This window comes from Paenibacillus sp. FSL H7-0940 (genome assembly GCF_037979415.1).
GTDB classification, from domain to species: Bacteria; Bacillota; Bacilli; order Paenibacillales; family Paenibacillaceae; genus Paenibacillus; species Paenibacillus amylolyticus.
In genome coordinates this window covers 57,672-115,342 of record NZ_CP150280.1, presented here as the reverse complement: position 1 = coordinate 115,342, position 57,671 = coordinate 57,672, and the positions used below count along the sequence as shown (strand labels likewise).

At 47.0% G+C, this 57,671-nt stretch carries 46 protein-coding genes, 2 tRNA genes and 1 other annotated feature (2 of these 49 cut by a window edge); of the genes, 6 read left to right on the top strand and 42 right to left on the bottom strand.

The features are described from left to right. The 20 genes from MHB71_RS00525 to MHB71_RS00430 form a co-directional block, all read right to left on the bottom strand. Positions 1 to 1,249: the beginning of a valine--tRNA ligase gene (locus MHB71_RS00525; protein ID WP_340028527.1), read on the bottom strand. The gene continues 1,418 nt to the left of window position 1, outside the view; 1,249 of the gene's 2,667 nt are visible here — the first part of the coding sequence; the start codon lies at positions 1,247 to 1,249; its stop codon lies off the left edge, out of view. Between the two features lie 61 nt (positions 1,250 to 1,310). Then, positions 1,311 to 1,592, bottom strand: a binding site (T-box leader). A 155-nt stretch (positions 1,593 to 1,747) separates the two neighbouring features. Further along, a complete protein-coding gene (locus MHB71_RS00520) occupies positions 1,748 to 3,331 on the bottom strand; it encodes a LysM peptidoglycan-binding domain-containing protein (RefSeq protein ID WP_340028526.1) in 1,584 nt (527 codons plus the stop codon). A gap of 366 nt (positions 3,332 to 3,697) precedes the next feature. Then, on the bottom strand, positions 3,698 to 4,606 hold the full coding sequence (locus MHB71_RS00515; protein ID WP_340028525.1) for an RluA family pseudouridine synthase: 909 nt from the start codon (positions 4,604 to 4,606) through the stop codon (positions 3,698 to 3,700). Further along, positions 4,603 to 5,907, bottom strand: coding sequence for a glutamate-1-semialdehyde 2,1-aminomutase (gene hemL / locus MHB71_RS00510; RefSeq protein WP_338706907.1), 1,305 nt, complete (start codon positions 5,905 to 5,907; stop codon positions 4,603 to 4,605). Before hemL ends, MHB71_RS00515 begins: the two co-directional genes overlap by 4 nt. Positions 5,908 to 5,932: 25 nt before the next feature. Further along, positions 5,933 to 6,934 carry a porphobilinogen synthase gene (gene hemB, locus MHB71_RS00505; protein ID WP_076216943.1) on the bottom strand — a complete coding sequence of 334 codons (1,002 nt, stop codon included), beginning with the start codon at positions 6,932 to 6,934 and terminating at the stop codon, positions 5,933 to 5,935. Between the two features lie 102 nt (positions 6,935 to 7,036). Next, positions 7,037 to 8,599, bottom strand: coding sequence for a uroporphyrinogen-III C-methyltransferase (cobA, locus tag MHB71_RS00500; protein WP_340028524.1), 1,563 nt, complete (start codon positions 8,597 to 8,599; stop codon positions 7,037 to 7,039). 4 nt (positions 8,600 to 8,603) lie between these two features. Next, positions 8,604 to 9,560, bottom strand: a complete 957-nt coding sequence (gene hemC, locus MHB71_RS00495; RefSeq protein ID WP_036605896.1) for a hydroxymethylbilane synthase — start codon at positions 9,558 to 9,560, stop codon at positions 8,604 to 8,606. A gap of 2 nt (positions 9,561 to 9,562) precedes the next feature. After that, positions 9,563 to 10,213, bottom strand: coding sequence for a bifunctional precorrin-2 dehydrogenase/sirohydrochlorin ferrochelatase (locus MHB71_RS00490; protein WP_340028523.1), 651 nt, complete (start codon positions 10,211 to 10,213; stop codon positions 9,563 to 9,565). A gap of 5 nt (positions 10,214 to 10,218) precedes the next feature. Beyond that, complete coding sequence (ccsA, locus tag MHB71_RS00485) at positions 10,219 to 11,007, bottom strand: cytochrome c biogenesis protein CcsA (RefSeq protein ID WP_047841339.1); 789 nt, start codon at positions 11,005 to 11,007, stop codon at positions 10,219 to 10,221. A gap of 53 nt (positions 11,008 to 11,060) precedes the next feature. Then, entirely contained in the window at positions 11,061 to 12,446 is a 1,386-nt protein-coding gene (hemA, locus tag MHB71_RS00480; protein ID WP_036605893.1) for a glutamyl-tRNA reductase, read from the bottom strand. Positions 12,447 to 12,789: 343 nt separating this feature from the next. Beyond that, positions 12,790 to 13,191, bottom strand: coding sequence for an adenosylmethionine decarboxylase (gene speD / locus MHB71_RS00475; protein ID WP_047841191.1), 402 nt, complete (start codon positions 13,189 to 13,191; stop codon positions 12,790 to 12,792). A gap of 335 nt (positions 13,192 to 13,526) precedes the next feature. Further along, positions 13,527 to 14,114: a non-ribosomal peptide synthetase module gene (locus MHB71_RS00470; protein WP_340028522.1), complete on the bottom strand. Its 588-nt coding sequence runs from the start codon at positions 14,112 to 14,114 to the stop codon at positions 13,527 to 13,529. Between the two features lie 266 nt (positions 14,115 to 14,380). After that, positions 14,381 to 15,037, bottom strand: a complete 657-nt coding sequence (yihA, locus tag MHB71_RS00465) for a ribosome biogenesis GTP-binding protein YihA/YsxC (RefSeq protein ID WP_036605890.1) — start codon at positions 15,035 to 15,037, stop codon at positions 14,381 to 14,383. A gap of 156 nt (positions 15,038 to 15,193) precedes the next feature. Next, the gene (gene lon / locus MHB71_RS00460; RefSeq protein ID WP_036605889.1) at positions 15,194 to 17,533 is read right to left on the bottom strand and encodes an endopeptidase La; all 2,340 of its coding nucleotides are present in this window, start codon (positions 17,531 to 17,533) and stop codon (positions 15,194 to 15,196) included. Between the two features lie 86 nt (positions 17,534 to 17,619). Further along, positions 17,620 to 19,374, bottom strand: coding sequence for an ATP-dependent protease LonB (gene lonB, locus MHB71_RS00455; protein ID WP_253502915.1), 1,755 nt, complete (start codon positions 19,372 to 19,374; stop codon positions 17,620 to 17,622). Positions 19,375 to 19,541: 167 nt separating this feature from the next. After that, on the bottom strand, positions 19,542 to 20,639 hold the full coding sequence (gene ispG, locus MHB71_RS00450) for a flavodoxin-dependent (E)-4-hydroxy-3-methylbut-2-enyl-diphosphate synthase (protein ID WP_017692591.1): 1,098 nt from the start codon (positions 20,637 to 20,639) through the stop codon (positions 19,542 to 19,544). A 120-nt stretch (positions 20,640 to 20,759) separates the two neighbouring features. Further along, on the bottom strand, positions 20,760 to 22,013 hold the full coding sequence (gene clpX, locus MHB71_RS00445; protein WP_036605887.1) for an ATP-dependent protease ATP-binding subunit ClpX: 1,254 nt from the start codon (positions 22,011 to 22,013) through the stop codon (positions 20,760 to 20,762). Positions 22,014 to 22,025: 12 nt separating this feature from the next. Further along, positions 22,026 to 22,616, bottom strand: coding sequence for an ATP-dependent Clp endopeptidase proteolytic subunit ClpP (clpP, locus tag MHB71_RS00440; RefSeq protein ID WP_036605886.1), 591 nt, complete (start codon positions 22,614 to 22,616; stop codon positions 22,026 to 22,028). A 379-nt stretch (positions 22,617 to 22,995) separates the two neighbouring features. Then, positions 22,996 to 24,336, bottom strand: a complete 1,341-nt coding sequence (tig, locus tag MHB71_RS00435; RefSeq protein WP_340028521.1) for a trigger factor — start codon at positions 24,334 to 24,336, stop codon at positions 22,996 to 22,998. Positions 24,337 to 24,474: 138 nt separating this feature from the next. Then, positions 24,475 to 25,317: a hypothetical protein gene (locus MHB71_RS00430; RefSeq protein WP_036605959.1), complete on the bottom strand. Its 843-nt coding sequence runs from the start codon at positions 25,315 to 25,317 to the stop codon at positions 24,475 to 24,477. 327 nt (positions 25,318 to 25,644) lie between these two features. On the opposite strand from MHB71_RS00430, the gene MHB71_RS00425 reads away from it, so the two are divergent. Together MHB71_RS00425 and MHB71_RS00420 are read left to right on the top strand one after the other, a co-directional pair. After that, positions 25,645 to 25,718, top strand: a tRNA-Arg gene (locus tag MHB71_RS00425). 766 nt (positions 25,719 to 26,484) lie between these two features. Beyond that, on the top strand, positions 26,485 to 27,714 hold the full coding sequence (locus MHB71_RS00420; RefSeq protein WP_047841195.1) for an MFS transporter: 1,230 nt from the start codon (positions 26,485 to 26,487) through the stop codon (positions 27,712 to 27,714). Between the two features lie 128 nt (positions 27,715 to 27,842). Here the strand turns inward: MHB71_RS00420 and MHB71_RS00415 are convergent, their stop codons facing one another. The 3 genes from MHB71_RS00415 to MHB71_RS00405 form a co-directional block, all read right to left on the bottom strand. Then, positions 27,843 to 31,802, bottom strand: a complete 3,960-nt coding sequence (locus tag MHB71_RS00415; RefSeq protein ID WP_340028520.1) for a S8 family serine peptidase — start codon at positions 31,800 to 31,802, stop codon at positions 27,843 to 27,845. Positions 31,803 to 32,196: 394 nt separating this feature from the next. Continuing rightward, entirely contained in the window at positions 32,197 to 32,967 is a 771-nt protein-coding gene (locus MHB71_RS00410; RefSeq protein WP_047841196.1) for a class I SAM-dependent methyltransferase, read from the bottom strand. A 201-nt stretch (positions 32,968 to 33,168) separates the two neighbouring features. Beyond that, positions 33,169 to 33,242: transfer RNA gene (locus tag MHB71_RS00405), tRNA-Arg, on the bottom strand. Positions 33,243 to 33,534: 292 nt separating this feature from the next. Between MHB71_RS00405 and MHB71_RS00400 the strand changes: the two genes are divergently transcribed. Next, a complete protein-coding gene (locus MHB71_RS00400; protein ID WP_017692583.1) occupies positions 33,535 to 33,828 on the top strand; it encodes a DUF4870 domain-containing protein in 294 nt (97 codons plus the stop codon). Between the two features lie 224 nt (positions 33,829 to 34,052). Here MHB71_RS00400 and MHB71_RS00395 read toward each other — a convergent pair whose 3' ends face one another. Together MHB71_RS00395 and MHB71_RS00390 are read right to left on the bottom strand one after the other, a co-directional pair. After that, on the bottom strand, positions 34,053 to 34,409 hold the full coding sequence (locus MHB71_RS00395; RefSeq protein WP_036605881.1) for a hypothetical protein: 357 nt from the start codon (positions 34,407 to 34,409) through the stop codon (positions 34,053 to 34,055). A gap of 31 nt (positions 34,410 to 34,440) precedes the next feature. Next, on the bottom strand, positions 34,441 to 34,740 hold the full coding sequence (locus MHB71_RS00390) for a hypothetical protein (protein WP_017692581.1): 300 nt from the start codon (positions 34,738 to 34,740) through the stop codon (positions 34,441 to 34,443). 192 nt (positions 34,741 to 34,932) lie between these two features. On the opposite strand from MHB71_RS00390, the gene asnB reads away from it, so the two are divergent. Continuing rightward, positions 34,933 to 36,777, top strand: coding sequence for an asparagine synthase (glutamine-hydrolyzing) (asnB, locus tag MHB71_RS00385; protein ID WP_036673522.1), 1,845 nt, complete (start codon positions 34,933 to 34,935; stop codon positions 36,775 to 36,777). 147 nt (positions 36,778 to 36,924) lie between these two features. Here the strand turns inward: asnB and MHB71_RS00380 are convergent, their stop codons facing one another. The 9 genes from MHB71_RS00380 to MHB71_RS00340 all read right to left on the bottom strand — a co-directional run bounded on the left by MHB71_RS00380 (position 36,925) and on the right by MHB71_RS00340 (position 47,307). Further along, positions 36,925 to 38,622, bottom strand: a complete 1,698-nt coding sequence (locus MHB71_RS00380; protein ID WP_340028519.1) for a methyl-accepting chemotaxis protein — start codon at positions 38,620 to 38,622, stop codon at positions 36,925 to 36,927. Positions 38,623 to 39,033: 411 nt separating this feature from the next. Continuing rightward, a complete protein-coding gene (locus MHB71_RS00375; RefSeq protein ID WP_076319732.1) occupies positions 39,034 to 39,894 on the bottom strand; it encodes an STM4011 family radical SAM protein in 861 nt (286 codons plus the stop codon). Continuing rightward, positions 39,891 to 41,279 (bottom strand): STM4012 family radical SAM protein, encoded by a 1,389-nt coding sequence (locus tag MHB71_RS00370; RefSeq protein WP_340028518.1) that lies wholly within the window; start codon positions 41,277 to 41,279, stop codon positions 39,891 to 39,893. The genes MHB71_RS00375 and MHB71_RS00370 overlap by 4 nt, the downstream gene beginning before the upstream one ends. A gap of 47 nt (positions 41,280 to 41,326) precedes the next feature. Further along, positions 41,327 to 42,112: an STM4013/SEN3800 family hydrolase gene (locus MHB71_RS00365; protein WP_074096266.1), complete on the bottom strand. Its 786-nt coding sequence runs from the start codon at positions 42,110 to 42,112 to the stop codon at positions 41,327 to 41,329. Beyond that, positions 42,105 to 43,355: an STM4014 family protein gene (locus MHB71_RS00360; protein WP_340028517.1), complete on the bottom strand. Its 1,251-nt coding sequence runs from the start codon at positions 43,353 to 43,355 to the stop codon at positions 42,105 to 42,107. Before MHB71_RS00360 ends, MHB71_RS00365 begins: the two co-directional genes overlap by 8 nt. Before the next feature lie 21 nt (positions 43,356 to 43,376). Further along, a complete protein-coding gene (locus tag MHB71_RS00355) occupies positions 43,377 to 44,219 on the bottom strand; it encodes an STM4015 family protein (protein WP_036605876.1) in 843 nt (280 codons plus the stop codon). A 350-nt stretch (positions 44,220 to 44,569) separates the two neighbouring features. Then, positions 44,570 to 45,193 carry an XTP/dITP diphosphatase gene (locus MHB71_RS00350; RefSeq protein ID WP_017692573.1) on the bottom strand — a complete coding sequence of 208 codons (624 nt, stop codon included), beginning with the start codon at positions 45,191 to 45,193 and terminating at the stop codon, positions 44,570 to 44,572. Position 45,194: 1 nt separating this feature from the next. Further along, positions 45,195 to 45,950 (bottom strand): ribonuclease PH, encoded by a 756-nt coding sequence (gene rph / locus MHB71_RS00345; RefSeq protein WP_017692572.1) that lies wholly within the window; start codon positions 45,948 to 45,950, stop codon positions 45,195 to 45,197. A gap of 301 nt (positions 45,951 to 46,251) precedes the next feature. Continuing rightward, positions 46,252 to 47,307 (bottom strand): GerMN domain-containing protein, encoded by a 1,056-nt coding sequence (locus tag MHB71_RS00340; RefSeq protein WP_047841205.1) that lies wholly within the window; start codon positions 47,305 to 47,307, stop codon positions 46,252 to 46,254. 272 nt (positions 47,308 to 47,579) lie between these two features. On the opposite strand from MHB71_RS00340, the gene MHB71_RS00335 reads away from it, so the two are divergent. Continuing rightward, the gene (locus MHB71_RS00335; protein ID WP_017692570.1) at positions 47,580 to 48,146 is read left to right on the top strand and encodes a phosphatidylglycerophosphatase A; all 567 of its coding nucleotides are present in this window, start codon (positions 47,580 to 47,582) and stop codon (positions 48,144 to 48,146) included. Between the two features lie 160 nt (positions 48,147 to 48,306). Here the strand turns inward: MHB71_RS00335 and MHB71_RS00330 are convergent, their stop codons facing one another. From MHB71_RS00330 to MHB71_RS00310, 5 genes are all read right to left on the bottom strand, one after another. Beyond that, a complete protein-coding gene (locus MHB71_RS00330) occupies positions 48,307 to 48,960 on the bottom strand; it encodes a ferric reductase-like transmembrane domain-containing protein (RefSeq protein WP_074096269.1) in 654 nt (217 codons plus the stop codon). 36 nt (positions 48,961 to 48,996) lie between these two features. Continuing rightward, positions 48,997 to 50,040 (bottom strand): FAD:protein FMN transferase, encoded by a 1,044-nt coding sequence (locus MHB71_RS00325; protein ID WP_340028516.1) that lies wholly within the window; start codon positions 50,038 to 50,040, stop codon positions 48,997 to 48,999. Continuing rightward, complete coding sequence (locus tag MHB71_RS00320) at positions 50,037 to 50,453, bottom strand: hypothetical protein (protein WP_036605873.1); 417 nt, start codon at positions 50,451 to 50,453, stop codon at positions 50,037 to 50,039. Before MHB71_RS00320 ends, MHB71_RS00325 begins: the two co-directional genes overlap by 4 nt. 198 nt (positions 50,454 to 50,651) lie before the next feature. Then, on the bottom strand, positions 50,652 to 51,635 hold the full coding sequence (locus tag MHB71_RS00315) for an MBL fold metallo-hydrolase (protein ID WP_340028515.1): 984 nt from the start codon (positions 51,633 to 51,635) through the stop codon (positions 50,652 to 50,654). 27 nt (positions 51,636 to 51,662) lie between these two features. Continuing rightward, positions 51,663 to 52,406: a methyltransferase domain-containing protein gene (locus MHB71_RS00310; protein WP_340028514.1), complete on the bottom strand. Its 744-nt coding sequence runs from the start codon at positions 52,404 to 52,406 to the stop codon at positions 51,663 to 51,665. Positions 52,407 to 52,638: 232 nt separating this feature from the next. Here MHB71_RS00310 and MHB71_RS00305 point away from each other — a divergent pair, with 232 nt between their 5' ends. Continuing rightward, positions 52,639 to 53,514, top strand: a complete 876-nt coding sequence (locus tag MHB71_RS00305) for a DUF72 domain-containing protein (protein ID WP_340028513.1) — start codon at positions 52,639 to 52,641, stop codon at positions 53,512 to 53,514. 190 nt (positions 53,515 to 53,704) lie between these two features. On the opposite strand, the gene MHB71_RS00300 is transcribed toward MHB71_RS00305, so the two are convergent. The 3 genes from MHB71_RS00300 to MHB71_RS00290 form a co-directional block, all read right to left on the bottom strand. Beyond that, the gene (locus MHB71_RS00300) at positions 53,705 to 55,849 is read right to left on the bottom strand and encodes a glycoside hydrolase family 88 protein (RefSeq protein ID WP_340028512.1); all 2,145 of its coding nucleotides are present in this window, start codon (positions 55,847 to 55,849) and stop codon (positions 53,705 to 53,707) included. A 90-nt stretch (positions 55,850 to 55,939) separates the two neighbouring features. Continuing rightward, positions 55,940 to 56,761 carry a polysaccharide deacetylase family protein gene (locus MHB71_RS00295; protein ID WP_340028511.1) on the bottom strand — a complete coding sequence of 274 codons (822 nt, stop codon included), beginning with the start codon at positions 56,759 to 56,761 and terminating at the stop codon, positions 55,940 to 55,942. Positions 56,762 to 56,791: 30 nt separating this feature from the next. After that, positions 56,792 to 57,671: the end of a glycosyl hydrolase gene (locus tag MHB71_RS00290; RefSeq protein WP_340028510.1), read on the bottom strand. It continues 2,462 nt past the right edge of the window; only the last 880 of its 3,342 coding nucleotides appear in the window; its start codon lies off the right edge, out of view; it ends in the stop codon at positions 56,792 to 56,794.

Genomic DNA, 57,671 nt, shown 5'->3' with positions numbered 1-57,671 from the left:
ACAGTTGACGGGAAATACACCAGTCACGAACGTTTTCGATCCAGTTCAGATAGGTTTTCTCAAAACGATCTGGAACAAAATTAACCCCTTCGCCGCTCTGTTGTTTCTTAATCGCTCTCTCTGCAAGTGGCTTCATCTCAACGAACCACTGTGTAGACAGATATGGCTCAACAACAGCTCCGGTACGTTCACTGTGTCCAACCTGATGCGTGTGATCCTCGATATTGATCAATACGCCCTGCTCTTTCAAGTCAGCAACAATCTGCTTGCGGCAGTCACTGCGATCCAGTCCTTGATACTTTCCTGCCTCAGCATTCATTGTACCGCTCTCATCCATTACCGTAATCTGAGGAAGATCATGACGAAGACCTACTTCAAAGTCATTTGGATCATGCGCAGGTGTGATTTTAACTGCACCACTTCCAAACTCTTTATCCACATAATCATCAGCGATAATTGGAATTTCGCGTCCAATGATAGGCAGTACAAGTACTTTACCAATCATATCTGCATAACGCTCATCTTTCGGATGAACAGCAACCGCTGTATCACCCAGCATCGTTTCAGGACGCGTTGTTGCCACTGTAACGTAGCCACTTCCGTCTTTGAGCGGGTACCGCAGATGGTACAGGTGACCCTGAACCTCTTTATATTCAACCTCAATGTCGGACAGAGCTGTCCGGTTCACCGGGTCCCAGTTAATGATGCGTTTGCCTCGGTAAATAAGGCCTTTTTCATACAGTTGAACAAATACTTTGCGAACCGCTTGGGACAGACCTTCATCCAGCGTAAAACGTTCACGTGAGTAATCAAGCGACAATCCCATTTTGCCCCATTGCTGACGAATGGTAGTGGCATATTGATCTTTCCAGTCCCATACTTTCTCCAGAAACTTGTCACGTCCCAGATCATAACGAGTCAGACCTTCTTCACGCAGCTTCTGCTCCACTTTGGTTTGAGTAGCAATACCTGCATGGTCGGAACCCGGAAGCCACAGTGCGTCATAACCTTGCATCCGTTTGGTGCGGATCAGAATATCCTGCAGTGTAAAATCGAGCGCATGCCCAATGTGCAGCATCCCTGTCACATTTGGGGGTGGAATTACAATCGTATACGGCTCGGCATCTTTACGTTGACCGGCTTTGAAATATCCACGTTCCATCCAGGTGGAGTACCATTTATCCTCTGCCGCCTTAGGATCGTAAGTGGTCGGCATTTCTGTTGTAGCTGATTTTTTTTCCTCAGACATGTGTCATTCCTCCGTTACTTCATCATCTTCGCCAAAAAAAAACAAAAAAACCTTTCATCCATCAAAGGACGAAAGGTTAGCTTTCGCGGTACCACCTTTGTTTCACGCCTACAGCAAGATAGACTTCACCCTCTGTACATGACGTGACACTTCAAGCAGATAACGGCTGCTACCGGCCCATCCTACCTCAGTAATAAATGACGATAGATCTCATTCATCCCTTGTATTCAAACAGGCAACTCCCGGGCGACTTCGATCAGTTGGTTCCTGCGGAATCTCACAGCGTTGCAATTCCACTCTCTGAAAGGTCATACTGTCTACTACTCCCGTTCCACGTTGTTCTTCAAAAAACCTACACACATCATACCTTGCTCGTGCGCGATAGTCAACCTGACAACAGCGGATAAAGAGCGCTGGAATGCAGGTTTAGGACGAATCATGCAAAAACCCGCAATCCTCAAGGGGATCACGGGTCGTAACGAAGGCTTTAACTACGGATTAAGGGATGTACAATATCTGACCTTCTTCCACAACCTGCTCAGATAATCGGTTATACAACTGAAGTTCCCTCGTGCTCAATTGATATCGATCTGCAATGGCATCCAGTGTATCTTCTCGCTGAACGATGCAAAGTTTCACCTTGCGGAACGGGGTCTGGTCCACGATCGTTCCCAGGAACAGGTTCTTCCATTCCACATCATCAGCTGGATAAGTTTCTTCCTGTACCACACCCGCAGGAACCTCATCGCCTCGCTCCACTTCAGCATCGCGTGCCGCTCTGCCCGAGGATAACAAGGAAGAGATACCTACGCCCTCTTCTTGCCGTGGTGCGGATTCTTTTTTGCTGCCAAAAGCAACCTTCAGCTCCGGCTTGTCTTCCGTCTCAGCCACAGGTTCAGGAACAAATGCTTCGTTCTGTACAAACTCGTCTACCCCAGTCGCTTCAAAAGACGGTCGGTCTTCCTCAGCGTTGCCTGGTTCGGACGAAGCAAATACACCTTGCCAGTTCTCCGCCTGTGATTCAACCGGAACATCGGCAACTGCCTGATTCTCCTGCTGAGGTACAGATCTCGCTGATTCGAAGTGCCATACCTCTGGTGCGTCCGGTACATCCGGTGCTGCCAACTCATTAGATGATTGAGCTGCAGGCTCTGAGACTGCTTGATCTCCACCTCTCGAGTTCGCAGGTAATACATCCACGGAAGGCTCGGACCAACCCGAAGACTCATCTTCCAGAGGCAGCAATGGTTCCGACTCAGGGTAAGAAGCTAATCGATCTGCAGTCTCTGCCATAAATGACGAGATCGGAGAAGGTTCGCTGTATTGCTCATGAGGTGCCAATTCATCTCCATTCGCTGTCAGAGATGCAGGATCTTCGTTTGCATCAGGTTGTCTGTTTTCGTTAGCGTACTCCGCACTTTGCTCCTCGGACTGAAGTGGCTCGACCGAAGACGAATCCGCATATTCTTGCTGCCATTCTTCGCTATTCCTTAATGTCTCTTCCCTTGTGGACAGGTCAGCGAATTCCGGAGCACCATAGGCAAGTTCTGCTGCATTCGCAAGTCTCTCTTCCTCACTCCGCTGGAGCAGGTACTCTTGTGCAAATGTGTTGGGATCGCTACCTGCCTGTGCTGCTTCATCGGAACGGTTGGATTGCTGAGCATCAGGTGAATGAACAACTGTAAACTCATCTGCTGACCACACTTGTGGCTCTTCAACAGGAAAACCTTCGATACCTCGTAGCGACAACACGCCTGTAATGTTCAGACTGCGATTGGATAACAGATCCACGTCAAAATTTTCGATCTCGATGGAAATATCCTCAATCGATCTGACCCGGTTCAGCGGCACTGTGATCTCCACGGGAATGAAATGTTTGAGCTCCTCTGAAGCCTCATTTTCTCCTCTGTACGCACCTGTAAGTAAAAGATGCCCTCTTAATGTGGCATGATCATCCTGCCCTATGACTTGAATGCGTGGGTATAGTTCAATCTCCTCCAATTCCTCAATCGCAGGAACTCCCTCAGACAAATGAACGCGCTCATAAATATCGAACCGCAAACCATAAGGTTGATTCAACAAAGGTGGCGTCCTCCTTTCGGCATATGTTCACCATGATCCTTCTCATGGGACTGATCCATGGTCCAAATCCTTCGTTACCCCATCTATATGCCTTGAATGAGAGGAGCATGCCACCTTTTGAAAAACCTTGCTATATATGTTCACCTCATGATTATTTACACTGTCACTCCAATGACAGAACAACCTTCTGATCGCTGTTATCCCCAGATTTTTTTCATTCCTTTTTATAAAGGGAAAATCCGGGGATAGCTTATGCTTCCGAAGCAGCTTTCTTTCAGAAAGCTTTTAGGCGAACGCTTTGCTTCTTCTGGTTGTTTCTGTCCTCTCTGTTTTCGTGTAAATAGTTAGTCGAACTTATATAGTGTATTAATAATTTTGACGCTCTCGCTCTGCCAATTGTGTGAAGTCGGATGGCCAAGGGTCGTTCACTTCAATCATCGCTCCGGTTAACGGATGACTAAACTTAAGCATCTCTCCGTGAAGTGCTTGTCGTCCAATGGCATCCGCTCTACCTCCATACAACGCATCACCAATAAGCGGATGTCCCGCGTAACTCAGGTGTACACGAATTTGGTGTGTGCGTCCTGTATCCAGCTTTAATCGTACAAGGGTTGCTTGTTCCCACACTTCGACGATCTCCACATGAGTAACAGCTTCCTGTCCACCTTCCGAGACACGCCTGCGCTGTTTGTGATGTCTATCCTTGCCAATCGGAGCATCAATTTTGTGGAGTTCAGGGGGGATTTGTCCACCTGCAATGGCTACATAATGGCGGCCAATCTCTTTGCGACGCATCGCTTCATCCAGTTTGGCGAGGGCAAAAGCATTTTTGGCATACAGGACAGGTCCGGTTGTATCCTCGTCCAGTCGATGAACATGGCGTACGCTCGCCTGGATTCCGTTCATTTCATAATAAGAGGCAACCACATGATCCAGCGTGATGGCCTGATCGGCACGGCTTCCATCTGGATGCAGTTTCATGCCTGCCGGTTTGTGCATAACCAGACAGAAATCGTCCTCATACAATACATCCACATCAGCCCAGCGTGGCTCGACATCGATTGGCTGGGACGCAAAAAGGGCCAGCCGAAGCCGGTCCCCTGCAAGTTGTATTCCTCGGTTTGCTTTCAGCTGACGGAGCAGTTTCTCCGGAAACTGAAGTTCAGACAATAGCCATTGCTCTGCAGCCATCGATTTGTCCGAACTGCCTGTTACGGCTTTCCCTGGCATCAGCTCAAGCCATTCCCCGCGGCGTTTCCAACTTTTGATGGTCATAGCGATTGAAGAGCTTTACGATTCGCCTCAATCGTATCGTCAATATCCTGCTCCGTGTGCACACCAGAGACAAACATACCTTCGTATTGCGAAGGCGCAACACTCACACCTTGATCAATCATGGCCGCAAAATAACGACGGAATTGATCCAGATTGCTTTCTTTGGCAATATCATAATTGGTTACTGGAACGGCACTGAAGAATGGACAAACCATGGAACCCACACGGTTAATGGTTATCGCAATACCCGTCTCAGCTGCATTTTTCTCGAATCCGGCTTGCAGACGTGCAGACAATGTCTCCAGACGGTCATAGACCTCTGGTGTTAACAATTTGAGCGTTGTATACCCTGCTGCCATAGCCAGCGGATTCCCGCTCAATGTACCTGCCTGATAGATCGGTCCTGTTGGAGCAATCTGTTCCATCAGATCCCGACGGCCACCATAAGCACCAACCGGGAGTCCGCCACCGATAACTTTACCCAGACAAGTCAGGTCAGGTGTAACCCCATATCGTCCCTGAGCACAGTTCAACCCTACGCGGAAACCGGTCATGACTTCGTCAAAAATAAGCAGGCTGCCATATTGGGTCGTCAAACTCCGCAGGCCTTCAAGGAAACCGGAAGCCGGAGGAACAACCCCCATGTTACCTGCCACAGGCTCCACAATAACAGCGGCCAGTTCTCCACCATAACGTTCAAAAGCAAGTCTCACGGACTCCAGATCGTTATAAGGCACCGTAATGGTATTCACAGCTACGCCTTCAGGCACGCCTGGACTATCTGGAAGACCCAGCGTTGCAACACCTGAGCCAGCCTTGATCAGCAAGCTGTCTGCATGTCCATGATATGATCCTTCAAACTTCAGAATTTTACTGCGTCCGGTTACCCCGCGTGCCAGTCGAATGGCACTCATCGTTGCTTCAGTTCCAGAATTAACCATCCGCACGATATCGATAGAAGGTACACGCTCACAGACCAGTTTTGCCATCTCGGTCTCCAGCAAGGTAGGCGCACCAAAGCTTGTTCCTTTGAGGGCTGTCTCACGCAAAGCTTCTACAACGTCAGGGTGTGCATGTCCCATAATGAGTGGGCCCCACGATCCCACATAGTCAATAAAAACATTGCCATCAATATCGTAGATTTTGGACCCTTCACCACGTTCTGCATAGATCGGAGTAAGTCCCACCGATTTGAATGCGCGTACAGGGCTGTTCACACCCCCGGGTATGTACTGCTTCGCTTCCTCAAACGCGCTGCGTGAGCGCTCATCATTGCGACGATTACCTTGTTGTGCAGTCATGAATATCCTCCTCAATGTATTTATTTTATTTCTCAGCCAACCAGCGTGAAGCGTCTTTTCCGTAGTAGGTAATGATCATATCTGCACCTGCGCGTTTCATGCTGAGCAGGATTTCCATGGCAACTTTTTTCTCATCGATCCAGCCTTGAATCGCCGCCGCCTTCACCATGGCATACTCGCCACTTACATTATAGGCAACAAGCGGAAGATCAAATTGATCCTTAATCGTACGCATGACATCAAGATAGGACAGCGAAGGTTTAACCATTAGCATATCCGCTCCTTCGAGCACATCCGTCTCTGCTTCACGCAAGGCTTCACGCGCGTTCGCCGGGTCCATCTGATATGACTTGCGGTCTCCGAATTGTGGTGTGGAATCCGCAGCTTCACGGAATGGACCATAGAACGCGGATGCATATTTAACAGAGTAAGACATAATCGGAATGTGACTGAATCCATTCTCATCCAGCCCCGCGCGGATCGCTTGTACAAATCCATCCATCATGTTGGATGGTGCAATAATGTCCGCTCCTGCTTTGGCTTGAGACACTGCCGTTTTCACGAGCAGATCAAGTGATTCGTCATTTAACACATCTCCGCAGATGTGACCGTCAATCTCCACGGTGTGTACCATACCGCAGTGACCGTGATCCGTGAATTCACACAGACAAGTATCCGCAACAACCAGCAGTTCTGGATACCAGGATTTGATCAATCTCGTCGCTTCCTGCACAATGCCATCTTCAGCGAAGCCAGATGAACCCACACTGTCCTTCGTCTCGGGAATACCAAACAATAACACGGCTGGAATTCCCAGCTCGGCAATTTCCGTTACTTCCTCCTGAAGACGATCCAGCGAGAAGCGGAATACGCCAGGCATGGATTTAATTTCAGATTTCACATTTTCTCCATACGTCACATAGATCGGTTGAATAAAGTCGTCCACAGTTAGATGGGTCTCTCTGACCATATTGCGAATACCTGTGGATTGACGTAAACGGCGATGCCGTACAATTGGAAAACTCATACGAGTAAAACCTCCCTGAAAGTTAAATAGAGCAAAAAGGGAAGCGCGCTGGTATCCTATCGAATTCAGCACGCTTCATATGTTGACATGATTACATGTGTATTAATTTCGAAGAGCGCCTTCTTTGGTGCCTGTCCGTTTCCAGTCGCATAACACTGTGATCAAGCTATCCATCGTTGCTTCCTCTGCCATCAGTGTAACCTTTAGTCCAGCGGCTTCTGCCGTTTTCGCTGTAACAGGCCCGATACACGCAACCTCCACATCTTTCAATAAAGGCAGTGGATCTTGCAACCCCATACGTTTCAACATACTCATGAAATTGGTAACTGTCGATGAACTTGTAAAGGTCACCGCATGAATACCACCTTCTTCAAGTAGCTTGAGTAGTTCGTCATCATCCTCACCAGCGAGGATCGTATCGTAGGTGATGGCTTCGGTGACCTGAAGCCCTCTTTCTCTCAACTGGTCACGTAACCACGTACGTGCAAGATCACCATGCGGAAGCAGTACTTTCTGGCCTTCCTTCAGCTCGCTTTCAAAAGCCTCAAGCATGCCTTCGGCCTGGAAAGGACCTTTGACAACTTCAGCTACGATGCCATGTTTGCGCAAAGCGTCCGCTGTGGAAGGTCCTACGGCAGTAATTCTCGCTTGATGAATCGAACGAATATCCTTGCCTTCCTGTTCCAGATGGCGGAAGAAAAACTCCACGCCGTTCACACTTGTGAAAAACACCCAGTCATAGGTATTTAAAGCACTGAAGGCGTCTTTGACACTTTGCTTGGCAGATTCACTGGACGGCATGACCGTCTCAATGACCGGAAACTCATACGGTTCGCCGCCGAGTTCCTCAATGCGATTCACCAGTTCACTCGCTTGACTGCGAGCACGGGTTACCAGAATTCGTTTGCCAAATAGCGGCAGCGCTTCTGCCCATTTCAATTGTTCCCGCTGATTGACGACATCTCCCACCACAATAACAGCTGGTGGTTGGAAATTGGCTGCGATCACTTTCGCTTCTATATCCTCAAGGGTACCTGTAAGGGTATCCTGTTCCGCTCGTGTTCCCCAACGAATCAGAGCTACCGGTGTTTGCGCTGGACGACCATGACGAATCAATTGTTCGCTGATATATCCAATTTTGGCAACCCCCATCATAAATACAAGTGTGCCCGTTGCATTCGTCACTTTATCCCAATGGATACTGCGATCAAGCTTGTCCGGACTCTCGTGCCCCGTAATAATAGAGATGGAAGATGCATAGTCACGGTGAGTCACAGGAATTCCGGCATACGCAGGTACACTTATTGCAGCGGTAACCCCAGGTACAATCTCAAACGGAATTCCGTTTTTGTGCAGCAAACCCGCCTCTTCGCCCACGCGTCCAAAGATAGTTGGATCGCCGCCCTTAAGCCGAACCACAACCTTGCCTTCAAGAGCCAGATCAACCAACAGTTGATTGATCTCTTCCTGTTTCATCGTATGCCGATCCGGGCGCTTGCCCACGTAAATCTTGACTGCGCCGGGTTTCATTTGTTTCAACAATCTCGGACTTGCCAAACGATCATAGACTACAGCATCGGCTTTCCCGATGGATTCCCACCCTTTTACCGTAATCAGCTTTGCATCCCCAGGACCTGCCCCTACCAAAAAGACCTTTCCCACCATGTCTTCATCCCCTAACTTCTGCCAGTATCTGCTCTGCACCCCGTTCGATCAATCTCCAAGCCACTTCTTCTCCCAGACGAACCGGGTCCTTGCCGATCATAGCTTCCTTAAGAATCAGTCCACCATCCGGTGTGCCGACCATACCTGTTAATTGTAACGTGTTTTCACCATTCAGGGAATCTGCATCTTGCTGAGGCACCCACACCGCATGAGCACCAATCGGAACCTGGCAGCCCCCATTTAATACACTGAGAAAACGGCGTTCCGCCTGTACAGGAAATGCTGTCTCGGGATCGTTATACAGCTGCAGTAAGTGCAACAGTTCCTCATCGTCTTCACGACATTCGATACCAAGCGCGCCTTGACCTACTGCCGGAAGGCAAGCTGTTTCCGTCAGGTACTCTGTGATCCGGTCTTCCCAGCCCATACGGTACAATCCTGCAGCTGCCAGAATAATCGCATCGAATCCTTCGGTCTCCAGCTTCCGCAGACGGGAATCAATATTGCCGCGAATCGATTCCAATTGCAAATCTGGACGATAGGCCTTTAATTGACTCGACCGGCGCAGACTGCTTGTTCCGACTCTAGCTCCTTCTGGCAGTTGATCTAGAGTAAGTCCACCATTGGAGATCAGCGCGTCCCGTGGATCTGCACGACGAGGAATAGCACCATTGATTAATCCTTCGGGTAACTCGGAAGGCATATCCTTCATACTATGCACAGCCATATCAATCGTACGATCAAGCATCGCCTGTTCAATCTCTTTGACAAACAGACCTTTGCCTCCCACTTTTGACAACGTTACATCCAGAATGAGATCTCCCTTGGTAACAATCTTATGTACTTCAAAGTCAAAAGCTAATCCTTCCCGCTCACAAATATCGCGTAAATCCTGAATGACATGGCCTGTCTGGGTTAGCGCAAGCGCGCTCTGTCTACTTCCAACTTTAATTGTACGCATATCTACACTTCCTCCTGATTACGGGATATCCAGTCCCCGATTTCTTCTTCGGTCCACCACCGAAAATGGCCTTTACGAATATCTTCTAATATGTGCATTTCAGTTAATTGCCGAAGCAACGTACTTCTGAGACTTGAAGAAGATACGCGTGACTTCACCTCAGTCCTCATCTGGTGCAAAAACTCAAGGTACGTCTCATACTCATCACCGAACTGTCGTTCGAGTGTGGCACGTATCTCCGCAGCTGCTGCCGGTCCCGCTCCTGCTGTGGATATCGCTATGCTTAATCTTCCACGCCTTACCACGCTTGGCGTAATAAAGCTGCTGTGCTCCGAAGACATTGCGTTATTCACCAATATGCCCGCAGCCTCCGCATCCCGAACCACAGTTGAATTGACCTCTGAATGGTCAGTCGCTGCATATACGAGAAAGGCCCCCCGCAAATCTCCATTGCGGTAGGACCGGTCTATCCATTGAATTCGGAATTCATGATGCAGTTGTTTTAATACGGGAGTAAGCTCCGGACTAATGACCGTAATCTGTGCCTCAGCATGCAGTAATCCCTTAATTTTACGTTCGGCAACACGTCCACCACCAACCACGCAGCATTTCTTGCCTGAAGTATTCACAAATATCGGCGTGTAACGGTCCATCCCCTTCACTCTCCCGTCCAGCGATGAAACGCTGAATACGCATTGGATAAAAAACTTATAATGACAAATCCGTACCCAATCAGTGTCCATCTTGCCATGATAATTGTAGAGAACTGTTTCCTTCTCTTGGATACGAAGTACCCCACATAGATGGCTATAGCAAGACCTGTCGCAATAACTTTGAGATCCAAGAGTAGAATCCAGCGTCTTTCCGCCACAATGGATAATACGGCAAGCATCACAGAAACGCCAAGGAGCGGTGTACCTATGAAATTAGCACCATCCATGTATTTGCCGATCACTTCCAGGCTTGGCATCCGTCGCATCGTATCATTCCACTTTTTTTTCTTCAACTTACGGTGCAGGAACAGATATAACATGGCAAATACCGTAGCAACGGTTAACGCCGCAAAACCAAGATTCGCCAAGGTAATATGCATAATGAGTAATCCATGTACCGTTTGCCAGTTATGCAGTGATATCTCTCCGGCCGTAAACCACAGTCGGTTTAATACCGTAACGGAAAAACCTACAACATTCAGCAACAAAATCACAAATTCGGAACGCTGGATGCGAGTCATGACGAGAGACATCAGCACAATACTGAATGAAAATATAAACAAAAAATCAAAGGTGGTATAGATGGGGAAATGGCCTTCAGTCCACATGCGCAATATGACATGCGTTACCTGCAATCCCCAAACAACGACAAGGAACCCTGTGCCTGTCCGCTTCGCCCCCGCATTGCGTCGAATGCAGTCCGAGAAATAGAACAGTAGGCTCAGGGCATACATATAGATTAGAGCTTCATAAACTTGTTCAGCAAGGGTCAAGCTGCCCACCCGCCTTATACGCCTGCCGGAGCATAAGCCGGCACGGGGTCTTGCCGGTTTTCGTTAAGGTGAGCGGCTGGTTTCGCCAGAGCTGTAGCATCACTCTGACTCACTTTTTCAGCGGCCATCTCTACTGCATCTTCGAGAGCGAAAATCTGAGTAAACATGCGCAGAGCTTCATCACCTTGCTTCGTGCCTGCCATTTCCTTAATCCGATTAATCGGATCTGTCGTCATTTGGTTCACAATACTCTTGGTCAAACGACGAATGACTTTACGTTGATGTTCATCCAGCTCAGGCAGCTTATTAAACAGGCTATCCATCGTTTCTTCATGAATGGAGACACCTTTTTCCTGCAAAGCCCGAATAACGGGACGAACACCCAACGTTTTGAGCCAATGGTAATAATCCTCCATCTCAAGCTCAATCATTCTCTCAATTTTGGCAGCTTCCACCTTACGCATCTCCAGGTTGCTCTCCACGATTCCTTCCAGATCATCAATGTCATAGAGAAATACGTTGGATAATTCACCAATCGCCGGATCAATATCGCGTGGAACCGCAATATCAATCAGGAACAATGGACGAGATTGACGACGCTTCATGCTCTCTCGTACCACTGCTGCATCCATGACATAACGTTCAGCTCCAGTGGAACTAATCACAATATCAACTTCATTAAGTCGATCTAGTGCCTGTTCCATGGTACAAGGTGTCCCCCGGAACTTGGCTGCCAATTCTTCAGCTCTTGCGAGCGTGCGATTCGCCACGATGACCTCGGATGCCCCGTTGGCATAGAGATGTTTCACGGTTAGTTCACTCATCTTGCCGGCACCCAAAATGAGCACCTTCTTGTCTGTGAACATGCCAAAAATCCTCTTACCGAGTTCAACAGCAGCATAACTGACAGATACGGCGCTCTCCCCGATGGAAGTCTCCGAATGTGCCCGTTTGCCCAGCGTAACAGCCTGTTTGAACAGCATATTAAACCAGGTACCTGTTGATTTCTCTTCCTGCGCTTTAAGAAAAGCCTGTTTCACCTGTCCAAGAATCTGAGTCTCACCGATGACCATAGAATCTAGTCCGCAGATGACACGGAACAAGTGGCGCATGGCTTGATCATCTTCATATATATATAAGTGTTGCGTAAATTCTTCCCGTGGTACGTTAAACCATTGTTCCATGAATGTTCGAATAAAATAACCACACATGTGAAGACGGTCCACCACAACATACAACTCGGTACGGTTACATGTGGCTACGATTACACCTTCCAATACACTCTTGGTCAGCTTGAGCTGCTGCAGCGCTTCAGACAAATCCTTTTCTGCAAATGTGAATCGTTCCCTAACCTCTACAGGCGCCGTGCGATAATTCAAACCAACGACAACGATGTGCATTGCAAGTTCACCTGCCTAATAAATTTCCAATCAAAGTGCTTACTGCATATGTCTATCCATTTATGATTGACAAGGTTAATTATATCACACATCATAGCCGTGACCGGGTCATTTTTATGAAATGTTTATGAAATCACCATGTTCATCATCATATGCACTGTCATTTATTGTAGTGTCTCACCAAAGTTCACCGTTATGCGTTAAAAAGTGCCGATTATGAATATTCATAACGATACGCATATTAAAACAAATAGCCATGGAATTATTCCATGACTATTAGAGTTTGGGAGGTTATGTGTCCATCCCGATATGTGAACATTTGTGTATGCAATATACTTTTTATTTAAACCCGTTCAATCTGGTTGTTCATGTCTGGTGTTTCAACTTGCAATTCGCCCAAACCACGTACCAACTTCTTTGCATACGTTTTTTCAGGCTTTAATACGGATACCAGGTAGTCAATAGCAAGCTGTGGATCTACAGTCTCCCCACAAGTGTAACAATCAATCGCTGCAAAACCTCTCTCAGGATACGTATGAATGGAGAGATGGCTCTCAGACAATAGTACAAGTACGGTCGCTCCCTGTGGATCAAACTGCTTGGATTGTACGGACATCACTGTCGCGCCACATGCCTCCGCTGCTTCAACCATTTGGGCTTCCAAATACTCTGCATTATTCAGTAGATTAAAGTCGACACCCCAAGTATCAACAGCAACGTGTCTTCCGAAAGTTGAATATTCCATCCTTCGGTTCCCCCTTCCTAGGAATAAAATGTTTGAAAAATTTCATCCGCTAGGACCTACGTCATTCACTTCCCGAGGGAAAAATCTCTCGCAACATATAATGTCCTGAGTGAATCCTGGTTCCTATATTGTTTTCAACGAGATTAAAAATAACATTGAATCAGAGTGAAATCAACCCTTTTCCAGAAGATTGTAAAATAAATATTTCCAATTCGGAATATTCCATCTCACATCAAAAAATCCCCCTGCAACCTCCACATTGGCGAGTGCCACTGCCCGGAAGATACAAGGGAATTCATTATATACATATACGTTTATAAACATACAATTTTAAGTTAATAAGCTTCAAGCTCAAACAACCGTTTTTGATGACGAGCAAGGGTCTCATCAATCTGATGGAGCTGACCAGCAGTCGCATCTTTTCTAGTGTCCAGTAGTGAATCGATCTCGGCATACACACGGTTGATTTCGCGTTCTACATCTCTGGCCTGGAACAGATGTTGCAATTCAAGCAACGTATTTTTGTATTCATAGATCACTCGGGTGTTCTCCCCGGTCTTCTCCACAATTTTGCGGACAGTGCCTTGAGCATAAACATACGTCATGGTGAACCCTTTATAGATCCGATGAACGACCCCGTCACCCTTAAAAGTCACAAAGAGCTTCCGGACAACGTTGGTCAGATGCAGATTCACCAGGCGGCAAGATAATTCACAGATATAAAACCCTTCTATGCGGTCAAAAGGGAAATGCACTTCTTCTCCACTTACATCCCCCAGCACAACCTCCTGACAACCATTGTCCAACACCTTAACCCGGTGATGAAGCCTGCCGTCTTCTGTCATGCGCAAAAACTGATGCATCTGGGGTTCTGACAATTTCATAGTGGCCTTAACGTACTCTGTGGCTAACCGCTGAGCCATACAAATCCCTCAATTCTTTCCCGATTGTTTTGCCTTCCTGCACATGTAGCAGTCATCTCAAAATTCTTCAGGCCGGCATGGCCGGTAATTTTGGTACTGTTGGCAATATGCACCTATGCTCATTATACACTACCCTAACGTTATTTTCTCCAGACCCAGATGATAAATTCTCACGAAATTCCTTAAAAAACCGGATTAATCTGGATCTCATCAAAGATTCATTTAGCATGCTCACTTTCCTGCACTAAAACGGTATACTATCTCGGTTATCCGTTAATTCCGTTGGTTTCTTCCTCATCAGAAGCACCCTCTGCATCCAGCACTGGTGCATACTTATCTATGCGGGCATGGCGGGTAATGATGTCCCATAACTCTTCTTTCCCCAATCCCTCTTCGGATGAAAACGGCACAAACAAATCCCCTGAACGAAGACCCAGTGATTCCTTAATGACTTTGATATATTTGGCTCTGCGGGTTTTTGGAATCTTGTCCATCTTGGTTGCTACGACAACCAAAGGCAGTCCATTATGACGAAGCCATTCGTTCATCATCTTGTCCTCTTTGGACGGTTCATGTCTCATATCAACCATCTGCATGACCAGTTTCAATTCCTCGCGCCCCAACAAATATTTCTCCATCATTTTGCCCCAGGCAAAGCGTTGCTCTTTGGAAACTTTAGCGTAGCCATATCCCGGGAAATCGACGAAGTAGAGATCCTGATTAATTTTATAATAGTTGAGTTGCTGTGTCTTACCCGGTGTTGAGCTCGTCCGAGCCAAGTTTTTACGATTGATCAAACGGTTGATCAGGGAAGATTTCCCCACATTGGAGCGTCCCGCCAAAGCAATCTCTGGCAGACCGTCCTCGGGGTATTGTTCAGGCCGAACGGCACTGATAATAAATTCAGATTGATTTACTTTCATATTGTATCTTTCCTCTCTTAAACGCCTGTGCTATGCATCACCTGTTGAAGGTATTATGCCATGGATTGTTCTATCATACCAAAAAAACCGTTCCAGCGGACGCCGAAGCCTCCGCAGAACGGTCTAATCTTCATACGAACCTTTTGGATACGCGGATTACAGGTGAATTCCTGTCTGCTCAACAAGTGCATGCTGCAATACCTGATCCATATGGGCTACAGGGACAAACTCCACATCTTCCTTGATGCTGTCTGGAATGTCACGCAGGTCCCGTTCGTTATCCTTAGGCAATAATATTTTTTTATAGCCGGCACGATGGGCCGCCAGTGATTTCTCTTTCAGACCACCAATCGGCAGTACACGTCCACGCAGTGTTATTTCACCAGTCATCGCGATATCCTTAGACACATGTTTGTTCGTCAAGGCTGAGATTAACGCTGTTGCCATCGTAATCCCGGCAGATGGACCATCCTTCGGAATCGCTCCTTCCGGAACGTGGATATGGATATCGTTTTTCTCATGGAAGTCAGGCGAAATTCCTAGCTGTGTAGCTTTGGAACGGGTGTAACTGAATGCGGCTTGTGCCGATTCCTTCATGACATCCCCCAGTTTACCTGTGAGAGTCAATTTACCTGTTCCAGGCACAACAGTCACTTCAATGATAAGGGTATCTCCACCCACTTCAGTCCACGCCAGACCCGTTACGGTACCAATCTGATCTTCCAGTTCGGCCATACCATAACGGAACTTGCCAGGTCCAAGGTAATCTTTGATCTCATCGGATGAGATGTTAATCTGACCTTCCACACCAGATACGATGTTCTTGGCAGCTTTCCGGCACAACGAAGCCATCTGCTGTTCCAGGTTACGCACACCTGACTCCCGTGTATATTCACGAATTACACGCAACAACGCGTCATCCGGGATTTCCAATTGCTCTTCTTCCAAACCATGGTCCTGCTTCTGTTTGGGCAACAAATAGTTTTTCGCAATTTGTTGCTTCTCCAGTTCCGTATAACCAGGGATGTTGAGCATTTCCATCCGATCCAGCAATGGACGCGGAATATTGTGTACCGTGTTGGCAGTTGTTATAAACATAACGTTGGATAAGTCAAACGGCAATTCTACAAAATGATCACTAAACGTATTATTTTGTTCCGGATCAAGTACCTCAAGTAACGCTGCGGAAGGATCTCCGCGGAAGTCTGAAGCCATCTTATCAATCTCGTCCAGCAGGAATACCGGATTAAGTGACCCTGCCGTTTTCATCCCCTGGATGATACGTCCAGGCATGGCGCCGACATAGGTACGTCGGTGACCACGAATCTCAGCTTCATCCCGCACGCCGCCAAGAGATATTCTTACAAACTCCCGACCTAGCGATCTCGCGATCGAACGAGCAAGTGATGTTTTACCGACCCCTGGAGGTCCGACCAGACAGAGAATTGGTCCTTTGAGCTTCTTGACGAGCTTCTGGACAGCCAGATATTCAAGCACACGTTCTTTGGGTTTTTCCAGTCCGTAATGATCTGCATTGAGCACATCTTCGGCTTTTTGGATATCCAGATCATCCGCTGTCATCTGACTCCAAGGAAGGCCAAGCAACCAATCCACGTAGTTGCGAATGACTCCGCCCTCGGCTGAACTTGCAGGCATTTTCTCCAGTCGATCAATTTCTTTCTCGACCTTTTCTTTCACCTTGTCCGGCAAGCCGAGTTCTTCCATCTGAGTGCGAAGTTCCTCGACCTCACCCGCACGGCCTTCTTTTTCACCCAGTTCTTTCTGGATCGCTTTCATCTGCTCGCGCAAATAATATTCCTTCTGCGTTTTCTCCATCTGTTTCTTCACACGTTGGCTGATCTTGCGTTCAAGCTCCAGCACTTCGCGCTCATTGTTCAGGATATCCAGCAATTTCTCCAGACGTTCCCGAACGTCGATGGTCTCCAGAATTTCCTGTTTATCCTTGATCTTCAAGGACAGGTGACTCGTGATGACATCGGCCAGACGCCCTGGTTCTTCGATGTCAGACACCGCTGCGAGTGTCTCTGGTGTCACTTTTTTGGACAGATTAATATAATTCTCGAACTGGTTCAGAACGGTACGCATCAAGGCATCCGTCTCCGGATGGGTATTCTCCTCTTCAGGCAGCTCTTTAGCCAGTACTTCATAATATTCCTCGTTGTCCGTATATTCAATAATTTCAGCCCGTTCCAAGCCTTCAACGAGTACACGAATCGTACCGTTCGGAAGCTTCAGCATCTGTCTGACCTTGGCCACGGTTCCGATTCTGAAAATGTCCTCTTGTGTTGGTTCTTCAATATTTACTTCGGCTTGGGAACATAGGAGAATCAGATGTTCTTCTACCATCGCTTTTTCTAAAGCCTTGACCGATTTCTCCCGGCCCACATCGAGATGCAGTACCATACTCGGGTAGACGAGAAGTCCTCTTAAAGGCAGTAAAGGAAAACGACGACCTTTCGCTTTGCTCGGTCCCATCGCTTTCGCACCTCCAATGGCTCTCAGGTTGTAGTCATTCATTATTCTATCAAATGTTCACATAAAAAACCAATGAAGGGAAGCGCTTAGCAGCTTCCCGAATCTGTAACCTGTCCTGGACGAGGCACGTCCGCACGCAAATAGGAAGCGGATGCCGGTGGAAAAATCTCCGGTGCAGGTGCAACTGTCTCCTCTGCAAGCTTCGTTTGTTCCATCTGTTGTGATTCCGGAACCCAGGCGAACACTTCACGGAATACGTCCTGTACCGTATCTACCGGGATAACGCGCAAGCCATCCAGATTCTCAAAAATGGACTGCCAGTTCTCCGCGGGAATAATAACGGTCTTCGCTCCTGCCTGAAAGGCAGCCTCGACCTTTGCCAGCACGCCACCGATAGGCTTAACCCGACCATGAATACTGATCTCGCCAGTCATCGCTGTCTCATGATCCACAGGACGCCTCTGAATGGCTGATGTAATGGCAGTCGCCATGGCAATCCCGGCGGATGGACCATCAATAGGTGTCCCACCTGGGAAATTCACGTGTAAATCGTAATCATTCGGACGAATACCCATGGCTTTTAATACGGTTAACACATTTTCAACCGAGCCTTTGGCCATACTTTTTCGCCGGAGTGTACGCGAACCGCCTCCAATCTCTTCTTCATCCACAACGCCTGTAATGTTGATTCGGCCTTGATCTTTAAGAGCCGGAACAGCAGATACTTCGATCTCCAAAATGGTTCCCATATTCGGTCCGTATACCGCCAAGCCGTTAACAAAACCCACCTGCGGCTGTGTAGGGACCTTCCGATCAGGCCGTGGCTGAATCTGACTGCTACCCGCCACCCACTCCACATCAGACGCCTGAAGCGTCTCACGCTTCTCTGTCAGCGCAAGTCCAGCAGCCAGCTGGATGATATTGACCGCTTCACGTCCATTGGTTGCATATCGCTTGACCACATCAACGGCATCCGGACATGGACTGAACCCTATTTTCTGAACAGCATCCTCTGCAATTTGCCCAATCTCCTCAGGCAACAGAGGACGGAAATAAACTTCCATGCAGCGGGAACGCAGAGCTGGTGGCAGTTCATGAGGCGAACGTGTCGTTGCTCCAACAAGGCGGAAATCGGCCGGCAGGCCATTTTGAAAAATATCGTGGATATAAGCAGGAGTATGCGTGTCTTCCGAGTTATAGTACGCACTCTCCAAAAACACCTTGCGATCCTCCAACACTTTCAACAGCTTATTCATCTGAATCGAATGCAATTCACCAATCTCATCAATAAAAAGCATTCCCCCATGCGCTTTCGTGACAGCGCCCGGTTTCGGTTGGGGAATACCTGCAACGCCCATGGCTCCTGCTCCCTGATATATCGGATCGTGGACCGAACCAATTAAGGGATCCGCAATACCACGTTCATCAAAACGGGCTGTTGTTGCATCCAGCTCCGTGAATTTGGCGTCTGGCTTGAAAGGCGATGTTGGATTCTTTTTAGCTTCTTCCAACACGACCCTTGCGGCAGCTGTCTTCCCGACTCCGGGTGGGCCATAAATGATAACATGTTGCGGATTCGCACTGCATAATGCAGCTTTAAGGGCACGTAGCCCGTCTTTTTGCCCAACAATATCGTTAATGGTAGCTGGACGCGTCTTCTCCGACAGCGGCTTGGTGAGTGAGATCGAACGCAGCTTGCGCAGCTTCTCCAGTTCCTTGCGAGATTCACGCTCAACGGCACTACGGTTTGTTTTCTGACCACGCAGCAGGTTCCAGAAATACAAACCAATCACCACTCCAAAAAATAACTGAATCAACATGATGACCATACCAAATTCCATGTCTTCACATCCTCCTATTTTGTCGCTATTCTCATATGAGATCATGCTAATACTTGGTAGTATAGCCTTTTCAACGCGACGTAAACGGGCGATGCGGAATTTGTATGCGAGAAAATAAAAAGCCCGCCATCGCTGGCGAGCTTTTGCTGTAACAAGATATGAATCAATCAGTGCGAACGACCAGGAATAACACCTGTCTCTTCGTAGGCTTCGACGATTTTGTCGATCTCTTTTTTTAATTCCTCAACCATGATTTCTTCAGGCACTTTACGAATCATCTTACCATGACGGAACAAGAGACCTTCTCCACGAGCACCGGCAATTCCGATATCCGCTTCTTTGGCCTCACCTGGACCATTAACCGCACAACCCAACACCGATACTTTAATCGGCACCTTCAGTTTGGAGATATACTCTTCCACTTCGTTGGCAATGGAGAACAGGTCGATATCCAAACGTCCACACGTTGGGCAGGAGATCAATGTAGCTGCATTTGTGATGAGTCCAAATGTTTTGAGCAGATCACGAGCGACCTTAATTTCTTCTACCGGGTCCGCACTCAGTGAGATCCTCATCGTAGAACCAATACCCATGGACAATAAGGCTCCCATACCTGCGGAGCTTTTGATCGTACCGGAGAACAGTGTACCTGCTTCGGTAATCCCGAGATGCAACGGATACGGAATGATTTGAGCTGCTTTGGTATACGCCTCAATCGCCATCGGCACATCCGATGCTTTGAGAGACACGATGATATCATGGAAATCAAGCTCTTCCAAAATACCAATGTGATACAATGCACTTTCTACCATAGCATCTGCCGTAGGATACCCATACTTCTCAAGGAGATGGTTTTCCAAAGACCCCGCATTTACTCCAATCCGAATCGGAATGCCGCGGTCTTTACAAGCCTTAACCACTTCTTCCACTTTGGCACGTTTACCGATGTTACCTGGATTAATCCGAACTTTATCAATGCCGTTCTCAATCGCAAGTAAAGCCAGCTTATAGTTGAAATGAATGTCCGCTACGAGCGGTATATTAATGCGTTTTTTGATTTCCTTGATGGCTGCGGCAGCTTCCTCATTATTCACCGTTACACGTACCACTTGACAACCCGCTTCTTCCAGTCGCAGAATCTCTGCAACCGTTGCTTCAACGTCTGCCGTTTTGGTTGTACACATACTTTGGATAATGACTTCGTTACTGCCACCGATCGTTACGTTTCCCACTTTCACGGGACGTGTATCCTGTCTTAAATACATGAGTGATTTCTCTCCCCACAACGTCAAAGCTCCACCCTGACAGAGACATGAATTCGCCTTCTGCCAAAGTGGAGAACTGACAAGTCTATATTTCAGAGTTCAACGGGATTCAGGCCTTTATTAGGCGCTCTCTTCCTGCTTATCGTCCTTCGATTGGCTTAGTTCAGGCACGACTCTTTTCTCAACAACTTCTTCGGTAATGACACAGTTCGTAACATCTTCACGTGAAGGCACTTCATACATGATTTCCAGCATGATACCTTCAATGATGGCACGCAATCCACGTGCACCTGTGTTACGTTTAATTGCTTCTTTTGCAATCGCAAGCAATGCAGCTGGTTCAAATACCAGATTCACATTATCAAGTTCAAGCAGTTTTTGGTACTGTTTGGTAAGCGCGTTTTTTGGTTCGGAAAGAATCCGTACCAGCGTATCTTCATCCAGCGGCTCCAAAGTGGAGATGACTGGCAGACGGCCTACAAATTCCGGAATCAGACCAAATTTCAGCAAATCTTCCGGCAATACCATACCCAGGTATTCACCTGGTTTCAGATCTTTTTGCTCAGAAACGGTATTAAAGCCAATGACTTTTTTACCGATCCGGCGTTTGATCATTTGCTCCAGACCATCAAAGGCACCGCCGCAAATGAACAGGATGTTTGTTGTATCGATCTGAATGAATTCTTGATGAGGGTGTTTACGACCACCTTGTGGTGGTACAGAAGCCACAGTTCCTTCAAGAATTTTCAAGAGAGCCTGTTGCACACCTTCGCCCGATACATCACGAGTAATGGATGGGTTTTCGGATTTACGCGCTACTTTATCAATCTCATCGATATAAATAATGCCACGCTCTGCTTTTTCCACATCATAATCAGCAGCTTGAATCAGTTTGAGCAGGATGTTCTCTACATCCTCACCCACATAACCCGCTTCTGTTAATGACGTAGCATCCGCAATAGCAAAAGGAACATTCAAAATTTTTGCCATCGTTTGCGCAAGCAACGTTTTACCAGAACCTGTTGGCCCTAACAGCAAAATGTTACTCTTTGACAATTCAACGTCTTCAATTTTGCTTTGTGTGTTGATCCGTTTGTAGTGATTATACACCGCAACAGACAATGATTTTTTCGCTTGTTCCTGTCCAATAACATATTGGTCCAGAATATTACGAATTTCTTTTGGTTTCGGAATATCTTTCAGGTCTACTTCTTCATCATGACCAAGTTCTTCCTCAACGATTTCGGTGCAAAGTTCGATACATTCATCACAGATGTACACGCCTGGTCCAGCGACCAACTTGCGTACCTGCTCCTGAGATTTACCGCAAAAAGAGCATTTCAATTGCCCTTTCTCATCGTTAAATTTAAACATGAAACCACCCCTTTAGGAATTGATCGGTCTACTGAGCACCTGGTCAATAATGCCGTACGTCTTAGCTTCTTCAGCGCTCATGAAGAAGTCACGGTCGGTATCCCGCTCAATTTTCTCAAGAGGCTGACCCGTACGATCGACGTATATTTGATTCAGTTTCTGACGTGTTTTAATAATCCATTCTGCGTGTATCTTAATATCCGCAGCCTGTCCTTGAATGCCGCCAAGCGGCTGATGAATCATTACTTCGCTGTTTGTCAGCGCATATCTCTTGCCAGGTGCACCGGCTGTCAGCAATAACGAGCCCATGCTTGCTGCCATCCCTACGCAAATGGTAGATACATCCGGCTTGATAAATTGCATCGTATCGTATATACCCATCCCTGCGGTGACAGAACCACCAGGTGAGTTAATGTACAAGCTGATATCCTTCTCAGGATCGTCGGCTGCCAAAAACAAAAGCTGTGCTATGACAAGATTGGCTACATCGTCATCAATCGCACTGGTTAGAAAGATAATGCGATCTTTCAGCAAACGTGAATATATATCGTAAGACCGCTCGCCTCGATTGGTTTGTTCTATAACCATTGGCACCAGACTCATGAGACCAACCTCTTTTCTACATGTAATTAGACATAGGCCACCTGTAAAGCAAACCCAAATTCATTCTAACACTTTCCTGTGACAATGTCATTTTTCACAAGAGGGGTGAGACATCAATTTGTTTACTTTTTTAGCCTGATCATATTTAACCATGTTTTCTATGTATGTGCAAATTGAAGCCATCCTATGCCGTCTTGCCGTTTTTTATTTGCATGAAGTACATAGGTATGTAAAAAGTGTACGAGGATCAATAAAATTAGTGTTCATCCATATAATTACTTCATTTTCTATAAAATGGATGTCATAATTTAAAAATAAGGCACGCAATAATTCACGTGCCTTATCGTTTATTCAACTGACAAGTTGATAACAGCTTGTCTTATTTTTCGTCAGCTTCTGCAACAACTTCTTCAGCTGGAGCTTCAACTGGTTCAACAACTGTGCTGTTCTCAACAAGAACGTCAATCGTTTTACGCAGTTTAACTTCATCGCGAAGGCTGTCCAGGGAACCATTACCGTCGAGGATGCCACGGATCTCATCAGCAGGACGCTTGTAAGATTCAGCCATTTTCTCGAGTTCTTGATTCACTTCTTCGTCAGATACTTCAATGTTTTCCGCTTTACCTACAGCTTCAAGCACCAGGTTGTTGCGAACACGTTTGGAAGCATCTTCTTGCATTTGCCCTCTCAGGTCAGCTTGAGTCTGGCCAGAGAAGCTCAGGAACATTTCAAGGTTCATACCTTGGTTGCGCAGACGGTTGTCGAAATCACGCATCATGTTTTGTACTTCGCTCTCTACCATTGCAGAAGGAATGTCCACTTCAGCGTTCTCAGCCACTTTTTCTACAACTGCATTTTCTTGAGCAGCTTTGGCTTCGTCAGCTTTACGGGATTCCAATTGTGTTTTCAGATCAGCTTTGTACTCTTCAAGTGTGTCGAATTCACTAACATCTTTAGCAAACTCATCATCCAATGCAGGAAGTTGTTTACGTTTGATTTCGTGAATTTTCACTTTGAATACCGCTTGTTTGCCAGCAAGTTCTGCTGCATGGTAGCTCTCTGGGAAAGTCACTTCTACGTCTTTGAAGTCACCTGTGGACAGACCCACAACTTGTTCTTCAAATCCAGGAATGAATGTGTTGGAACCCAGTTCCAGGGAATAACGCTCAGCTTGTCCACCTTCGAAAGGTACACCATCAACGGAACCGTCGAAGTCGATTACTGCAACGTCGCCGTTAGCAGCGGAACCTTCGTCGATTACAACGAGTTCAGCGTGACGTTGTTGAAGACGCTCAAGTTCTTCAGTCACTTCTGCGTCAGTTACTTCACCTTTTGCTACAGCAACTTCGATTCCTTTGTACTCACCAAGAGTAACTTCAGGTTTCACAGTTACTTTTGCTTTGAACTTGAATGTTTGTCCTTTAGCAAATTGTTCAACATCTACGTCAGGACGATCAACCGGGAAGATATCCGTTTGGTCGATTGCTTCTGTATAAGCTTCAGGAAGCAAAATGTCGATTGCTTCTTGATAAAGGCTCTCTACACCAAAACGTGCTTCGAAGATGGAACGTGGTACTTTACCTTTACGGAATCCAGGTACGTTTGCTTGTTTAACCACTTTATTAAAAGCTTTGTCGAGTGCTGCAGTTACACGATCTGCATCCACTTCAACCTCAAGAACCCCAAGGTTCTTCTCTATCTTTTCCCAAGTTGCTTTCATTGTATACTTTCCCCTCCAAAATTCACATGTTCACGTAGGCAATCACGTACAAAATAACCATTTTAGTATAAACAAGATTAGATTCTTTTTCAAGGGGAATCCCTTGATACAGTTTAAGGAAAACGTTTCCGGCCTCGATTAACCATCCAAACCGGCAGATACAAACTGTTTCATAGAACGATAAGCCTGTTCCAGTCGAAAGCGCATCGCGCCTGTCACAGCATACATTGAGCGGGTATTTTCCTCATCATGCGAACCACCCAGACTGTCTGCAACGGTCATATGTAGAGCTGCTGCCCATATATCTGTCATGGAATCATTTTCTTCCAGCATCGATACATAATCACGGGTTCCATACACCGCCATGACATATTGTATCCACAGTTCTTGGGCAAAATAAAAGAGCGTAGGTTCATGAACCTCCGTCTGATCTGCCACTCGTTCCAGAATCTGAACGATTTGGAGCGGAAATTCCTCTGGTCTAAGAGGCACGGTGTCGATCTCGACTTCAACCTGCTCTTCGCCTCTCGTAAACAGGATCATACCTTGAACACCTCGTCGACGCAAGGTTTGCAACACCCGAAATTGAAGCAGTGGGTGAAGCGACTTATCTTTTAACCAACTCGTAAGTGCCTCGTCAATCTTCGGTAGATCAAGATAGGCCAGTTGCTCCAAAGCCAGCATCGTCTGTTCAGACAGCGGCTCCTCCATTACTGTGCGAAGCATCTTATCTGCATAACCATCATCCTGTTCAAGCTTCATTCGGGCATGCTGCCGTGCCATGTCTTCCTCACTAATCTCTTCTTCCTCTTCTCGTTCTTCAAGAACGGCAGGCGAGGTTTCTTCATATTGAGGAAACGCAGCCTGAAGCCATTCGAGCAGAGCCCGCCATTCATCATAATGGCGCTCTTCCTGTCCCTGACATTGCAACAAAAAGTGAAGCAATTTCATCGCTTCACCATACCGTTCATTTTCAAGCATAACTGTCAATTGAATCTGGTAATAGTCCAGCGTCTTAGGAAACAGCACAATATTGTTGTTATGCTCGGTTTCCGGGGTCGTGGATTCCTTAATGGGAGCACCTCCTCTATATCCTGAATCTCCAGTCGGAATCAACATAAATAGATGTATATATTAAAACGATTGTTGATCTATTTTCTGAGTTCTCCTGATATTCTAACATAACCTTAAATATAATGAAAAAAACGTTACTGCCGCCAAATATCATATACGAAAAATAGTTTAAAATTAAATGCTTGATATTCCTGTATGCATATGATAAAATCAATTTTGCTTGAAAAAATTCATGTCTCAGTAGCTCAGCTGGATAGAGCAACGCCCTTCTAAGGCGTCGGTCGGGGGTTCGAATCCCTCCTGGGACGTATTAAAAAGAAGCTTCCTTCGGGAAGCTTTTTTTTGCGTTCTAGGGATGAGAACCCCAATGGTTCGTCGGAGCATTCACTTCGTTAGCACTACTTCGCAGTCTCGACTTCAAGGAGAGTATCCCTCCTGGGACGTATTAAAAAGAAGCTTCCTTCGGGAAGTTTTTTTTGCGTTCTGGGGATGAGAACCCCAACAGTTCGTCGGAGCATTCGCTTCGTTAGCACCACTTCGCAGTCTCGACTGCAAGGAGAGTACCCCTCCTGGGACGTATTAAAAAGAAGCTTCCTTCGGGAAGCTTTTTTTGCGTTCTGGGGATGAGAAACCAATGGTTCGTCGGAGCATTCGCTTCGTTACATGCTCTATGTCGTTGCATTGGAGCATCCGTATTTGCTCATTCTATAAGCAACACGTTGAAGTATCGATGTTCTAACGAACACAGGACACTTTATTTGCTCCCAATTCAGCATTGTGGAATTCTAACGAATCTTAGAGAACTTATTTCACCATTCTGGGGTATTAACTCACTTATTCGCACTTCGTAGCCTGATTAACGTCGCTGAGGTTCGTTAGAATCTGAAATAGCGGTTTTACCCATTATAAGACCTCGTGGATTCGTTAAAGTTCACAGGCTAGTCAAGACACCCAAAGTCCATTGGGTGTTTTTTCATTTCATTGCTCAATATTGACATAGAATGTTATGCTTACCCAGTGGGTAATGTAACAATCCATACATATTAACTTCTTAGGAAACAGGAGATTTTATCAATGTCATCTTCAATACAGCAACACTCATCTATCCATACCGAGGAAGAACATTCTTCGACATCCAAAAGATTCGGCCTGTTATTAGCAGGCATTATCGTCATCGCCGCTACCATGAGGTCACCGATCACTGCAACGGGTCCCGTCGTGGAGATGATCCGCTCAGATACAGGTATCGGCCATACAATGGTCGGGCTTCTGACCTCACTTCCTTTGCTCGCCTTTGCAGCAGTCTCTCCTTTTGCACCACGTCTTGCCAAACGTCTAGGACTCGAATCTGCTCTGCTATTGGCTGTTATGATCGTAACCATTGGGGTGGCATTACGCTTGTTGCCTTCCGTTCTCTCCTTATATGCAGGAACCGCAATTTTGGGGTGCGGCATTGCATTAAGTAACGTGCTTTTGCCAAGTTTGATCAAACGTGATTTTCCATTGCGGGTAGGTATCGTCACCGGATTATACTCTGTATCCATGAATATATTTGGCGCCATCGCCTCAGGTGTGAGTGTGCCCGTAGCAGGAGCCACATCTATGGGTTGGCGTGCTTCGTTAGGCATGTGGGCCTTGTTGTCCATATTGGCGCTTCTCTTGTGGCTCCCCCAGATCGCCGCAGGACGTCAGCGAATGTTATTCATAGCCACACAGAGTGAAGGGACACCTGTACGTCTACGGACCTCTTCCCTGGCCTGGTTCATTACTTTATTTATGGGTCTGCAATCTCTAATATTCTATACAACGATTACCTGGCTTCCCGAAATTCTTGCTGAGCAAGGATTCAGCCCCACCTCAGCAGGGTGGATGCTATCCCTAATGCAGATGGTTAGTGTACCGGCTACCTTTATCGTTCCAATCCTCGCCGGCCGAACGCGAGATCAGCGTGTTCTAACCGCGATAACGTGCTCTTCTTTAATTGTCGGGTATGCTTTATTGTTAAGTGGCATCGCTTCGCTCGTTACCATTGGTGTCACGTTGGCAGGAATAGGTGCTGGAGCTTCATTCGGAATGGTAACGATGTTCTTCGTCCTTCGCACAAAAGATGCCAGACAAGCTGCCAGCCTGTCCGGTATGGCCCAGTCCTTCGGATATATGCTAGCGGCAATTGGACCTTTACTGTTCGGTATGCTTCATGACTGGACAAAAGGATGGACCCTGCCGTTGCTAATCCAGGTCATTCTGGCCATCGCTTTGCTAATCGCAGGGATTCAAGCCAGCAAAAATAGGATGATCGGTTAGTCATATAATTCATTTATAAAAAAAACAAAACGGCCTTCATCCTGCGAATCAGGATGGAGGCCGTTTATGCATAGAACAATTCCTTCATTAATTGAATCCATTTAAATCAATTTCAATGAGGAATGAACTTACTTCACTTTTACCTTAATCGTGTCTGTGCTGGTAACACCGCCTGCGTTAATTAACTCTGCCCGATACGTATACGTGCCCGATGCTTTCCCAGACAGTGTAGTCACAGCACTTTGCGCATAAGGTGTAGCCGAACGGAGTTCTTGCGTATCGATCAACTTATCATTTTCATAGAGACGATACTCTGTAGCGTTGGTCCCCCACCACAGGTTCATAGACACCTTATAATTGCCATCGCCATCCCAGTTATCGTGAGAAAGAACCGCTTTGCCTGGCGTTGCGTTGGTAACCTGAACAGTCAACGTCTGACTACGCGTTGTTCCCTTGTCGTTGGTCAGCTCAGCCACGTACGTATACGTGCCGTTGGCTTTGCCCGTGATCTTCGTCTGAGCAAACTGCGCCCAAGGCGCGTTGTAAGTCAACTTCTGCGTATCTACCAAAACCCCGTCCTCATATAACTTGTAGCTAGTTGCGTTCTCACCCCACCACAGGTTCATTGTAACGATATACGCGCCCTCTGGTAGGCCGTTGCCTACCCAGTTATTGTGAGACAATACAGGCGTACCTGGGGCCTTGGTTGCCGGAGTTTCAGGTTCGGTCTCCACGGCTTCCAATTTCAGTGCCGTATTGGCTGTACCCGAAAGCCCCTGTTGGTCTTTTACTGTAAGTTCAACAGCATAGTCGCCTGCTTCAATTCCCTCCAAAGGAAGGTTGAAGGTACCATCAGCTTGTACTTCAAAGACTCCTTCTTTATAAACTGATCCATCCTCTTTTTTCACAACATACGTTGCTTCCAGGGAAGCTGCCGGATCAAACGTGATGTCCCATCCGCTGGCAAGCGCAGGAGCTACACGGAAGTACAAATCTTCCACGCTACCATTAAGGACAGCAGACTCATCCTCTTTGAACTCCAACGCTTCTGGTGCAGTTACAGCCGGAGCTGTCTTTTTCACCAAAAATGGCGAAGTGTCTTCCTTATAGGTTTTGCCGTCCGTACCAATCGTAGTGATGTCTACCGTATATAAACCATCCGGAATCTCAGTCACTTCATCGGTTGTGTAATCTGCATATGAGCCGTCCCAAGCAAGGTTGTATCTTGCATTGGCATTGAAGTTAAAATAGTTACCAAAGATGGAGCCGATATAACCATCTTGATAATATCCACCTTCCGGATTAAGACCATCATAGATCTCAATCAGGGCAAATGTCATCGGATTATAGAATTCCATCGCAACATTCAGCGTATCCAACGTACCATCAGCCTTCAATGGATAGTGGAATGGATTTTTTTCAGTGCCTTTTACGGTTTCAATATATTTAACCCCACTCAACGTAACGTTGAAATGAGCAACATATGGCACAGTAAAAGTATTGGTTCCGTTTGAGAATTCAATGTATCCTTGTGCTTCTGTAGTCGCAGTAACCCCTCTTGGAACGGTGATTGTTACTGCAAGTTCTTCCTCACCATTCAGTGTGAAGGAACTCTTGTCTACCGCAACGGATACACCAGCGACGTTACGAGTTGGATTCACATTTACGGTGTAATCCCCGCCACTACCATTCAGCGCTTCAACTTTAATCGTTTTGGTAATCGTCTTTTCATCTGTACTTAAGAAATTACCGTAGTTGATACTTCCGGTGATATTCTCCTTTTCAACAACAGAGCCACTTTCTGTGTATTGAGTCACATCAAGCACTTTGACAAAAGCAGCAGGATCAATGGTGTTGACAGCCTGAATACGGCCAGCACCTTGATCAAATACATCAAACTTGGTTGTATCCAGCACTTTACTATTGTTCATCAGTGCAACTTTGATATCAAATGGTGTCCATTCCGGATGCTTCTCGATCAGCAACGCAATCAAACCTGCTACATGAGGTGTAGCCATACTTGTACCTGATTTACGATCATAAGCTTGTGCGTAATCTGCATCTGGCTCATCCTTGCCGTAGGCAGGAATCGTAGACAAAATGCTTGTACCTGGTGCAACAATATCCGGTTTGATGTCCAGCGTTACCTTAGCAGGTCCACGTGAACTGGATGAACTCATTTCATCGCCCGGAGTTTGGGAACGTTCAAAATCACTAAAGCTCACTTCAACGGCTTGGCCTGCGTCCAGCTCAGCCTTGATCACATCTCCATCTTCCTTGGACATGCTCAGTGTTGGAATAAGTTCAAAGTTATCGCCCAGACTTACACCGATTGGACCGGGAATGTTGTTATATACAATAACAGCCAAGGCTCCGGCTGCTTTAGCATTGGCGATTTTCTCTACAAATGCGATTTCACCACGCTGTATTAATGCCACTTTACCTGTAAAATCCTTACCTTCAAAATCAGTTGGCTTACCCAGTGCTGCATATTCAAGCTCATATTTCCCTGTCAAAACAGTTTCAGGGTCTGCCGACAGGCTCCATCCCATCAGATCCAGACGGTAAACCGACTCTGTAATAGCCAGTGGAGCTTCAGTCGGAGCAATTACAGACTCTTCTTCCACAGGGGCAGCTTCAGGAGAAGCTTCAACGGGTGCAGAAGGTGATGCAGATGGAGTATTTTCTTCCGTTGTAGCTTCTCCTACATTCGGAACTTCAGCTTCATTAGAAACTGTGTCCTCCACAGCTGCTGCACTTTCCTCATCAGCAATTGCGGGTACAACTTGCTCTGAAACTTCTGGTGCTTCTGTTCCAGGTGCCGTCCCCAGTTCAGGAGATTGTTCAACCTCTGGCACCGGTTGTTGTTCAGGTTGTGCCTCTTCGCCTTCCTCACCAATCCAGAAGTGAGTATCGGCTGTAATCAGCTGGCTAGGTCCTGTAGAGTTACCTACCGTAATGGCCATTGCAGACGCACCCGGAGAACCGAGTGTATAACGGTTAGGTCCACTGTTACCACTTGCTACAACCGCTGTCACACCAGACAACATCGCATTGTTCAGGGCAACCGAAGTGATATAACTCGGGTCGTTGGCGGCGTTACCTAACGAAAGATTAATTACGTCCATGCCATCTTGAACAGAACGATCAATTCCACCTAGTACCCATGAGGTTTGACCACTACCATACGGTCCAAGTACACGGTAAGCATAGATATCTGCTTCAGGAGCCACACCAACAATACCGTAGTCCCCTGCTTCGCGAGCAGCAACGGTACCCGCTACGTGCGTACCGTGAGATGTGTAATAGGGGCTCCCAAGCTCGTTAAGCTCAGGCTCGCCCGATCCTTTCCATTCTTGATATGTTGTTTCATACGGATCATTGTCGTTTCCAACAAAATCCCATCCACCTTTGTAGGCTTCCTGCAAATTAGGATGTTCATAGTCAATCCCAGTATCAATGACGCCGACTTTAATGCCATTTCCTTTGTAACCCAGATCCCATACTTCAGGTGCACCAATAAAAGGAGCTGTGTCTTTCATGTACGGGTTCACTTCATCTGTCTCGGGCGCTATTGTAACTTCAAGGTCTGGATATACGCTGACCACGCCAGGTATTTGAAGCAATTGTCCCACCTGGTTTCCTTTAAGCTCAATCGCTACACCATTCAGGGCATATGCATATTCTTCCAATACTTCATGTTTGATTTTCTTCTGAGTGAGGCTATGTACAAATGACTGTTGTTGTTGCTCAACTTGAGTCACAGCCTTTGTTTCCATAGAGGAGGTAAAAGATTTTCCGGAGAGGGTTGATTCACCTTGCGCTACTGCAACAGGTTTATTGGAAAGCTCAACGATCACTCGGGTGTTCTCTCCACCCAGACCTTCCAAGCTTTTATCCAAAAATGGATCTGCGGCAAGTTTTGCTTCCCGTCCTGCAAGAATCTCTCTCCATTGTTTGGCTTCGGCTGTACTGGGTAAGTTGTCAAGCTGAATAGCTGAATCTGTGGGAGCGGCTCCAGCCGCGGGGAGAATAATGGAAAAGACCATCAGAACACTTAATAACGTGGATATCAATCGTTTACTCAAGGCTTTGCCCCTCCTTTTAAATGTGAATACGTCACCAAATGATGGGTTCCTGCTGTGTTTGTGCGTACTGCAATACGCCTCCAATTTCACCGCCTATCTGCAAGAAGATTGACCCTTGGTAAATTATTCTATCAAAATACCACATTTTCCTTCTAAATACTTACAAATATGATATAGAAATTACTTATATGGGTCTTGAGTATGATAAAAATATCCATTTGTAATTATTTGTCGTTTGAATATTTCATTTTTAAAATAATGCATCAAAAAAAAGACCAAGAGCCTCTTTATCCAAAAGAGGCTCTTGGTGTATAGGGGAAGCGTGGTTAGTATACAAAGAATACCGGAATTCGTTTAACATCGATAAAATTGCTACATATCGCGAAATTTTACTTTATTCTGGCTTCACGGCTTCAATACGCAGGCGCTTGTAATCGGCATACATCGCATCATCTTTCCAAAGGTGAGACATCACGATCTGACTGGTTTCATGGCATATTTGTTGTATCTCTTCATGACTGAGACTCTCAAAATAGTCCCCTCCAAAATGAGCCAACCAGCCTACTATACCCTGCTCACCATCTGCTAGTCTCGTAGGACGGTCGTAGTGATAGGCCTGTCGCACCACAAATCCACGTTGCTCTAAAATATGGCTATATTCTCCGATCGAAGGAAAGTACCAAGGGTTGCGTTCCGATGCACGAATGCCCGTGTTTCGCTCCATAACCTGCTCTAATGCATTCACAATGGTCTGCACGTTCCCTTTACCACCGAACTCTGCGACAAAACGCCCTCCGGGCTTCAAAGATTTCCATATACTATCCACCACTAATCGCGGGCTTCGCATCCAGTGCAGGGCTGCATTGGAGAAGACGGCATCATACAGTCTATTCGTCTCAAACTGATGACCGTCTCCTTCCACGAACTCAAGTTCAGGGAATTTCTTCCTCGCCCGGCGAATCATGTCCGTCGATGCATCCATACCAATAACTTCAGCTTCGGCCAGAGAAATTTCATGCGTCAAATCCCCCGTCCCGCAACCCAGATCAAGAATGTATTCCCCTTTTTGGGGTTGAAGCCAAGAGATCAGATTTTTGCCGTATCCGGACACAAAAGCCAGTTTGTTGTCATACTCATCTGCTTGCCATTGATTTAATGATTTCATGGATACCACCGTCGCTTTCGTTATTGATATCCTCATTGTGGCACAGAATTGTTTATTATTTAAATATATAAATTCTATATTGTTTATAGGTATAACCAATAAAAGCGCTAACGAAGCGGATGCTCCGACGAACCATTGGAGGGTTCTCTTCCCCTGAACGAAAAAGAAGAAGCTTCCCGAAGGAAGCTTCTTCTTTTTTTACGTCCCAGGAGGGATTCGAACCCCCGACCGACGCCTTAGAAGGGCGTTGCTCTATCCAGCTGAGCTACTGAGACAAATATGTATAATAAATTTTCGGCGCGGTTCTTATTATACTCTGATTTCTATATTTTTCAATAGTTTTATAAAAAAATTAATAATTATACTTAAATGCGGGCTCAAACATGTACTTTTCAGTGTTATTCTCATACTTCAGTCCCTTTGAGAATATGATAGCTTGAACCAGGTTATATTGAGGAGATTGGGACATTTAGAGTAAGATTAACATCAGACATTTTCAATGTCAGAATTGCTGGGTAATCTTTTGCATACATACATTTCAATGATCCATTGAAGGAGAGAATCGTCATGAGACAGCTTTTATCAGCCCTATCCTATTTCAGTATTTTCTTTGCCCCGTTCCTGTTTCCGATCATTATATGGATTGTTGCCAAGGATGATTACATTGAGGGACATGCAAAACGCGCCTTATTCTCACATGTATTCCCCTTTCTCGCTGCCATTCCGTTATTTTATTTCTTCGTGACTGCGCATAGTCTGGGTTCCGCCGTTGGGTTTGTCATTCTATTCTTTGTGATTTACGGATTAAGCTTTGTGTACAATGTGGTTAAAGGGATTCAAGTGCTGCGCGAGTATGCTTGATCACATCTCCACCTGATCTGACCATCGCATAACAAAACCCGCCGTTCAATGAACTGTACCCCAATTGGTAGTTGTGTCTAACAATTGGGGTACAGTTCACAACAACGGCGGGTTTTTCCAGTTACAGATACAGTCAGAGCAACCAGCAACAGGTCACATCTACATATAGCTCAACATCGAACTCTATCCCACTATCGCCACATGTGTTGCTGGAGCGTTACCTGTTAAGCCTGCCCGATCAGATAACGCTGAAGTGTTGGACCAAGCAAACCAAAGGAAAACAACTCACTTTGAAACCGAGCTTTATCTTCTTCTACTGTCATACCTTCGCTGTTCTCAAATGCGGTATCTGTCGCCTCTTCAAACGCAGTATGCATATTATTGTTATACCAGTCGATCGCCGAATCGGAGTGATTGCGTACAATCCGAACAACTTCCAGCGAATTTCCGGGCTGTGTTGAAGCCACGTATACAAGTAACGACGGATCTCCGGCATTTCCAGGCTGCACTTCAACCTCTGCACAAGACAATCCATCCACCTCGGTTAATCTGCGTATTTTGGCATCTTGAATGGCATACATTCGTCATCGCGCTCCTTTTCCTTTGTGCTTATCATGTACTTTGTTCAATCTGGTATCGTGTCTCTGGTGTGCCCAATCGGTAAATCTCTCGATACACCTGTTGTAATACCGTTTCATAAGCTCGGTTTACGGACTCCTCCGGTGTATCTGGCCATGGGAATACCATGCCAGGAAAGGCCTCTTCCTCCTTTTCCTGCATGAGGCTCAGCAGTCCCAGTAATTGCTCCGCTTCCTGCGGCGTTGCCTGAATGATCCATTCATATGATGTTACCGACGGATCCGGAATAACGGAGCGGCCCATGACAGACACATAATACTTCATACTGTCCATTGCATGTTCTCTCCTTCACAGGCATGTTGAGGCCGTTGTCCCTAGAACTAGTTTCCGAAGAGGACAGACATTTTATGCCTGCTTTCGGCATATATTTGTTACGACCTCTGACGAAAAGACAACATTTGCTGGTTGCCAGTAACTAAGCAGCCATACGGATGAATGACTCGACCAAGAAAGGATGAACAAACCATGTGCGGTATTACCGGCTTCATACAGTGGAATCGGGATTTGACCCAGGAATCAGAGCTGCTGGTCCGTATGACGGATAGCTTGTCGAACCGGGGGCCCGACGCTTCAGGTACATGGATCTCCAATCCTTGTGCCTTTGGACATCGGCGTCTTAGTGTAATGGACCCCGAGAACGGCGCACAGCCCATGCATGCGTTACAGGGAGATACCTCCTATACCGTCGTGTATAACGGAGAACTATACAATGCACCCGAGTTGAAAAAGGAATTGCTCCAGCGGGGGCATCAGTTCCGCACGCAATGTGATACGGAAGTGTTGCTCGCCTCTTATATTGAGTGGGGACCGGCATGTGTTGACCGGTTTAACGGTATTTTTGCTTTTGCCATATGGGATGGGGGACGCGAACAGGTTTTTATCGCACGAGATCGCCTTGGCGTGAAACCTCTGTTCTACAGTAATAACAAAGACACTCTCGTATTTGGTTCAGAGCCCAAAGCTCTGCTTATTCACCCTGATGTGGAAGCCGCTGTTGGCCCGGAAGGATTGGCCGAAGTGTTTATCGTAGGGCCTGCACGGACACCAGGACACGGCGTATACTCTTCACTAAGCGAACTCAAGCCTGCGCACGCGCTGATCTATAACCGAAACGGTATCCGAACCTATGCCTACTGGAAACTGGAAAGCCAGAACCACGAACATAACCTGGAAGAGACGGCAGCAGAGGTACGCTCTCTCTTGCAAGATACACTGGAGCGCCAGTTGGCTTCGGATGTTCCAGTATGCTCTCTTTTATCAGGAGGACTGGACTCCAGCGCCTTGTCTGCATTAGCCGTTGATTATTACAAGCGAACCGGGCAAGGCCAAATCAGTACGTATTCTGTCGATTATGTGGATAACGCCAAGCATTTCCAGGCGCATTCCTTTCAGCCGGGTGCAGATGGACCCTGGATTAAGCGAATGGTGGATGAACTCAAGACCGACCATCACTGGATTGAAATTGAGAACGGAGAACTGATTCATGCACTGACACAGGCCATGTTAGTCAGGGATCTGCCAGGTATGGCAGATGTAGACTCCTCGCTCTATTTGTTCTGTAAAGAAATCAAAAAAGGGGCCACCGTTGCCATTTCAGGCGAAGCAGCGGATGAAGTGTTTGGCGGTTACCCCTGGTTCCATCGAGAAGATATGCTGAACTCCGGTACGTTTCCGTGGTCTGTAGCACCTGATATGCGAGCAGCGTTGTTATCCCCGGATATTCGGGAATGGATTCGGCCACTCGATTATTTGGCAGACCGCTATTCGGATGCAGTGGCTGAAGTGCCTCTGTTGGATGGGGAAACAGGTAAAGCTGCACAAATGCGGGTGATGTCCTACCTGAATATTACACGTTTCATGCCTACACTTCTGGATCGCAAAGACCGGATGAGCATGGGGGCAGGACTGGAAGTGCGGGTACCTTACTGTGACCATCGTCTGATCCAATATGTGTTTAACATCCCTTGGGAAATGAAAATAACGGGCGGACGGGAAAAAGGTATTCTGCGTAAAGCACTCGAAGGTGTCCTGCCTGACGATGTGTTATATCGCAAAAAGAGTCCGTATCCGAAAACACATAATCCGCAATATCTGGCCGCGGTCAAACAGCAGGTACTTGATATCCTGGATGATCCCACTTCGCCGATTTTGCCTTTGATCGACAAAACTCAGATCCGCAATCTTGCATCTTCACCAGATGCAGCTTCCAATCTTCCCTGGTTCGGACAGTTAATGTCTGGGCCACAGTTATTTGCATATCTGACTCAGATCAATACCTGGTTGCGGACATATAAAGTCGCTATTCGTTAAGATCATGTTATGCATTGATTCAACATGATGAATTATTTAAGGGTGCCCAAACAGTAACTACTGTGTTTGGACACCCTTTTATTACTTTTTTATAAAAATCTCTGTACGGATGCACTCGTTCTTCATCCACATTCCACTCAGTTCAATTTATTGCACTTTGAAACGACTGACGGTCTGTTGCAACTGTTCTGCCATCAAGGAGAGATCATTGGCTGCGGAAGCAATCTCCTGCATCGCAGACAACTGCTCCTCAGAAGATGCACTCACTTCTTCTGTTCCGGCGGCCCCCGTTTCGGTCACTTCCATGATTGTTTTCATAGACCTATTAATCTGTTCTACCCCTGTTGACATTTGCTCAATTGAAGCAGAGACTTCCTGTGTTTGCCCCGCTACGCCCCCAACCGCCTCACGAATTTCATCAAATGTGGCTCCCGCCTGGTGAACAAGTGTAATCCCCTCTTGAACCTCTGCGGATACAACCACCATAGATTCAGCAGCATTTCGCATTCCCTTCTCAATCGATGCCACCAATGGAACAATTTGATTAGCAGAAAGCGCAGACTGCTCAGACAGCTTCCGAACCTCTGTAGCAACAACCTGAAACCCTCTTCCCTGTTCGCCAGCTCGTGCAGCCTCAATAGCAGCATTAAGGGATAGGAGATTCGTCTGTGCTGATATTTCCGAGATGCTGTCCACCATTTTCACAATATCCTGAGAGTGTCTGCTCAGTTCCTGGATCACGACCGACAGATTCGACACCGTCCCTTGTATAGAATTCATTTGACCTATCGCAGACTGAACTGACTCGCTACCCGATATTGTTTTTACGGAGACTTTGGTAGCTTCTTCAGACATATGGAGTGTGTTCTCCGTAACTTGTTGAAAGCCTGTCGTTAACTCATTCATCGTCTGGAATCCATCACTCGCCATTCGAACCTGTGTATCCATACCTGTTGCAATCTCACCCATTGTGATGGCCACTTGCTCTGTGGCGGTTACTGTCTGTTCGGTGCTTGCCGTCAACTCCTCTGAAGAGGCAGCTACCCGTTCTGCACTGTCTCCTACCTGATGAATGAGTGTACGCAAATTTGCAGACATGATGTTAAAGGCTTGGGCGAGATCACCAATCTCATCCTTGTTACGGACCACAATAGGCTCACCAGTCAGATCTCCGTCTGCAATCCGGCTCGCGGATTGGGCAATAGCAGCAACAGGCAAGGATATCATTCTGCCAATGACATACGCCACAAGTGCCCCGATTAGAAGAGAAGCCACTCCAATAATTGCAATCCACCTAAGGACCTGCACAATCTGAAGATTAGCCTCCACAACGCCTGAGTTCATGGCATCTTGTTGATGCGTTTCCATACCTTCCACAATTGCTTCAAATTCAGAGATCAGACTTGGGGCTGTGTCCTTCAGTAATCTTGAGATTTCACTGTTATTCCCCTGTCTTGTCAATGTCATAATCTGCTGCGCAAGTTCATAATATTGGCTCATCGCTTCATCCGATCGTGAAAGGTAATCTTTCATCTTTGAACTTGTAACTGTTGATTTTAATTCTTCATTTAACGCTATGTAATCTTCATAAGCTTTATTAAATGCCTGTTCGTTCTCTGCACTGTCTTCCAGAATATAATTTCTCAAAGCAATCTGCTGTGATTTAAGATCAATCGACATATTTTTAATGAGTAATAGTTTGCTTGTTCTATCATTAATTAATTCTGTATACGTTTTCTCAACGGCTATAAACTGCGTATATGTTATAACCGTTATAGCCACCAATAATAACAGCACAGATGAGAAACCCATAAGTAATTTACGGCTAATTGAGATTTTTTTCATGTGTACTCCCCCGAAAGTTCAGATAACGTGCATGATACTTCCTACATCCACCCTCCTTTCAATTAAATTGAGACTTTAGACCCAATTAAAAATATAATTCGCGATTATATGTACAAATACTATTCATAACAGGGTCTTTTTTCCTATTCATACTAACCCATAAAATATAAAATTTGAATCATAAACTTAAAAATATTATTTTTCAAAATTGTCAAGGCCCTTTTAATAAAGAACACAAACACTAACTCTAGTCCGGTAAAACAAAAAAAAACCTTCCAGAAGGCAAGTCCAAACCAAAGGTCTGATCCTGCCTATACTAAAAGATGCGTTTGAAGTTACGCTGATATGTGGTTTAGAAACGGATAAACCTATTCCAGCTCCCCAGTGGAATAGCTAAATATGAAATGCCGGTCAACGAATCAATACCGGATTACGTTCAAGCAGCCCGCTGCCAAACGTTTCCCTGAACGGGGAATCCTCCATATGGATATAACCGATGTAACAGCCACATTTTTTCATGCGACAGGGCCGATCCTCAGACAAAGCCTGCAAACCATCGCGATATAGATGTCCAATGATTCGTCGATCCTTGTAACATCTCTTCACATGCCCGGACCCCTGTATATAAAATACTTCCGAACCGGCAGCACATCGTTTGCCCAAGCTCTCATAATCCTGCAGATTACCTTCAAAAAGCGGATCAAGCCCACGTAAAAACTGAATCTCTTCCGGCGTGTAATACTTGGGCCGATCTTTGAAGGCATTAACCCACATATACACATCATCCGGCAAAGCCTGTCTCATGGACTCAATTGCGGGGAAAGCACTACGGAGTCCGACAGTACCGACACTAAAAGCAAGTCCCATCTGACGCAAGGTCAGACATTGTTTAACAAAAGAAGCCTCTTTTGTCTCACGAGGATGATACGTCGCCCAAAAGGCCGCTTTATTCGCATCCAACTCCCTCGCCCAATCCAGTTTGACGGACAGGTTGGTTTGAATTGCAACTTTATCCACATGTGGCATATGTGACAGCTCAACCATCGCTTCCCGGTACCAACGACGCACCAAAGCTTCACCATAGGGATTGAAGAAAATCGAAAATTGATGCCCAGCACTCTCTTGCTCCCTGACCCAATTCACAAATTGACGCAATTGTTGTTCATCCACTTCCAACGTCTCTTTGGAATCCACGGTTTTGCTAAAAGGACAGTAGGGACAGTCGTAATTACAGGAAGACAACTTCCCCCGATAATACAAAGTCGCTCTCATGAGAAAACAAACCCTTCCATCTGTTCACGAATTTCGGCAGATATAAGCCAATCTCCAATCGCATCGGAGTAACCTAGTCCTTCTTCTGTCAGACGCAGCACCTGCTTGTCCTCATCACTCTCCAACTCCGCCATGCCCTCTGTCAACAGTTCAGCCAACCAGATATAGTCGGACATCACATCGGTACCAAAGCGCTGTTGGTAGTCAGACAGTGTCAATCCCTCGCGATGCAGCAAGGCTTTCAGAATAAAGCGCCGTCTCTGTTCCTCACGGCTTAACACGATGCCATAATCCGCCACATCGTAGCGCTCAGTTGCCACATAATCGGCAATGATGCTCTGTGTGGCCTTGTAACTCACGCCATACTTCGAAGCATAATGTACTTCACTCGTATAAGAGCGTGCGCCACACCCCAGACCAACCATGCCCTCCTCCTGACAGCTATAAGGCAGAAGCACTTTGGAGGACGACTGTTCTTTGGCAAATCTGCGCATCGAATATTGAACATAACCTTTACTTTTTAAAGTCTCACGTGCAGCTTTATACAGTTCCATCCGTATGTCCGGTCCCTGACGGCGAATATCATCAGGCTTCACGATTGTATTTTCCCGTGTATACAAGGGATAGATAAAAATTTCGCCCGGTTCGTAAGCCAGAACTCTTTCCAATGAATAGATCCACGATTCCACTGTTTGACCCGGCAAACCATAGATCAGATCCAGATTCAACAATGGGAAATCATACCGAGTAAGCTTCTCAAGCGCTCGTTCAACTTCCTGCGGTTTTTGTGGACGATAGATGGCAGATGCTTCAGCTTCAATAAAACTCTGGATGCCCATACTAATACGATCCACACTTCGTTCCTTCATGATGGCCAGCTTGGCTTCCGTAACGGTATCCGGCGACGTTTCCACTGAAATCGATGCTTGCGCAGGGTCCAGCCCCATCACATGTTCAGCAATATCAAACAGACGATTCAACTGAACCTCATTTAATAATGTAGGCGTTCCCCCACCAATCGCGAACCGCGAATACGGTCTTCGAGATGTAATGCGTGCCCACTGCTTCGCCTGACGTTCCAGCGCATCTACATAGCGTTCATGCGTATCATCCCGTCGATCCGGCAGTGTGAACAGATTACAAAATCCGCAACGAGCAGCACAAAAGGGAATATGCATATATAAAAAATACGTATCGGTATTTTCTCGTTCCCACAGTGGCCCTAACGGCAGTGGTGGGTCAAGCTCCCGATAGGCGGTCTTGTGTGGGTACGAGTATAAGTAAGAACGATAAGGGAATGCCAGTACTTCACTGAGACTTATAGCTATATTGGATCCGGACTGTGTGGAATGGCCTGTTGTTGTATGTTGTATATGTTTCTCCATCGGTTTCCTCCTGTCTCCGGTTGTTGTCCTCATAAGATCAATACATTCTATACTAAAAATTCACGGTAAGGCACCGTCCAGACGACATCATGCGCAAGCCGGTGTCCTTGATACCCGTCTTCACCGTAAGCTGTACCATGATCGGAAAAAGCCAGGCAATACGCAGGCCGGGCGCGTTTCCTCATCGCCTCAAACAATGGTCCAAGAGCCTCATCTACATATCGAAGTGCAGCACGTTGAGTCTCCACCGAGTCCTCCTTCGCTCCTTCTACAAAGTAACGATTGGGTCCATGAATGGCAGACACGTTCAAAAACATAAATATCTTTTCATCCGGCGCTGTCTGTTCAAGTAACTTTAATGCATGCTGTACCTGATGCTCTGTCGATTTGGGGTTAGTTACCCCAAAGTTCATTCTCCAGTAGCTCTGTTGGAAATAGCCAGGCAATACTTTTGCAAGCGGGTTTTTTTTCGTAAAAAAGATGACGCCGCCAATACAGATGGTACGGTAACCTTCAGCTGCGAACCCGGATACGATATCCGGTGTATCAAACAGCCAGGTGTGCGGATGTGTTTTGAGCCCAGTATTTCGGGAATGAAATAGCCTTACATGAGATGCCTTATCTGTATTGGCAGGAGTCGGCATAAAACCACCAAAAAAAGCATGGTGTGCCGCATATGTAAAACTGCCTGGGGTATGACGCTTCTCCCACGGACCCGAACCACACAGATTAGGACAATTCTCCTCTTCCAGCTTGGCTACGTCATAGCGTAACGTATCCAGCGTAATCATTAACAGATCATGGGAGCCCACAATGGTGTTCATATCAGGCATGTTGAATAGGCTCCTCCTTTCGTAAAAGTTCCATTTCCCACTCATAGGTTCCGAGGCCATGATGCTCAACCCTGTATAACAGATCTCCAAATGGATTCACATCCAGCACATAGGCACGCGGATTCGAACCACTAGTAAGCATCACATCAATCCCGGCTGACCACGAGTTGGGAAATGCAGACATGGCTGCTTGCGCTGCCGACCGTATCAGCGACATCCGCTGTTCATCCAGGCCTGCTTCAGCAGGCAGCATACGCTCATTGCGCAGATGCAGATTGGTAATCGGGGTACGGCTCAGCCGCATAATCGCGTGACCTGCCTGTCCACCTGCAACCAGTTGGCGAATATCATAGGCCCGCTGATCAAGCGTGGCTTTTGGCATCCATCGTTCAATCTGTGCACCTTCTGCACATAACCAGTTCATCAGCGTAGCAATCTCTTCACTGCGGGTATACTTGCGTAGACGTCCTTCATTGAAGAAAATCGTCTTGCCCTGTCTCTGTTCCATCCCCATCGTTGTTACAGCGATTTCATCACCCGTTCGAGGATTGACTTGATAGGCAACAACTCCTGAAGCCCCTGAGCCGCACGCAAGCTTCACAAACACACGATGCATCTCGGCAGACTTCATTGAGCTACGCAGGTCCATATAATTACGGATTGGCCGCGAAAATTGCAGCGCCGGAGGTACATCAACTCCATGTGAAGATAGATGTTGCTGACAAGTTCTCTTGTCAAACATCAATTGGATATCGGCGGGATCATTCAAGAATCGGACTTCAGGCCATATTTCCCGAGACTCACGGCCGATTCGATCCAGACATGCTTTCCAGCCACGAAACCACTGGGCGGGAGCGTATATTCTTCCCCACTCCTGTTCCAGCGCAAGTGCCTGTTCTGCGGAAAATGCTTCTGTACCCATTCCACCCGTTAATGTTGACGTATCGTTCATAGCCCCAAGGAACAGTAGTTCACGCTCCACTTCCCACTCCTCACCAGGAGCATCAATCCGAATCAGGGGTACAGGCAGATTGAAATCTACTGTATCAGCGATGGTTCGTCCGTGTCTCCAATTCTGCAGCAATTGAGCATATGGCAGTACAATCGCAGGTTTCAAACCCAATCTATGCCTAGCCTCTTGCAGCCCTTGTGTTCGTCGGTTATCAGGGTTTCCGATCAATAAAAAGGGCTGATCTTGCGTTAGATCAGGTACATCTATTGGTTGATGCAAACTCTCATTCATTTCCTTTACACCTGACATCGACTATTCCGTTAACGATGGATAGCGCCAGTCATCCTCATCACTCTGTTGCTGGTCGCTAACGTCTACAGATATACCCGATCGGTTCCATCGACTGATCATTTCATTGGTCATGTAATGGTAACTTAGATCAAGATGTTTCAGTTTCTTGATCTTGTCACTGGCAAGCAACGCCTCAGCCCCTTCATCGGACAACGTTCCTTGCGATAGATCCAGTACTTCAAGTTGATCCAGAATAGGTGCTTCAGCTGCTACTTTGGCAATCTCATCCTGAATTTCACTGTCTTTCAGACCCAAGTAAACCAGCTTTGGAAACAATCCTTTTTCTAGCAAAGGAAGCACATCTTCAAGTGATCCATTGAAACCATAATTATCCACACCCAGGTACAGTTCCAGTTTACGCAATTCAGGCAACTTGGCATGGGTGATTGAAGATAACACTTCTTTCGGGAGACCACCACAAATAATAATCAATTCTTCAAGCTTGGCATGCTGGAGTGGTTCCAGACTGAGGCCGCTACTGCCCATTACAGAGAATGATTTTAATTCTGGAAAGGCACCTAACAGTGGTGTGAGATTTGTCTGGATAATCCACGATACTTCACATTCTTCGAATCCCATATCTCCAATAAACAGTTTCTTCAATGACGGAAAGCTTGGAGCAGACTCGACAAGCGTACCTATGAACTCGTCAGGCGAATTTTCATAAGCCTGTCCCCAATCTCCGATGACCAGACTTTCCAATGAGCTAGCCTCCGGTTTAGCTGCCAGTTCCTTAATTAACTTTTCCATACGAATGCCGTCCTCATAATCATCGTAAGATACAACAAGCTTCACTTCTTGCATGAGTAGATCCCTCCGTTTAAGGTTCATATGTGATTCGTTAGTTTGAATGTTAACCCATACCACACAAGGCTTGCAACTTCTTCCAACTCCAGTCCCAATGAGATTCCCAATCGTGCAATGTAAACCATTTCTCATGTAGGTACAAGAACGTACGTTCTGATATGTAGTCGCAGAAATAGCTATCTTTAATTAGGTATATGGATGGATCTTCACCGAACCCGATCAAACACTTCATTTCATAGAAAAAGCGTTAATGGCGGATGAAGCATCCCATCTGAATGCTTCTGTCCTTCCATTAACGCTTTGATGTTCACATATCATGAAGTTAAATCAAGATGTTTCATTTAGTCTTAGCCTTCAAGTCTGGATACAAGCGCTCTCAGCGCATGACCACGGTGACTAATCGCTTGCTTTTGCTCAAGCGTCAGCTCTGCCATCGTCATCTCGTATTCAGGTACATAGAAGAGTGGGTCATATCCAAAACCGCCAGCACCTGCAGCTTGAGCCGTAATCCAGCCTTCCGCAGTGCCTTCTGATTCATACTTATCACCTGTTGTCGGATCGTACAGGACCAGCGCACAAACGAAACGAGCCGGACTTAGTAGCGGCTGCTCGGTGTCCTCACCGGATTTCAACGATTCCAGCGTCTCCAGCAACTTCGCATTATTCTGTGCATCCGTTGCTCCTTCGCCTGCATATCTCGCTGAATATACTCCCGGCTCACCATCCAACAGGTCTACACATAAACCTGAATCATCTGCCAGAACGGGCAAACCAAGCGCATCACCAACCGCTTTGGCTTTCTTCCAGGCATTCTCCGCAAACGTTACGCCATCTTCTACGACATCCGGCAGCTCCGGATAGTCAAACATGCTCTTAACCTCTTTGCCAAGCGGTGCGAAAGCATGAGCGAATTCACGGACTTTACCCGCATTGCGGGTTGCAACAATGAGGATTGGGCTGTCCAAACTCATCTTAGGCTTCCCCTAATCCACGCGCGCCGATCTTGAGCGCAATCGGTCCAAGCACTTCTTTTTGACGCTCGATCATTTCCAGAATTCCCTGTTCGCCCAGTTCCAACATGGCGTTCAGCTCACGGCGATCAAATGGTGCTTCCTCACCTGTTCCCTGAAGCTCGACGTATTTACCGCCACCTGTCATCACCAGATTCATGTCTACCTTGGCTTTGGAATCTTCATCATAGTTCAGATCCAGTACAGGCTGTTCACCCACAACACCCACACTTACTGCGGCAATGAAATCCGTAATCGGGAACACTTGCAGTTTGTGCTGTTGGGAGATCTTGTTCACGGCAAGCGCCAGCGCTACAAACGCACCGGTTATGGACGTTGTGCGTGTGCCTCCGTCAGCTTGAATAACATCACAGTCCAAGGTAATCGTACGCTCACCAAGAGCCTGCAGATTAACTACCGAGCGCAGTGCCCGACCAATCAGACGCTGGATTTCCATGGTGCGTCCAGTTAATTTGCCACGATTGGCTTCACGTTGGTTCCGGGTATGTGTTGCACGTGGCAACATGGAATATTCAGCTGTTACCCAGCCTTTACCCTGCCCTTTCATAAAGGGAGGTACACGTTCCTCTACTGTAGCTGTACAGATCACCTTTGTATCTCCAACTTCAATCAGTACAGAGCCCTCGGCGTATTTATTCGTGTTCACTGTTAAATTCAGCGGGCGCAGCTGTTCGCTGGTTCGTCCGTTTGATCTCATATTTTCTGCCTCCTACGACTTAAGCATCCTGTAATGTTGAACTTATTCACACTTTTAGAGATTGTTCAAAAAGCTCGCTTTTGATTACGAAAAATGCCTTAAGGCATCATCAGCATCGAATATGGAATTCAGCCGAAATGTCCGTTGCTCACGTAGTTTGCCTACGCTCCGCTACTCCATTTCTAGCTTCATCCCATCTTCTCGGTACTGAAAACCGATCTTTTTGAACACGTATTTTTACTAATCCCTTATATTTTACCAAAGAGTTCGGTTAAAAGCATCCTTAAGCATTCCTTGGTCTTTAAATCGGAATTTCGTTGATATATTCAGGCTTGGAAACCGGCGCACTGTAATCCCTGTTGTCGTCACCCATGACCGTTTTTTGGCCGTTCCACTCGATCTGTACTTTGGCATCCTTGCTGGCTGTGTTCTCCGCAGTGGTTAATACGACAGATTGTAACAGCTCGCTTGGCACGATATCCCCTTCGGCAAACATATCATCTTTCAGGGCAACCGTGACCGTGCCATCCTCTGCTGTTTTGACCGATTGCAGCTCCGTTCCGCCTGTCATGACCTCTTCCAGTTCTCCACCTTTGTCAGGTCCTTTGATCAGTTCGTTCAATGCTGCCTGCACCCGATCTTCACCAGGTGTAACCAGACGTGTCACCGGAACATAATATTGGATGCCTGCTGGCGAAGCAGCGGAGAAATAGACCGTGACCGGACTGCTGTTCGTCACAAACGTATCACCCAGATCCAGATTGATTCCCACAGCCCGATTCAGCGGTTCAGGCAACGGCGTGCTGTTCACCGGCATTTGTGTTAACTTTTTGCCATCCACCCAAATCTGCACATTCTCCACATCAGGCGTTCCCGTCAATGTCCACGTGACAGCTTCTAGCATTTTCCGTTCTTCCTTCGCATCATACTTGGCAAAATTACCCGAGAACTCAACAACCGCCAGCTTGTCATCCGCGTGAATCGTTACATTCTGCACAACCGTTCCCTGCGGGAGAACGCCCTGGAATCCTTCAGGCAGCATACCCGCGTAGGCCCCACCTGTGACAAGTGTATCCAGAGCTGTCTTTGGACTGCTTGCGTCTGTTCCAGAAGGAAGTGTCAGGGATACCGGAGCGAGCAGCCCCTGCTGGTCTTGCAGATATACCGTCGTTAACGGGAGCATTGCGAGTGCTCCATTCCCTTCGGCCGCTTGAATCATAGCCGCTTCCTGGATGGGCGGTGGTGGATCAACAGCTTCGGAAGACTGTGCTCCAAACATGCCGCAGCCTGACAATACCATAGGAATACTCAGCAGCGCTGCTGCCGATACCGTACGCAAAGAATGGATCTTTCTCATGATCACGTTCCCCCTCATCATTTTTACAGTTTGTACTACCATGTATACGAGCCTTTGTCCAAAAAATAACTAAAAGATAATAAGAAAAATGTCTATCAACGCACTTTCACGGAAGACAGACCGTGTTTAGCTGAAATTTTCCATGTAGTAATCGAATTGCTCAACTTCACTGAAACTTATATTTTTATTATCTTAAAGAAACGTAAACCAGGTTAATAACGTATTAGGAAGCAAGAGTAGGGACATTGCTAACTTCAGAGGAGGAATCGCCCATGGAACATCCTGAGCAAGAAAAAATCCCTTACAGCCTGAATAGCCGCAAGGTCGCGGAGGCCACAAGGGAATGGCTGCATAAGCGGGGCGTCACGATCCCTGAGATCGCAGAACTGGTCATGTTATTGCAGCAAAAATATTATCCAGGTCTTACGATGGAAGAATGTATCGAAAATGTGGAGATGGTTCTCCGTAAACGTGAGGTACAGAATGCTGTTTTGACCGGAATTCAGCTTGATATTCTGGCAGAACAGGGGCAGCTCATATCTCCTTTGCAGGAGATGATTGAGAACGATGAAGGATTGTATGGCGTGGATGAGATTTTGGCATTCTCCATCGTCAATGTATATGGCAGTATTGGATTTACGAATTATGGTTATGTGGACAAGCTGAAACCAGGGGTGCTTGAACGACTGAATGACAAGAGCCTGGGCCCTGTCCACACGTTCTTCGATGATATTGTCGGTGCGATTGCATCAGCAGCGAGCAGTCGGATCGCCCATCGCAAACAATCCGAGCTTGAAGAAGCACTGGGAGAAAAACCTGTTAGTGATGACGCCGTATAATGTGCGTAACTCGTTTCATACCTGAAGCTATGTGGAACATTGGACATGTGTATGGATGCTTCGTGAAATAACTGTTCAATAAAATAACTGTTCATGGAAAAAGCGGCCAGATGGCCGCTTTTTTGCATGTGTAAGATACTTTTTGATCATCCATATGTTATTATTTCAGATGTTTAGGTCGTACCGTTCCCACCAAACCAAAACCTTCAACCCAATTCTGCTCGGAAGGTGAACCAGATGTTACCCGTTTCGGTCCAATCGTGATTTCCGGGCCTTTGCGCTCTCGCAACATGCCACGTAACACCGTGATACCGAGAATGCTGAGTCCGGTAAATACATATATCATCCGCATGATGATGTTGCCAGAATCCGTTCCGGTAACCATGCCGTGAACCAGCAGACCAATGAACACCGGATAGGACAACATGTGGAACATGAACCACCATTTACGGCCCAGCTTGTTCCGCAGATCACTGGATAACAGGACAATCACTAATCCGTAGAAGGCTAACGTTCCCAGACCACTGCCGATCGGATGTACGGAGGCGGTAAAAGGAATCAGAAGTTCTCCCCAGGTAAATGGGCTGTAATGATCAATATATAACGTTAATGCGTGCACGAGTCCAAGTCCGAAGGCGAGCCAGGTCGTTCGGGTATGCCATTTGAACATGGCTGCTTTTGGTTTGCCTTTGGCCATAGGCATCCCTTGCGCAATACCCAGAAACACACCGGCAAAGAGCAACACATAAGCAGCAATTCCACTAATTCGAATGATATTCCACGTTGGCAGGTAATCTACAATCCATTGTGCCATAACCGGCTCCCCCATATCTGTTAGACTTGTCCTCGTTTATAATAGACTGAAGCGATGATCCGGATCAAAACCGGGCCAGTGCTCAGCAAGCGTATCCGTATTCCCTCTAAAATAATTACTCCCATCCCGTGTCATCCACAGGACGTCATGCCGATCGTAATGTCGGTTTAACCAGCCCACGGCTTCGGCACTCCCCAGAATGCATACCGTCTTGGCAATGATCTCGCATTGCGAAGCATGCTGTCCCAGAACGGTACACTGCAATACGTCCGTATCTGCCGGCTCCATCGTCCGGGGGTCAATGAGGTGATGTGCAAAGCTTCCATCCGTATTCTGCCATTGTCTGCGGGAAATACCCGAAGTGGCAACAGCTCCTCGCTGTAAACGGATCGCTCCCGACATAGCACCCTGATTCTGCAAAGGATCTGCTACTTGCAAGGTCCATTGGGAATGGTCTGGTGAACCCCATACTTGAATATCTCCACCCGCGTTAATCAAACCCGCTGGAATATGCAATGTTCGCTTCAACCAGTCTGCGATACGCTCTACTGCCCAGCCCTTAACAATGCCTCCTAAGTCCAACTCAGCTCCGGGGTCCAGATGAACCATCCGGCTACCTTCCCGCTGAATCCAGCTCGGACGGCTGTGGTCATGTCGATCTTCCATCCAGCCTAATGATTCAGGTGTTCTCGTTCGCAATATGCGTTCAATTAATGGACGTTTCAATTGTCGTTGCTGCACCTTCTCGAAGCTTAGATCGTATCCTGAAGCCTGAAGAGCCTGCGAGATACCCGGTTGAAAAATCCCTTCGGTCAGGCCAATATATCCATAGGCCAAACTCAAAACTTCATCCATCGCAGCGGAGATGGGCATCCATCCGGTTGAAGCATTCAAACGATTCAGTTCACTGTCTGCAACAAATCGGCTGAAGCGTTGCTCCTGCGTCTCAAACCAATTCTTCACCACGGTTGCTGCATGTTCAGCTTCTTCCCGCCCAGCGGACAGTTGCACTTCAACATCCGTGTTCATCGCACGGAATTGAAATCGGAGCGGACGAGCAACTTGCTCCGTGCGGCTCATGATGCACCTGTACGTGACTGATAGTTGCCACTGCTGTATCCGGAGTCTGTACCCTGGTTATTTTGCCCGATACGCTGAGAATCTGAATAATTCCCCTCGTTACTCGAGCTCTGATCTGGCCGAGCTGCTTGTGTGCTATCGGATGTTCCATTATATTGACTATCATTATTGTCATTGTCCTGCGTGTTCCAGTTGTTGCTGTCCGTTGTACTGTTGATCCATTCATCCATCACATCATCATGCGTATCCACTTGGCTTGAAGCAGTAACGCTTGTATCTGTGCCATTTGCTGCTGCATAGGCCACATCAAAGGCATCCGAAGTTCTTACATATTGAAAAAGTGCAGCCACAGTCAACGTTGCTGCCGCTGAAGCTTGCCATTTTCTCCATTGATTCCGTTTTCTTCTGGTCATCGCTCTTCCCTGCTTTCTTTAGGGTGTGTCTTAAGACACGCCCTAGCGAAGTTCATAGATGTATCATAGGCGCGCTGGCTTAAAAATAGATGAATGAACCGTTAAGAGAGGCTAAAAAGGCCCAGAACAGGTGGATTTCCTGTCCCGAGCCTCTATATAAGATAGTATTATCATTTCATTTCGATATCATCATTCCGTTTAGATTTGAAAATAGAACGTGCCATCCGGTTGCTGCTCTTGCTTCACTAGTTCGCGTCGAATTAACTCCTGCAAATGGGCTAACGTCTCACTCATGGCAAACCGCAGTTGATGGGTACCCAGCCGATTGCCAAACATGTGCACACAGATGTCATAAGCATTCGCCGGTGACTCCTGAATTCGTTCCGTCATCTTCTGAAGACGTTCCTCGTGATGAGCCAGCAATTGAACTGTCCGTTCGGTGAACTGGGCAAAAGGATTCCGATGCCCTGGATACGCCTGTTTGACATTCAGCTCCCCGAGACGTTGCAATCCTTCCATATAAGATAATAATGGCTGAGGGTCACTGCCGGGTTGCAGACTAATATTCGGTGAAATCTGTGGCAAAACTGCATCTCCGCACAGAATCTCCATGGACTCCGGCGCATAAAAGGATAAATGGCCTGGGGCATGTCCACCCGTCTCCACAGCAACCCAACGTTTCCCGCCCATATTAAGCCACTCGCCATCTTCAATGGGTGTCACCTTCGGAAGTGGTGTGATCTGCGAAGTAAATGCCTTCATATGTTCATGTATCTGCTCAGTATTGTCTTCCGGCATACCATGACGACCATAATAATCAGGTAATATTGTATTGATGCGTGAATCAGATCCCCACATATAATCGGCCTCTTGGCGGGAGCGTGTGGACATTCGAACGGGTGCCCCCGTTATCTGTTGCATCCAACCCGACAACCCAAGATGATCGGGGTGATGGTGGGTGAGTACAATTTGACGAATATCGCTAAAGGTCAGGCCGAGATCTGCCAGCGCTTCACTCCACTCCTGTTCTGTTTCCGAATTACGCGGTCCCGGATCTATAATAGTTATCTTCCCATCCGATTCTGATAAGACATAACTGTTCACCCATCGTAAGGGAAACGTCATGCTGATCTTGACCCGGTGTATGCCCTCTGTCATGGACATCTCTTCTGTGCGCTTCATGTTATCCCCCTTCCAAACTGTCTCTGTTCACTCCACAGGACGACGACCAACAAAAATCATGCGCGGAGAAGTCTGCTCGTCATATTTCTCTTCGTCATAGCCGCCATGTACCTGATCTACCCGGAGTCCGGCGGCACTTAACATCTGACTCAGTTGTTCCCGTGTGTACAACTTCACACGTTCCTGATATACCCGCGGTTCATGTCCGGATGTGGTATCCGTAATGCGAATTTCCTTTTGCACAAACCCTTCCTCAATCTTGCGATACTCCTCAATACGCTGTCCTTCATCCTCTCGAACGGAGTGTTGCACCAGATGACTAGTTACATAAGCTGTATTCATAAAATCAATAATATAGCTGCCACCTGGGCGAAGCATGCGATGAATGGCACGTAATACTTTCAGTTGTTCTCCGTCCTCCAGAAAATAACCAAACGATGTGAACAGATTGACTACAGCGTCGAAGCCACCTTTCAGCGGCAGTTCACGCATGTCTGCGTGACACCAAGATACTCGGTGTTCGGTGTCCATTAGGCGCGCTTCACGTAGAAGCACATCGGACAGATCAACTCCGGTCACTCGCAATCCTGCATCAGCAAGTGCCATGGAGTGACGTCCCATACCGCAGCATAGATCCAATACTTCAGCATTGGGCTCAAGCTTCAACCAATTGATCATTTTATGTACTTCCTGATGGGCACCCTGCACATCCCGGTGCTTGTATACGAACAGATAATCTTCTCCAAAACTCTTTTCATACCATTCCGTCATCCATTCTCGCCCTCCACTTGGTCACTGGCTCTCTATCTGTAGTACGCTATGTACAGGCCTGATCATTTCCACTAGCTTTAATTTATTGTAACGTCTTTATTCTGCAAACTCAAAAAATTCCAGTGATTTTCCAACATTGAAGAGCCAAAATGCACACGATATAATGTTAGACATATGCCTGCAAATCGGTTAATTATAAGAGGTTGTTCAAAAAGCAACAGGAGGTGTTCTTATGATTCACATCGGACTTACCGGATGGGGGGATCAGGAAGATCTCTATCCAAACCGTACCAAAGCCAAAGACAAGCTCAGTCTATACGGACAGTACTTCTCCACCGTGGAGGTGGATAGTTCTTTCTACGCCGTTCAGCCGCGGGATCGAATGGCACGGTGGGTTGCAGAGACGCCCGAATCCTTTGCTTTTATCATCAAAGCCTATCAGGGAATGACCGGACATCTGCGAGGCAAACCATACTTCACCAGCACGTCGGAGATGTATAAGGCTTTTCGGGAATCACTGGAACCGGTCATTGAAGCCGGCAAGATGCAGGCAGCCTTGTTTCAATATCCGCCTTGGTTTGAGTGCAATAAAGACAACGTGAAAGAGCTTCGTGAAGTGAAACTGAGAATGGAGGGTATTCCGTGTGCCCTCGAATTCCGTCATCGTAGCTGGTATGAAGGTGACATGCGCGAGCGGACGCTTTCGTTCCTGAAAGAGCAAGGCTGGATTCACAGCGTCTGTGACGAACCTCAGGCAGGTCTAGGTTCTATCCCCATCGTGCCACAGGCGACGGATTCCGAGATGACGCTGGTGCGTATGCACGGACGCAATGTGTCCGGGTGGCATCAGAATGGTGCGCCCAATTGGCGCGAGACCCGTTATTTATACCGTTACAACAAGGAAGAATTGTTGGAGTGGAAAGGATATCTGGAGCAATTGCAGGAGCAGAGCAAGGATGTCTATGTTATTTTCAACAACAACTCCGGTGGCGATGCAGCGGCGAATGCCCAGATGATGATGGACCTGCTGGATCAGCCGGTGAAGCCTTTCCCTGACCGTTCTGAACCGGAGAAGGAAGAAGGACCGGAGCAGCTGGAGCTATTTTAATACGTGCTAGAAACGGAGTTATTCATATTATTGGGTGAAGGTAAGTGTATTTATCATTGCTATTATGCAGAGCGGATTCGAAATTGGAAACAAACTAAAAGCGGCAAGCCCGAGGGCTTTGCCGCTTTCTTTAGCTGGTAATCTATCTATAGAAGGCTATCCACATACATTCGTTTCGTTGTGTCAAACATCAGCGCTGCGCGGCTGTAACCGAAGAATCGATATGCGCCTCACGGAGCTGCTGGTTCATTTTATGCGCTTCAATGCCTGCCAAGAGCACAATGCCGATCCCATGGGTATCGTTCAGATTCCATCCCAAATCATCGCGATAATACAAGGCGGTAAACGAGTACCCGGAACCCCGGCATACCCCGTATATATTGCCTTTATAGTCAATCGACAAACGTGTCATGCCGTGCCATCCTTTGCGTACTGCCTCCAAATAAGGCTCTGGCTGTTCCAGCCAGCCTTCCCGAATACCACGGGCATAAGCGTAGATGAACATGGATGTGCAGGAGGTTTCTTCATACGAATCTGGGCGGTTCAGCACCTGATGCCATAGTCCATTTTCCCCTTGCAGCGCCAGATAACCTTCACTTAAATCACGATAGAACCGTAATAGTTCCGACCGTTTCACATGATCATGTGGCAGGATGGATAACAATTCGGTTAATGAAAATAGCACCCAGCCGTTCCCCCGTCCCCATGGAATACCTGTCGCCCGACCACGCACAAAATCATACACATGGGACATGATCTGTTGTTCGGGAAGATAGAGGTATTTACGGAACATCAGGAACTGATTAACCGCATCATCCCAGTACGTCCCATCGCCTGTTAACTGACCGTAACGCATCAGAAAAGGTGTACTCATGTACAAGTCATCACACCACATCGTTTCCTGACGCATCTCTCCACTGCCGCGAACCCGGTAAAAGGCACCATCCTCCAAACGTTCCTGCTCATCCGTAATGTAGCCCGCAATCCGATCCGCAGTATCTCTTCCCCCACGAATATCGCCCAACTCCATCGCAGCGAGCAGTGTAGATCCAAACGAACCGCAATCATCCAGACTGTCGATGGCAGACAACTGATTATTAATCCCTGCCGCACCGTACCCTTCCCGATCCCACAGACCATAGCGATCAAATGAAGTACTCAGTTCAATATGTTGCCGCACATACTGAATGTAATCATCCCGTCCCAATTCCTGTCCCGTCTGTAGCAGTCCAAGCAGGGTAACGCCAAGCGGATAATTCCACTTTCCGTAATGTGTATTTTCCAGGTAAGGACGAACATGGGTGTCGGGAAGATCTACCCGCCAATACACACCTTGTGCGCCATCATCAAATACGGTATCTGTTCGCACGATGTCGGCGTGGGATGGCTCAGCACCGAGAGCAAACACACCCGTGTACAGCCAGGGGTCAGAGCATCCCGCAACCGGATGAGGCGATTTCAGTCTCCAGCCTTTGGAATCCGAGCGCTCGGTATCTTCCAAAGTGAATCCCCATGATCCACCAAGTCCCTGGATTTCACCTTTTGCAACCAGATCTGAAGAACCGTAACGGCGCGGGAGTTCAACGTGGAAATTACCGCTGCTTCCAGCAGAGTATACTTCAGTACCATCCACATACAGAGTCAAAGCTCCATCATGACGGCCTTTTAAAATAACTGGTGATGTTTCTGGCAAAGTTACATCCAATCTGGACCATGCGTAGGCCACAGCGGGCTGTTCTGTCCCAAAGATCCGGGCAAATGAACCTGCGCCCTGCTCATCATCTGTCCAACCCTTGCGCGGATACCAGGTAAGACCTGTTTCTTCTTCCGTCATGCCGTCACGAGGAAGAGATACTACAGGTTCATCGACGGGTTCCGAATATAACCAGCCCTCCTGACCCTGACGATCTGCCCCAGGAGTGAGGAAGTGCAGCGGGAAATTTTTGAACGAGGCTGTTCCGTAGATACCGCCGAATCCCACTTCTGTTTTGACAAAACACAGCAATACATCATTCCAGCCATAGTTCACGGAAATCGGAATCTGGGTTCTTCGCTCGGGAAATAATTCCTGCAACAGCTCAGACTTGAATACCTCTTCACCGTTCACGGAAATCGTCACCGGACTATAACAGTTCAAGCCCGTATTTAACGTTGTATTCTGCTCGCTCCATAACTTGCCCCATACATACACGTACTGCCCTGCATGCGCCCCAACGCATTTCTCATTCAGATTCAGGTTGTAACGATAGTCCCCTAGCCTGCGAAAACCTCCCTGATGATAAGCTCTGAACAAAAAGGAATTTTTCGGATGATCGCCAATATAACGCTGAGCCACCGTAGTTAATATATCCGGAATTGAATCGTATACCTTGCCTGCAATCGCCTCGTTCTCATGAAAATAACGAATGATCGTCAGCTCCCTTCCCTATACCTTGATTCGTTCGCTTAGCCGCAATGTCTCTCCGCCCTGCACTTCAACAACCTGCTGATCTGCGGTGAACCAAACCGGGATGGCAGACGGATTATGGATGATGGAGCGATCTGCTGAACACTCCAATCGTTGCACCGCTTTCCAATAGGCAATCACTTCGATGTTCGTGGCATACCAGATATCGTCCCTGCCGCCAATCTGCTCACCAAACTGTTCGATGATCTCCCAGTTGTCGTTGTCATTGAACTCATAACTGTGACCCCAGACGTAGAGTAATAGTGGCGTACCTGTTTTGGAATGTTGGATAAAACGTTTGGCATGCCCCGCCAGATCATGGTTATGATGACACGTCGGATGCCATTCAAGCGGCCGATCTGGCAACGTGTATCTGCCATGTGATTTAACGGTACGGGCATAATCAATGCCAAGCCACTCCAGCTTTGTACTTAACGCCCGGTCGTACCCTCCATTGGGATAAGCCATGCCTCGTACCGGATAACCAACAAGCTGCTCCAATGCTTTTCGGTCCTCCATAATCTCTTCGGTCAATAGTTCATTCGGAACATAAGGCAGCGTAGGGTGAGTAACCGTGTGAACGGCTACTTCATGCCCCGTATAAAGTTCAGCGACTTCCCCAGCCTCAATGCGGCCTGAATTACCCAGGGTATCGGAGTTCAGATTAAAGGTTCCTCGTAGACCATACCGATTACAGATTTCCACCAGTCTGCGATCATGCACCACTCCATCGTCATAACTGAGCGTTAACGCTTTCATCACACCACCTGGATAACGGTCAAACTGAATACGATGTCCCATCCCTTACTTCCACTCCTTTATCCTAATTCTTCAAACGGGTACATGACCTGCATCCTGTAATTGATGATGTTCCGAATCAAAATACGTACCTTCCAGCAGGCCGATCAATGTGTTGGTAATCCGCACTTCAATGTCGTTGTCTCCCGGACGCAACCAGGAGGTCTCTCCCTTCCAACGATACGGAGACCAGCATCTCACACCCAGACTATGTCCGTTCACCCGCACTTCCGTCACATCCTGCACACGCCAATCGCTAAATTCCAGTTCAAACGAGGTAATATCTTCCCCTGGCTCACCCAGCCAGAAAGTACGTTTATAACTCATTTCCCCGGCAAAATGGGGATACAGCGGCTGCGGTTCAGGTCCGATACAAAGGGCCGTATCCGATTCCCGCACAAGCGAAACCATGCCTTCATGATGGAACTCCACGCCGAATCTTCCCTGTAGATACAAGGGATCCACGATGCCATCCTCATCTTTCGTTACCTGCACAATCACCGTCATTTCGTTGAGACCGCTGTGCAACAACTCCGTGATATCACAAGCGATATTATTGTGATCGGTGATTTCAATTGGATCAAACTGTTCTTTTCCAAGTGGTTGCCCATTAATCTCCATCGACCAAGTGCCCGAAATCGCCGCTCTGTCCATAAATAACAAACATGCAGGCAATGCCGTTCTTAGCTCAAATGTAGTCGTATATCGACATTCGATGGGATAGGCTAAGGATGCTTTTTTCGGTGTGCCAAATACCTGATTAAACTGGACTGGCAGATGCTGCTGCTCCGATAATTCTGCCGCCTGATCAATAAACGGTTTTACAGCTACATGCTGGCTTTCCAGAATCACACCATTAACATTGGAAGCCTGAAGATGGAATTGTCCCATTCGCAAAATGTTAGGCTGCACC

Bases quoted from the DNA above. Each gene is read 5' to 3' on its own strand.
- MHB71_RS00515 (WP_340028525.1), bottom strand. From the start codon at position 4,606: ATGACCATCAAAAGTTGGAAACGCCGCGGGGAATGGCTTGAGCTGATG.
- hemL (WP_338706907.1), bottom strand. From the start codon at position 5,907: ATGACTGCACAACAAGGTAATCGTCGCAATGATGAGCGCTCACGCAGC.
- hemB (WP_076216943.1), bottom strand. From the start codon at position 6,934: ATGAGTTTTCCAATTGTACGGCATCGCCGTTTACGTCAATCCACAGGT.
- cobA (WP_340028524.1), bottom strand. From the start codon at position 8,599: ATGGTGGGAAAGGTCTTTTTGGTAGGGGCAGGTCCTGGGGATGCAAAG.
- hemC (WP_036605896.1), bottom strand. From the start codon at position 9,560: ATGCGTACAATTAAAGTTGGAAGTAGACAGAGCGCGCTTGCGCTAACC.
- MHB71_RS00490 (WP_340028523.1), bottom strand. From the start codon at position 10,213: ATGGACCGTTACACGCCGATATTTGTGAATACTTCAGGCAAGAAATGC.
- ccsA (WP_047841339.1), bottom strand. From the start codon at position 11,007: ATGTATGCCCTGAGCCTACTGTTCTATTTCTCGGACTGCATTCGACGC.
- hemA (WP_036605893.1), bottom strand. From the start codon at position 12,446: ATGCACATCGTTGTCGTTGGTTTGAATTATCGCACGGCGCCTGTAGAG.
- speD (WP_047841191.1), bottom strand. From the start codon at position 13,191: ATGGAATATTCAACTTTCGGAAGACACGTTGCTGTTGATACTTGGGGT.
- MHB71_RS00470 (WP_340028522.1), bottom strand. From the start codon at position 14,114: ATGGCTCAGCGGTTAGCCACAGAGTACGTTAAGGCCACTATGAAATTG.
- yihA (WP_036605890.1), bottom strand. From the start codon at position 15,037: ATGAAAGTAAATCAATCTGAATTTATTATCAGTGCCGTTCGGCCTGAA.
- lon (WP_036605889.1), bottom strand. From the start codon at position 17,533: ATGGGACCGAGCAAAGCGAAAGGTCGTCGTTTTCCTTTACTGCCTTTA.
- lonB (WP_253502915.1), bottom strand. From the start codon at position 19,374: ATGGAATTTGGTATGGTCATCATGTTGATTCAGTTATTTTTTGGAGTG.
- ispG (WP_017692591.1), bottom strand. From the start codon at position 20,639: ATGTATTTAAGACAGGATACACGTCCCGTGAAAGTGGGAAACGTAACG.
- clpX (WP_036605887.1), bottom strand. From the start codon at position 22,013: ATGTTTAAATTTAACGATGAGAAAGGGCAATTGAAATGCTCTTTTTGC.
- clpP (WP_036605886.1), bottom strand. From the start codon at position 22,616: ATGAGTCTGGTGCCAATGGTTATAGAACAAACCAATCGAGGCGAGCGG.
- tig (WP_340028521.1), bottom strand. From the start codon at position 24,336: ATGAAAGCAACTTGGGAAAAGATAGAGAAGAACCTTGGGGTTCTTGAG.
- MHB71_RS00430 (WP_036605959.1), bottom strand. From the start codon at position 25,317: ATGCTTGAAAATGAACGGTATGGTGAAGCGATGAAATTGCTTCACTTT.
- MHB71_RS00420 (WP_047841195.1), top strand. From the start codon at position 26,485: ATGTCATCTTCAATACAGCAACACTCATCTATCCATACCGAGGAAGAA.
- MHB71_RS00410 (WP_047841196.1), bottom strand. From the start codon at position 32,967: ATGAAATCATTAAATCAATGGCAAGCAGATGAGTATGACAACAAACTG.
- MHB71_RS00400 (WP_017692583.1), top strand. From the start codon at position 33,535: ATGAGACAGCTTTTATCAGCCCTATCCTATTTCAGTATTTTCTTTGCC.
- MHB71_RS00395 (WP_036605881.1), bottom strand. From the start codon at position 34,409: ATGTATGCCATTCAAGATGCCAAAATACGCAGATTAACCGAGGTGGAT.
- MHB71_RS00390 (WP_017692581.1), bottom strand. From the start codon at position 34,740: ATGGACAGTATGAAGTATTATGTGTCTGTCATGGGCCGCTCCGTTATT.
- asnB (WP_036673522.1), top strand. From the start codon at position 34,933: ATGTGCGGTATTACCGGCTTCATACAGTGGAATCGGGATTTGACCCAG.
- MHB71_RS00380 (WP_340028519.1), bottom strand. From the start codon at position 38,622: ATGAAAAAAATCTCAATTAGCCGTAAATTACTTATGGGTTTCTCATCT.
- MHB71_RS00375 (WP_076319732.1), bottom strand. From the start codon at position 39,894: ATGAGAGCGACTTTGTATTATCGGGGGAAGTTGTCTTCCTGTAATTAC.
- MHB71_RS00370 (WP_340028518.1), bottom strand. From the start codon at position 41,279: ATGGAGAAACATATACAACATACAACAACAGGCCATTCCACACAGTCC.
- MHB71_RS00365 (WP_074096266.1), bottom strand. From the start codon at position 42,112: ATGCCTGATATGAACACCATTGTGGGCTCCCATGATCTGTTAATGATT.
- MHB71_RS00360 (WP_340028517.1), bottom strand. From the start codon at position 43,355: ATGAATGAGAGTTTGCATCAACCAATAGATGTACCTGATCTAACGCAA.
- MHB71_RS00355 (WP_036605876.1), bottom strand. From the start codon at position 44,219: ATGCAAGAAGTGAAGCTTGTTGTATCTTACGATGATTATGAGGACGGC.
- MHB71_RS00350 (WP_017692573.1), bottom strand. From the start codon at position 45,193: ATGAGTTTGGACAGCCCAATCCTCATTGTTGCAACCCGCAATGCGGGT.
- rph (WP_017692572.1), bottom strand. From the start codon at position 45,950: ATGAGATCAAACGGACGAACCAGCGAACAGCTGCGCCCGCTGAATTTA.
- MHB71_RS00340 (WP_047841205.1), bottom strand. From the start codon at position 47,307: ATGAGAAAGATCCATTCTTTGCGTACGGTATCGGCAGCAGCGCTGCTG.
- MHB71_RS00335 (WP_017692570.1), top strand. From the start codon at position 47,580: ATGGAACATCCTGAGCAAGAAAAAATCCCTTACAGCCTGAATAGCCGC.
- MHB71_RS00330 (WP_074096269.1), bottom strand. From the start codon at position 48,960: ATGGCACAATGGATTGTAGATTACCTGCCAACGTGGAATATCATTCGA.
- MHB71_RS00325 (WP_340028516.1), bottom strand. From the start codon at position 50,040: ATGAGCCGCACGGAGCAAGTTGCTCGTCCGCTCCGATTTCAATTCCGT.
- MHB71_RS00320 (WP_036605873.1), bottom strand. From the start codon at position 50,453: ATGACCAGAAGAAAACGGAATCAATGGAGAAAATGGCAAGCTTCAGCG.
- MHB71_RS00315 (WP_340028515.1), bottom strand. From the start codon at position 51,635: ATGAAGCGCACAGAAGAGATGTCCATGACAGAGGGCATACACCGGGTC.
- MHB71_RS00310 (WP_340028514.1), bottom strand. From the start codon at position 52,406: ATGACGGAATGGTATGAAAAGAGTTTTGGAGAAGATTATCTGTTCGTA.
- MHB71_RS00305 (WP_340028513.1), top strand. From the start codon at position 52,639: ATGATTCACATCGGACTTACCGGATGGGGGGATCAGGAAGATCTCTAT.
- MHB71_RS00295 (WP_340028511.1), bottom strand. From the start codon at position 56,761: ATGGGACATCGTATTCAGTTTGACCGTTATCCAGGTGGTGTGATGAAA.